56 protein-coding genes and 4 tRNA genes (1 of these 60 running past the window's edge) are annotated in these 55694 nt (G+C 70.4%); 33 read left to right on the top strand and 27 right to left on the bottom strand.

Going from position 1 to position 55694, the window contains the following annotated elements; all coding sequences use genetic code 11:
* Positions 1–639: 639 nt before the first annotated feature.
* The 3 genes from OG746_RS05845 to OG746_RS05835 all read left to right on the top strand — a co-directional run bounded on the left by OG746_RS05845 (position 640) and on the right by OG746_RS05835 (position 4684).
* Positions 640–2064 (top strand): DNA sulfur modification protein DndB, encoded by a 1425-nt coding sequence (locus OG746_RS05845; RefSeq protein ID WP_266712239.1) that lies wholly within the window; start codon positions 640–642, stop codon positions 2062–2064.
* 52 nt (positions 2065–2116) lie between these two features.
* A complete protein-coding gene (locus OG746_RS05840; RefSeq protein ID WP_266712237.1) occupies positions 2117–3013 on the top strand; it encodes a YDG/SRA domain-containing protein in 897 nt (298 codons plus the stop codon).
* Positions 3014–3364: 351 nt separating this feature from the next.
* A complete protein-coding gene (locus tag OG746_RS05835; protein WP_266712235.1) occupies positions 3365–4684 on the top strand; it encodes a sensor histidine kinase in 1320 nt (439 codons plus the stop codon).
* Here the strand turns inward: OG746_RS05835 and OG746_RS05830 are convergent.
* Complete coding sequence (locus tag OG746_RS05830; protein WP_266712233.1) at positions 4677–5327, bottom strand: response regulator; 651 nt, start codon at positions 5325–5327, stop codon at positions 4677–4679. The genes OG746_RS05835 and OG746_RS05830 overlap by 8 nt on opposite strands.
* A gap of 211 nt (positions 5328–5538) precedes the next feature.
* Here OG746_RS05830 and OG746_RS05825 point away from each other — a divergent pair, with 211 nt between their 5' ends.
* Together OG746_RS05825 and OG746_RS05820 are read left to right on the top strand one after the other, a co-directional pair.
* Positions 5539–6306 carry a S1 family peptidase gene (locus OG746_RS05825; protein WP_266712231.1) on the top strand — a complete coding sequence of 256 codons (768 nt, stop codon included), beginning with the start codon at positions 5539–5541 and terminating at the stop codon, positions 6304–6306.
* A gap of 100 nt (positions 6307–6406) precedes the next feature.
* Positions 6407–7108, top strand: coding sequence for a sensor domain-containing protein (locus OG746_RS05820; protein ID WP_266712229.1), 702 nt, complete (start codon positions 6407–6409; stop codon positions 7106–7108).
* Here the strand turns inward: OG746_RS05820 and OG746_RS05815 are convergent.
* Positions 7085–9031, bottom strand: coding sequence for a propionyl-CoA synthetase (locus tag OG746_RS05815; RefSeq protein WP_266718740.1), 1947 nt, complete (start codon positions 9029–9031; stop codon positions 7085–7087). The two genes, OG746_RS05820 and OG746_RS05815, sit on opposite strands and share 24 nt — an antisense overlap.
* A gap of 26 nt (positions 9032–9057) precedes the next feature.
* Positions 9058–9399: a cupin domain-containing protein gene (locus tag OG746_RS05810; RefSeq protein WP_266712227.1), complete on the bottom strand. Its 342-nt coding sequence runs from the start codon at positions 9397–9399 to the stop codon at positions 9058–9060.
* Positions 9400–9549: 150 nt separating this feature from the next.
* On the opposite strand from OG746_RS05810, the gene OG746_RS05805 reads away from it, so the two are divergent.
* The 5 genes from OG746_RS05805 (at position 9550) to OG746_RS05785 (ending at position 12186) form a co-directional block, all read left to right on the top strand.
* Positions 9550–10140, top strand: a complete 591-nt coding sequence (locus tag OG746_RS05805) for an HhH-GPD-type base excision DNA repair protein (protein ID WP_266718739.1) — start codon at positions 9550–9552, stop codon at positions 10138–10140.
* 185 nt (positions 10141–10325) lie between these two features.
* Positions 10326–10667, top strand: coding sequence for a hypothetical protein (locus tag OG746_RS05800; RefSeq protein ID WP_266712225.1), 342 nt, complete (start codon positions 10326–10328; stop codon positions 10665–10667).
* A gap of 62 nt (positions 10668–10729) precedes the next feature.
* Positions 10730–10867 (top strand): hypothetical protein, encoded by a 138-nt coding sequence (locus tag OG746_RS05795; RefSeq protein WP_266712223.1) that lies wholly within the window; start codon positions 10730–10732, stop codon positions 10865–10867.
* A 244-nt stretch (positions 10868–11111) separates the two neighbouring features.
* The gene (locus OG746_RS05790; RefSeq protein WP_003955420.1) at positions 11112–11408 is read left to right on the top strand and encodes a type II toxin-antitoxin system VapB family antitoxin; all 297 of its coding nucleotides are present in this window, start codon (positions 11112–11114) and stop codon (positions 11406–11408) included.
* Positions 11409–11532: 124 nt separating this feature from the next.
* The gene (locus OG746_RS05785) at positions 11533–12186 is read left to right on the top strand and encodes a LytR C-terminal domain-containing protein (RefSeq protein ID WP_266712221.1); all 654 of its coding nucleotides are present in this window, start codon (positions 11533–11535) and stop codon (positions 12184–12186) included.
* Between the two features lie 74 nt (positions 12187–12260).
* Here OG746_RS05785 and upp read toward each other — a convergent pair whose 3' ends face one another.
* Positions 12261–12896, bottom strand: coding sequence for a uracil phosphoribosyltransferase (gene upp, locus OG746_RS05780; protein WP_266712219.1), 636 nt, complete (start codon positions 12894–12896; stop codon positions 12261–12263).
* A 138-nt stretch (positions 12897–13034) separates the two neighbouring features.
* Here upp and OG746_RS05775 point away from each other — a divergent pair, with 138 nt between their 5' ends.
* The 9 genes from OG746_RS05775 to OG746_RS05735 all read left to right on the top strand — a co-directional run bounded on the left by OG746_RS05775 (position 13035) and on the right by OG746_RS05735 (position 18725).
* Positions 13035–13268: a hypothetical protein gene (locus OG746_RS05775; protein ID WP_266712217.1), complete on the top strand. Its 234-nt coding sequence runs from the start codon at positions 13035–13037 to the stop codon at positions 13266–13268.
* 205 nt (positions 13269–13473) lie between these two features.
* Positions 13474–14031, top strand: a complete 558-nt coding sequence (locus OG746_RS05770; protein WP_266712215.1) for a tRNA adenosine deaminase-associated protein — start codon at positions 13474–13476, stop codon at positions 14029–14031.
* Between the two features lie 85 nt (positions 14032–14116).
* Positions 14117–14575: a tRNA adenosine(34) deaminase TadA gene (gene tadA / locus OG746_RS05765; protein WP_266718738.1), complete on the top strand. Its 459-nt coding sequence runs from the start codon at positions 14117–14119 to the stop codon at positions 14573–14575.
* Positions 14576–14585: 10 nt separating this feature from the next.
* A tRNA-Ser gene (locus tag OG746_RS05760) sits at positions 14586–14670 on the top strand.
* 452 nt (positions 14671–15122) lie between these two features.
* Complete coding sequence (locus tag OG746_RS05755) at positions 15123–15293, top strand: hypothetical protein (RefSeq protein WP_266719216.1); 171 nt, start codon at positions 15123–15125, stop codon at positions 15291–15293.
* A gap of 36 nt (positions 15294–15329) precedes the next feature.
* Positions 15330–15623, top strand: a complete 294-nt coding sequence (locus OG746_RS05750) for a Dabb family protein (RefSeq protein WP_266712213.1) — start codon at positions 15330–15332, stop codon at positions 15621–15623.
* A 188-nt stretch (positions 15624–15811) separates the two neighbouring features.
* Positions 15812–16660, top strand: coding sequence for an RNA polymerase sigma factor SigF (locus tag OG746_RS05745; protein WP_266712211.1), 849 nt, complete (start codon positions 15812–15814; stop codon positions 16658–16660).
* 247 nt (positions 16661–16907) lie between these two features.
* The gene (locus OG746_RS05740) at positions 16908–17846 is read left to right on the top strand and encodes an RNA polymerase sigma factor SigF (protein ID WP_266712209.1); all 939 of its coding nucleotides are present in this window, start codon (positions 16908–16910) and stop codon (positions 17844–17846) included.
* 132 nt (positions 17847–17978) lie between these two features.
* On the top strand, positions 17979–18725 hold the full coding sequence (locus OG746_RS05735) for a hypothetical protein (RefSeq protein WP_266712207.1): 747 nt from the start codon (positions 17979–17981) through the stop codon (positions 18723–18725).
* Positions 18726–18776: 51 nt separating this feature from the next.
* Here OG746_RS05735 and OG746_RS05730 read toward each other — a convergent pair whose 3' ends face one another.
* A complete protein-coding gene (locus OG746_RS05730; protein WP_266712205.1) occupies positions 18777–18983 on the bottom strand; it encodes a hypothetical protein in 207 nt (68 codons plus the stop codon).
* A 197-nt stretch (positions 18984–19180) separates the two neighbouring features.
* Between OG746_RS05730 and OG746_RS05725 the strand changes: the two genes are divergently transcribed.
* The 4 genes from OG746_RS05725 (at position 19181) to OG746_RS05710 (ending at position 23813) form a co-directional block, all read left to right on the top strand.
* The gene (locus OG746_RS05725) at positions 19181–19687 is read left to right on the top strand and encodes a MarR family winged helix-turn-helix transcriptional regulator (protein WP_266712203.1); all 507 of its coding nucleotides are present in this window, start codon (positions 19181–19183) and stop codon (positions 19685–19687) included.
* A gap of 98 nt (positions 19688–19785) precedes the next feature.
* Positions 19786–22236 (top strand): MFS transporter, encoded by a 2451-nt coding sequence (locus OG746_RS05720; protein WP_524540377.1) that lies wholly within the window; start codon positions 19786–19788, stop codon positions 22234–22236.
* A gap of 257 nt (positions 22237–22493) precedes the next feature.
* On the top strand, positions 22494–23312 hold the full coding sequence (locus OG746_RS05715) for a YceI family protein (RefSeq protein ID WP_266712199.1): 819 nt from the start codon (positions 22494–22496) through the stop codon (positions 23310–23312).
* 39 nt (positions 23313–23351) lie between these two features.
* A complete protein-coding gene (locus OG746_RS05710; RefSeq protein WP_266712197.1) occupies positions 23352–23813 on the top strand; it encodes a PPOX class F420-dependent oxidoreductase in 462 nt (153 codons plus the stop codon).
* A 48-nt stretch (positions 23814–23861) separates the two neighbouring features.
* Here the strand turns inward: OG746_RS05710 and OG746_RS05705 are convergent, their stop codons facing one another.
* From OG746_RS05705 to OG746_RS05660, 10 genes are all read right to left on the bottom strand, one after another.
* On the bottom strand, positions 23862–24656 hold the full coding sequence (locus OG746_RS05705; RefSeq protein WP_266712195.1) for a TetR/AcrR family transcriptional regulator: 795 nt from the start codon (positions 24654–24656) through the stop codon (positions 23862–23864).
* Between the two features lie 77 nt (positions 24657–24733).
* Positions 24734–26245 carry an MFS transporter gene (locus OG746_RS05700; RefSeq protein ID WP_266712193.1) on the bottom strand — a complete coding sequence of 504 codons (1512 nt, stop codon included), beginning with the start codon at positions 26243–26245 and terminating at the stop codon, positions 24734–24736.
* A gap of 110 nt (positions 26246–26355) precedes the next feature.
* Positions 26356–28536: a mannosyltransferase YkcB-related protein gene (locus tag OG746_RS05695; RefSeq protein WP_266712191.1), complete on the bottom strand. Its 2181-nt coding sequence runs from the start codon at positions 28534–28536 to the stop codon at positions 26356–26358.
* Entirely contained in the window at positions 28533–29975 is a 1443-nt protein-coding gene (locus tag OG746_RS05690) for a bifunctional glycosyltransferase family 2/GtrA family protein (RefSeq protein WP_266712189.1), read from the bottom strand. The genes OG746_RS05695 and OG746_RS05690 overlap by 4 nt, the downstream gene beginning before the upstream one ends.
* 26 nt (positions 29976–30001) lie before the next feature.
* Positions 30002–31579 carry a HAMP domain-containing sensor histidine kinase gene (locus OG746_RS05685; RefSeq protein ID WP_266718737.1) on the bottom strand — a complete coding sequence of 526 codons (1578 nt, stop codon included), beginning with the start codon at positions 31577–31579 and terminating at the stop codon, positions 30002–30004.
* An 80-nt stretch (positions 31580–31659) separates the two neighbouring features.
* A complete protein-coding gene (locus tag OG746_RS05680; RefSeq protein ID WP_323179550.1) occupies positions 31660–32415 on the bottom strand; it encodes a response regulator transcription factor in 756 nt (251 codons plus the stop codon).
* 190 nt (positions 32416–32605) lie between these two features.
* Positions 32606–33499: an amidohydrolase family protein gene (locus OG746_RS05675; protein ID WP_524540376.1), complete on the bottom strand. Its 894-nt coding sequence runs from the start codon at positions 33497–33499 to the stop codon at positions 32606–32608.
* The gene (locus OG746_RS05670; RefSeq protein ID WP_266712187.1) at positions 33492–33857 is read right to left on the bottom strand and encodes an antibiotic biosynthesis monooxygenase family protein; all 366 of its coding nucleotides are present in this window, start codon (positions 33855–33857) and stop codon (positions 33492–33494) included. Before OG746_RS05670 ends, OG746_RS05675 begins: the two co-directional genes overlap by 8 nt.
* A gap of 73 nt (positions 33858–33930) precedes the next feature.
* Entirely contained in the window at positions 33931–34815 is an 885-nt protein-coding gene (locus OG746_RS05665; protein WP_266712185.1) for a DUF2797 domain-containing protein, read from the bottom strand.
* Between the two features lie 81 nt (positions 34816–34896).
* Positions 34897–34969 (bottom strand) — tRNA-Arg (locus OG746_RS05660).
* Positions 34970–35384: 415 nt separating this feature from the next.
* On the opposite strand from OG746_RS05660, the gene OG746_RS05655 reads away from it, so the two are divergent.
* Genes OG746_RS05655 through OG746_RS05635 form a run of 5 tightly spaced genes read left to right on the top strand, consistent with a single transcriptional unit; the run spans position 35385 to position 36562 of the window.
* Positions 35385–35525, top strand: a complete 141-nt coding sequence (locus tag OG746_RS05655) for a hypothetical protein (RefSeq protein WP_266712183.1) — start codon at positions 35385–35387, stop codon at positions 35523–35525.
* Positions 35522–35743: a hypothetical protein gene (locus tag OG746_RS05650; protein WP_266712181.1), complete on the top strand. Its 222-nt coding sequence runs from the start codon at positions 35522–35524 to the stop codon at positions 35741–35743. Before OG746_RS05655 ends, OG746_RS05650 begins: the two co-directional genes overlap by 4 nt.
* The gene (locus tag OG746_RS05645; protein ID WP_266712179.1) at positions 35740–35949 is read left to right on the top strand and encodes a hypothetical protein; all 210 of its coding nucleotides are present in this window, start codon (positions 35740–35742) and stop codon (positions 35947–35949) included. Before OG746_RS05650 ends, OG746_RS05645 begins: the two co-directional genes overlap by 4 nt.
* Positions 35946–36218: a hypothetical protein gene (locus OG746_RS05640; protein ID WP_266712177.1), complete on the top strand. Its 273-nt coding sequence runs from the start codon at positions 35946–35948 to the stop codon at positions 36216–36218. Before OG746_RS05645 ends, OG746_RS05640 begins: the two co-directional genes overlap by 4 nt.
* Complete coding sequence (locus tag OG746_RS05635; protein WP_266712175.1) at positions 36215–36562, top strand: hypothetical protein; 348 nt, start codon at positions 36215–36217, stop codon at positions 36560–36562. The genes OG746_RS05640 and OG746_RS05635 overlap by 4 nt, the downstream gene beginning before the upstream one ends.
* 102 nt (positions 36563–36664) lie before the next feature.
* Here the strand turns inward: OG746_RS05635 and OG746_RS05630 are convergent, their stop codons facing one another.
* Both OG746_RS05630 and OG746_RS05625 read right to left on the bottom strand, forming a co-directional pair.
* Positions 36665–37495: a phosphotransferase gene (locus tag OG746_RS05630; protein ID WP_266712173.1), complete on the bottom strand. Its 831-nt coding sequence runs from the start codon at positions 37493–37495 to the stop codon at positions 36665–36667.
* Between the two features lie 102 nt (positions 37496–37597).
* Positions 37598–37688 (bottom strand) — tRNA-Ser (locus tag OG746_RS05625).
* A gap of 171 nt (positions 37689–37859) precedes the next feature.
* Between OG746_RS05625 and OG746_RS05620 the strand changes: the two genes are divergently transcribed.
* Both OG746_RS05620 and OG746_RS05615 read left to right on the top strand, forming a co-directional pair.
* Positions 37860–38291 carry an SSI family serine proteinase inhibitor gene (locus tag OG746_RS05620; protein ID WP_266712171.1) on the top strand — a complete coding sequence of 144 codons (432 nt, stop codon included), beginning with the start codon at positions 37860–37862 and terminating at the stop codon, positions 38289–38291.
* 194 nt (positions 38292–38485) lie between these two features.
* The gene (locus OG746_RS05615; protein ID WP_266712169.1) at positions 38486–43132 is read left to right on the top strand and encodes a PAS domain-containing protein; all 4647 of its coding nucleotides are present in this window, start codon (positions 38486–38488) and stop codon (positions 43130–43132) included.
* Between the two features lie 62 nt (positions 43133–43194).
* Here OG746_RS05615 and OG746_RS05610 read toward each other — a convergent pair whose 3' ends face one another.
* The 8 genes from OG746_RS05610 to OG746_RS05575 all read right to left on the bottom strand — a co-directional run bounded on the left by OG746_RS05610 (position 43195) and on the right by OG746_RS05575 (position 51181).
* Complete coding sequence (locus tag OG746_RS05610; RefSeq protein WP_266712167.1) at positions 43195–44847, bottom strand: long-chain fatty acid--CoA ligase; 1653 nt, start codon at positions 44845–44847, stop codon at positions 43195–43197.
* Positions 44848–44968: 121 nt separating this feature from the next.
* On the bottom strand, positions 44969–45463 hold the full coding sequence (locus tag OG746_RS05605) for a SigE family RNA polymerase sigma factor (RefSeq protein ID WP_267072849.1): 495 nt from the start codon (positions 45461–45463) through the stop codon (positions 44969–44971).
* A gap of 327 nt (positions 45464–45790) precedes the next feature.
* Positions 45791–46957 (bottom strand): lipid-transfer protein, encoded by a 1167-nt coding sequence (locus OG746_RS05600; RefSeq protein ID WP_266712163.1) that lies wholly within the window; start codon positions 46955–46957, stop codon positions 45791–45793.
* The gene (locus OG746_RS05595; protein ID WP_266718734.1) at positions 46954–47349 is read right to left on the bottom strand and encodes a MaoC family dehydratase; all 396 of its coding nucleotides are present in this window, start codon (positions 47347–47349) and stop codon (positions 46954–46956) included. Before OG746_RS05595 ends, OG746_RS05600 begins: the two co-directional genes overlap by 4 nt.
* A 44-nt stretch (positions 47350–47393) precedes the next feature.
* Positions 47394–48473: an acyl-CoA dehydrogenase family protein gene (locus tag OG746_RS05590; protein WP_266712161.1), complete on the bottom strand. Its 1080-nt coding sequence runs from the start codon at positions 48471–48473 to the stop codon at positions 47394–47396.
* A gap of 1 nt (position 48474) precedes the next feature.
* Positions 48475–49440 carry a bifunctional MaoC family dehydratase N-terminal/OB-fold nucleic acid binding domain-containing protein gene (locus OG746_RS05585; protein WP_266718733.1) on the bottom strand — a complete coding sequence of 322 codons (966 nt, stop codon included), beginning with the start codon at positions 49438–49440 and terminating at the stop codon, positions 48475–48477.
* A gap of 26 nt (positions 49441–49466) precedes the next feature.
* Positions 49467–50666 (bottom strand): acyl-CoA dehydrogenase family protein, encoded by a 1200-nt coding sequence (locus tag OG746_RS05580; protein ID WP_266712159.1) that lies wholly within the window; start codon positions 50664–50666, stop codon positions 49467–49469.
* A 209-nt stretch (positions 50667–50875) separates the two neighbouring features.
* Positions 50876–51181, bottom strand: coding sequence for a hypothetical protein (locus tag OG746_RS05575; RefSeq protein ID WP_266712157.1), 306 nt, complete (start codon positions 51179–51181; stop codon positions 50876–50878).
* Between the two features lie 372 nt (positions 51182–51553).
* On the opposite strand from OG746_RS05575, the gene OG746_RS05570 reads away from it, so the two are divergent.
* The gene (locus tag OG746_RS05570; protein ID WP_266712155.1) at positions 51554–52447 is read left to right on the top strand and encodes a bifunctional DNA primase/polymerase; all 894 of its coding nucleotides are present in this window, start codon (positions 51554–51556) and stop codon (positions 52445–52447) included.
* A gap of 86 nt (positions 52448–52533) precedes the next feature.
* On the opposite strand, the gene OG746_RS05565 is transcribed toward OG746_RS05570, so the two are convergent.
* Both OG746_RS05565 and OG746_RS05560 read right to left on the bottom strand, forming a co-directional pair.
* Positions 52534–52618 (bottom strand) — tRNA-Ser (locus OG746_RS05565).
* Between the two features lie 69 nt (positions 52619–52687).
* Entirely contained in the window at positions 52688–54133 is a 1446-nt protein-coding gene (locus OG746_RS05560; protein ID WP_266712153.1) for a S1C family serine protease, read from the bottom strand.
* A 269-nt stretch (positions 54134–54402) separates the two neighbouring features.
* On the opposite strand from OG746_RS05560, the gene OG746_RS05555 reads away from it, so the two are divergent.
* Both OG746_RS05555 and OG746_RS05550 read left to right on the top strand, forming a co-directional pair.
* Positions 54403–55206: a glycerophosphodiester phosphodiesterase gene (locus OG746_RS05555; RefSeq protein WP_266712151.1), complete on the top strand. Its 804-nt coding sequence runs from the start codon at positions 54403–54405 to the stop codon at positions 55204–55206.
* 107 nt (positions 55207–55313) lie between these two features.
* Positions 55314–55694: the 5' portion of an ATP-binding protein gene (locus OG746_RS05550; RefSeq protein WP_266712149.1), read on the top strand. Its footprint extends 258 nt past the window's final position; 381 of the gene's 639 nt are visible here — the first part of the coding sequence; the start codon lies at positions 55314–55316; its stop codon lies off the right edge, out of view.

Raw genomic sequence — 55694 nt, 5'->3', positions numbered from 1 at the left:
TCCGCAGATCACACGGGTTCACCACGGCCGCGGGCAAAGACGATGCCTCCGGCGGGGGATCGGCCGGCACCGGGGGCCGGGGGTAGCGCTGCCGGGTGCGGGTCCGTGGGTGGTTGCGAGGGCTCCCATCCCGTCCACCATCGACCCAGGCAAAGCCGAGCAGACGTGGCCCATGGCGTCCAGGTCGTTCGTACAGTGGCGCGCTCCACCTGGACGCCATGAACCACGCCCGCTCCACTGCGTGTGGGTCGACGGCGGACGGGATGGGAGCTGGGGTTGAGTGGTGGGCTGAGTAGAGCGGTCGGGTGCGGGGACGTCTGCGGGTCGTGGAACACCACTCGGCGATGACCAACGGTGACAACTATCAACGACTCAAGGGCTGGTCACGCCACTGATGGCTAGATCGCTGCGCGAGTTGAGCTACGACACAGAGGGGCAGCACGCGCTCAGCACCTCCCCCCGCGGATGCGCCGGCGGTTTTAGAGACACCTTGGAAGTTGGTTGAAAAAAATAGCTAGGCTATTTACGGTGTGAGGCAGTCGTTGCACGAGTGACGGCTCGGAGCGCCGTATCCGGGAAGATCGCTGCGCTCCGAGCCGCTATGACAGCCCTGTACGGGCTGGGGAAAGAGTACGTCGCATGATCCCTGGAAAGAACGAATCGACACTCGACGCGGCCACCGAGGCGCTGCGCGGGGGATCGATCTCAATGCCGTCAAAGTTCGAGGCGATCGGCTTCCTGTCTCACGCAGGCACGATGGGGAAGATTACCTTCACGGTCCCCTTCCGCGACGTCGCGGAGCGCCTCACCTTCGATCGACTGCTGGCGCGGCACGACTTCGACACGGAGAGTCTTACGACTCCGGGGCAGCGGGACATCAGCGACAAGCACGCCGAAAAGATCCGCGACTTCCTCACGACGAGTGAGCGCCCCTACCTGGGGACGCTCACCATCGCCATCCCTGAAGACCAGGTGAAGATCGAGCAGCTCCAGCAGATCGCCAACAATGTATGGCTCGTCAAGTTCATCGTCCCGTCGACGAGCGATCACCCGATCGTGGAAGACGGGCAGCACCGGGTGAAGGGCCTCACTGACGCATGGCGGACAGTGATGGAGGACCCTTCCTCTGAGGAGTATGCCGAGGCGCGCGAGATGCTCGAGAAGAGCAGCATCGAGATGACGCTGCTTCTGGAGGGGGAGGCATCCGTCCTTTCCACGATCTTCGTCAAGATGGCCAGCACCCGGCCTATCAGCCCGAGCCTCATCGCGATCATGGACAGCAGCGCGGTGCAGAACCGCCTGGGTCAGCAAGTAACGCGCAAGAGCCGCTACTTGTCCGACCGGACTGCCTACCTGGGAGCGAAGGCAGCCCACAAGCTCGCTGCTGCCAAGGGGCGCAAGTACGATCCCCTCTACCCGGCGGCTGCCGTGAGGTCCGCTGCTGCTGCGATTCTCGGCGTGGGCGTGCGAGACCGTACGCCAGACCAGCGCGAAGACATCCTCCATGGCATCTTCGAGGAACGCGGCAGGCGCGAGGGAAGGTCACAGGACCAGGTCATCGAGGCGGCGTCCACAGAGATCGTCGCCATCCTGGACTACGCGTTCACGCGCGTACCCGGGTGGAAGCAGATGGCTGCCAATCACTTGAGTGCCGCGGAGTTCAAGGCGGACTACGTTCACTCGGCCGCCGCTGGCCTTCACGTCATCGCCAACGTCATCGCTGCCGCGAACGTAGCTGGCCTCGATGCCCGTCACGTCGTGGATGAGTTGTCCAAGCTTCCTTGGCGGCGTGACGAACTCCGCGAGGCATCGAGGGACGGCGAGAAGATCTTCGTGCACCAGCTGTTTGAAGACACGCTTGTGCGTACGTCCTTCGACGTCAAGACAGGCAAGTGGAAGGCAGGGCAGGCCGGCGCCACCCGCGGAGCGTACGAGGAAGCCATTCGCAAGGTCATCGCAACCCTCTCCCGCCAGTCTCCCGAGCTGGCCCACATGCAGGAACAGAAGGTGCTCTCCGCACTAGGGCTGGTCACCGCCGGCCGGGGACGTCCGCGGAAGAAGTAGCACCCCGGGTGCCTGTAGGGCAGTGACTAACTGGGAGCTCGGAGGAGGCTTCATGTTCGGTGAAGTACCCAACACCCACGTTGGGCAGGAGTTCAGCAACCGGCGGCGCGCTCACGAGGCCGGGGTCCACCGGCCCACGCAAGGGGGCATCTGCGGCACCAAGCGGAATGGTGCAGAGTCGATCGTTGTGTCTGGCGGGTATAAGGACGATGAGGACTACGGCAACGTCATCATCTATACCGGTCACGGCGGTCAGGATTCATCGAAGAATCAAGTCAGCGACCAGACCCTTGAAGACTCAGGCAATGCGGCCCTGGTCACTAGCTACTTGAATGGGCTCCCGGTACGAGTCCTTCGCGGGGCGCATGCCAGATCTCAGTGGGCGCCGGCGGAAGGGTATCGGTACGACGGCCTTTTCCGTGTCGCCAGTTACGGCAGCAAGCTCGGTATCGACGGCTTTCGGATCTGGCAGTTCCGGATGGAGGCCGTCGAGGGAACCCCGCTGCCGGTACCTACTCCGCAGGGAGACCAGGGCCGTCTGCCCGAGGTTGATACCGAGAAGGCGCCCACCGGTTCCGAGTCGCCAGGACGCGTAACTGCCACCATCCAGCGCGTCGTACGCAGTAGCGCGGTCAAGCGACAGGTGAAGGCTTGGCACAACGACCGTTGCCAAATCTGCAACCTTCAGATCGAGGTGCCGGGAGGAAGTTACAGCGAAGGCGCTCACATGCATGCTCTCGGGAGCCCGCACGATGGCCCGGACACGACTGGCAATGTCCTGTGTCTCTGTCCGAACTGCCACGTCATGCTGGATGCTGGAGCCATCGTTCTCGGTGATGATCTCACCGTGATTCGCGGAGGCGTCCCGGCTGGCCGCCTTCGGACAGATCCGAGGCACGCTATCGATCTCGACTGCGTAAGGCAGCACCGTGAGCGCTGGAGGCAGTGAGGTAGCTGACCGTTCTGTATGAGCTACAGATCAGAAGGCCGGCCAGCAGACTGGACAGCTTGACCGCAGGCTGAGCCGTCTCAGTTTCCGTCTCATTCGCCAGCGTCCACCCCCGTTCACGAGGTGCCGCAGACCGCCGTACACACAGCGATCATCCCGGCATGAACGCAGGTGAACGGCCTTGGATCACCGGCCGACCCGAACGATCAGACTTGGAAAGCGTGTTGGGGGCAACCCCTCACGAGTTCGAATCTCGTATCCTCCGCACCCGCCCATCAGGGCAGATGAAGGGCCCCACCGTTTCGGCGGTGGGGTCCTTCGTCGTTTCGCGGCGCCTTCTATCCTCGGCGGGTGAGTACCGCCAGTCGCACCCGCACGCTCGGAAACACGCTGCGCAGCTGGGCTCTCCTGCCCTCCGGCGACGGGGGCGCGGGGCCGGGCCTCGCGGCGCCGCCCGTTCCGCGCCCGCCCCGGCTGCCCGCGCGCGTCTCGGACGTGGTGCTGACGGTCGTCGCGCTGGGGCTCGCGGTGCTGAACAGCTACCAGAACCCCTACATGGGTCCGGCCGCTCCCTGGGCGAATCTGCTGATCGCCGCCGCGAGCGCGCTGCCCCTGCTCGTACGGCGCCGGGCACCCGAACTGGTGCTCGCGGTCGCCCTGCTCGCCAAGGTCCTCCAGATCTCCGCCTACGCGACGCCCGTCGCCTACTACGCGGTAGGCGCCTATCGCGGCCCGCACAGCCGCCGGGCCGTCTGGGCCTCGGCCGTCCTCGGCCTCGTGGTTGTCGCGCCCTGGGAAGCGGCGGGCTGGTCCAGCGTGCGGACGGTGGCGCTCTGGTTCTCGGTCAACTTCGTCTTCTCCTGCCTGGTGCCGCTGCTGCTGGGGCTCTACGTGGGTCAGCGGCGGGCCGTCGTCGCCGGTCTCGTCGAACGGGCGGAGCGGGCCGAGCGGGAGCAGCGGCTCGTCGCCGAGGCCGCGCGGGAGCAGGAGCGGCGGCGCATCGCCGGTGAGATGCACGACGTGGTCTCCCACCAGGTGAGCCTGATCGTCGTGCACGCCAACGCGCTCAGCGCCGTCACCCACGATCCGGAGGTGACGGGCGAGACCGCGCAGATCATCCAGACGGCGGGGCGGCGCGCGCTCACCGAACTCCGCGAGATGTTGGGGGTGCTGAGGAACGGTCCGGCCGACCGGGCGGACACCGGGGCCGCGAACCCTGCGCACGACCCTGCCGGGCAACGCCCCGTCCCGGGCGCGGCCGTCGACAGGATCACCGAGCCGGCCGACGGCTCCCGGGCCGCGGGGCTGCCCGTCACCGTGCACGTCGAGGGCGCTCCGCAGCCGCTGGCGGAGCCGGTCGAGCGGGCCGCGCACCGCGTCGTGCAGGAGGCCCTGACCAACGTGCACAAGCACGCTCCCGGCGCCACGACGCGGGTTCACCTCACGTTCGACCCGAGGACCGTGCGCGTACGGGTCGTCAACGGTCCGGCCGACGGGCCCGCCGAGCCGACCGCCGACGGGGACCCCCTGCTGCCCAGCGGCGGACACGGGCTGATCGGTCTGACGGAGCGGGTCCGCCTGGCCGGCGGCACCTTCGAGTCCGGGCCCACCGGCGACGGCGGCTTCCGGATCGACGCGGCGCTGCCCACACAGGACCTAGGGGTCAGCTGAGCCCGGCGTCGTGGGTGACGAGCGCGACCTGAGTGCGGTTGGCGGCGTCGAGCTTGGCCATGATCCGGCTGAGGTGGACCTTGACCGTGGACCGGCTCACGGACAGGTCGGCGGCGATCTCGGCGTTGCTGCGGCCCCGGGCCACCGCCACGGCGACCTCGCGCTCACGGGCGGTCAACTCGGCCAGCCGTGACCGCGCTTGCGCCCGCGGGGCCGCCGAGCCCGTGGCGAAGGCGGCCAGCAGCTTGGTGGTGATGCTCGGCGAGAGCATCGCGTCGCCGTGCGCGAGAACCCGTACGGCGTCGGCCAGTTCGCGCGGAGAGGTGTCCTTGAGCAGGAAGCCCGTCGCGCCGTTCTGGAGTGCGGCGTGGACGTATTCGTCGACGTCGAAGGTGGTGAGCACCGCGACGGCGGGCGGGGCGGGCAGCGCGGCGAGCCGCCGGGCGACCTCCAGGCCGTCGACGCGCGGCATCTGAATGTCGGTGAGCACCACGTCCGGGCGGTGCTCGGCCACCAGTTGCAGGGCCACCGAGCCGTCGCCGCCCTCGGCGACCACCTCGATGTCCGGCTGGGCGTTCAGGATCATCCGGATGCCCCGGCGCACCAGTTCCTCGTCATCGAGCAGGACGACCTTGACGGTCACTCACGCCACCACCTCATCCGCGTACGGGAGCCATCGCCCGCTCACGGTAGCCGCCGCCGGCCGTCCCCTCGCGGTGGTCCCGCAGCATGATCCGGCCGTCGCGCCGTAAGACTTTCGGGCAACTCCGTCCAGGAGGTCAGGGCGATGTGGCACGGGTGCCGACCGCGACAGCATCGACGGCGTCAGGTCCGGACGAGACGCAGGAGGACAGATGATCAAGCGCGGCAGGTCGGCACTGTGCGCGGGCGCGGCAGCGGTGGGGGCGATCGCGCTCTCCATGTCGGTGGCACCGTCGGCATCGGCGATCATCGGGGGACACGACGCCACCTCCCCGTACCCGTTCATGGTGAGCGTGCAGAAGGACGGCAAGCACTACTGCGGCGGCTCCCTGATCAAGCGGGACTGGATCGTGACCGCCGGGCACTGCACGGTGAACGTCGAGCCGGAGCAGCTCTCCGTCCGGGTCGGCGATCACGACCGCACGAAGGGGGCCGCGGCGAAGGTCACCAAGGTCGTCGCGCACCCGGGCTTCTCCTACGAGCCGTTCCGCGACGACGTGGCCGTCATGAAGCTGGCCCACCCCGTGGACGCGAAGCCCGTCGAGGTGGCCGCCGACGCCGGTCCGGCAGGTACCGACACCCGGATCCTCGGCTGGGGGATGACCTGCGAGGACGGCAGCGAGTGCCCGCACCCGCCGGTCACCTTGCAGGAGTTGGACACCGAGCTCGTCGCCGACGAACGGTGCAGCGAGAACTACGACGCGGCCAACGAGCTGTGCACCGACAGTCCCACCAAGAACGCGCAGGCGTGCATCCTCGACTCCGGCGGGCCGCAGATCAAGGGCCGTCCAGGGCGCTGGGAACTGATCGGCGCGACCAGCCGCGACGGCGACGCCGACCCGAAGTGCGCCACAGGGCCCGGCATCTACACCGACCTGACCGCCCACCGGGACTGGATCGAGCGGACCACCGCGAAGTGATCCCGGGGGCGCCCCCGGCCGGCGTCCTGGGGAAAACCCCACCCCCAAGACACCCCGCAGCCCCATGTCCCCCGCGCCGCCGATTCGCGAGGCTGGTGGCATGACCTCGACCACGCTGCCGTACGCGAGCACCACCTCGACCACACCCCGGGCCTCGGGCCACTTGCACACGCGGCCCGGGTTCTGGCGCGCTCCGTTCGCCGGTGCCACCTACCGCGAGATCGGCCACACGCTCACGTCGCTCCCGGTCGCGATCGCCGGGTTCGTCTTCGCCGTGACGATGTTCGCCCTGGGTGTGAGCACGCTCGTCGTGTGGATCGGGCTGCCGGTGCTCGCGGCGGCGCTGGGCGGCGCGCGCGGTCTCGGCGCGGCGGAGCGGGGCCGGGCGCGCTCCCTGCTCGGTCTGGACGTGGCGGCGCCCGCGCCTGCCGGTCCCGGACTGCGCGGCCGGCTCACCGACGCCGCGGGGTGGAAGGCGCTGCTCTTCCACACGGTGATGTTCCCGTGGCGGGTGCTGACCTTCGCCCTGTCCGTGACGTTCCTGGTCACCGGGTGGGTCGTCGCCCTCTTCCCCGCCTACTCCTGGGTCTTCCACCGCTACCTGGACTGGCCCGGCTACCGGCTCTACGACTTCACGACCGACGCCGGCGCGCACCACGCGTACTACGTGGAGTCGCCCGCGCAGATCGCCGCGGTCTCGGCCATCGGGTTCGTGCTTGTGTTCCTGACGCCGCAGCTGGTGCGCGGCCTGACGAACCTCGACCGCGTCGCGATCCGCTCACTGCTGGGCACCACCCGCTGACCCCCGCGTGAGGACCGGCCGCAGCGCGTCCAGGACCGATACGTCATCGACCGTCGACGGCACTGGTTCGTCCAGGCCGTCGGCGATTCCGCGCATCGTCCTGCGCAGGATCTTCCCGGAGCGGGTCTTGGGCAGGGCCGCCACCACGGCGACCTCCTTCAGGGACGCGACGGCGCCGATCCGGTCCCGTACGAGCTGGACGAGTTCCGCCTCGACCACCGCGGGGTCCGACGCGACGCCCGCCTTCAACACGACCAGTCCGCGCGGCACTTGGCCCTTGAGCGAGTCCGCGACACCGATCACGGCGCATTCGGCGACATCCGGGTGGGAGGCGAGCACCTCCTCCATCCCGCCCGTGGACAGGCGGTGCCCCGCGACGTTGATGACGTCGTCCGTCCGCCCCATCACGAACACATAGCCGTCCTCGTCCACGTGCCCGCCGTCGCCGGTCAGGTAGTAGCCGTCGAAGGCCGAGAGGTACGAGGAGACGAAGCGCTCGTCGTCGTTCCAGAGGGTGGGCAGGGAGCCGGGCGGCATCGGGAGGCGTACGACGATGGCGCCGTCCTCGCCGGGCGGTACCGGTTTGCCGTCCCCGTCCACGACCCGTACGTCCCAGCCCGGCAGCGGGAACGTGGGGGAGCCCGCCTTGACCGGCGCGGCCTCGATGCCGACCGGGTTCGCGACGATCGGCCAGCCCGTCTCGGTCTGCCACCAGTGGTCGATCACCGGGATGCCGAGCAGCTCGCTCGCCCAGTGGTACGTCTCCGGGTCGAGCCGCTCCCCGGCGAGGAACAGGTACTTCAGCGCACTCAGGTCGTATCCACGCGTCAACTCGCCCTCCGGGTCGACCTTCTTGATCGCCCGGAACGCCGTCGGCGCCGTGAACAGCGTCTTCACCCCGTACTCCGCCGCCACCCGCCAGAACTGGCCCGCGTCCGGGGTGCCGACCGGCTTCCCCTCGTAGAGGACGGTCGTGGCGCCGGCCAGCAGCGGGGCGTACACGATGTACGAGTGGCCGACGACCCAGCCCACGTCGGACGCGGTGAACATCACCTCGCCGGGCCCCACGTCGTACACGGCCTCCATGGACCAGCGCAGCGCGACCGCGTAGCCGCCGCAGTCGCGGACAACTCCCTTGGGCTTTCCGGTCGTTCCGGAGGTGTAGAGGATGTACAGGGGGTCCGTCGCCGCCATCGGGACGCAGGCCGCGGGGCGCGCGTCGCGCATCGCCTCCGCCCAGTCCACGTCCCGGCCCGGCGTCAACTCGCCCGGCCCCTCGGGGCGTTGGAGGATCACACAGGCGTCCGGCTTGTGCTGCGACAGGTCTACGGCTTGGTCGAGAAGCGGCTTGTACGGGACGACCCGCGCCCCCTCGATCCCGCAGGACGCCGACACGACGACCTTCGGTGCCGCGTCATCGATCCGCACCGCCAGCTCGTTCGCCGCGAAACCGCCGAAGACGACCGAGTGCACCGCCCCGATCCGCGCGCAGGCGAGCATCGCGACGACGGCCTCCGGGACCATCGGCTTATAGAGGACGACCCGGTCGCCGCGGGTCACTCCGAGACCGGTCAGAACTCCCGCGAAGGTGGCGACCTGGTCGGTCAACTCCTCGTAGGTGTACGTGCGTTTGGTGTCCGTCACCGGGGAGTCGTACACGAGTGCCGGTTGAGCGCCGCGGCCCGCCGCGACATGGCGGTCGAGCGCGTTGTGGCAGACGTTCAGCTCTCCGTCGGGGAACCAGCGGTGGAAGGGGGCCCGCGAGGAGTCCAGGGCCCGGGTCGGGGGCACGTCCCAGTCGATCGCGCGGGCCGCCGTGAGCCAGAAGGCCTCCGGGTCCTCGGTGCTCGCTCGGAAGACTTCCTCGTACGACGGCATGCCCGCACTCCTTTGCGCAGAACCCGACCTGCGGGCCCGATGGATCCCGTAGCGACGGGAACACGATCAGGTCAGGCGGTGACCGCCGTCAACAGCACCGCCGCATCCGTCAGCGCGACGAGTCCGTGCCGTTCCTGCGGGATCGGGTGCAGCTGGCCCTGCGTGAGGGTGACGTCGCCGGAGACCGCGGTGAGACGGACGCGGCCGCGCAGCACCTGGAGGGTGGCCGCGGGCGGGGCGTTGTGCTCCTCCAGGTTGCTGCCCTCGGTCAGCGCGATGACGCTCTGCCGCAGCAGGGGGTCCTCTTTGATGAGGAGTTCCGCGCTGCGGCCGTGCTCGGCCTTGCGGGCCGCGGCCAGATGATCGTCGGCGAGGGCCGCGAGATCGTACGGGGCGGGCGTCGTGGAAGTCATGACGTCAGGGTTACCTCGGACGGCGCGCCTATGCGACGCGGTGGCCCCCTATCGTGGCCGCGCGGGGCCACGCCGCCGGCGGCACCCCGGCGTGGCGACCCCGACGTGGCGACGCCGGCGGCCCGGCGCGATCATCGACGTATGAGCCGTATGGACGTCACCCTCCACCTCGCCCAGGAGCCCGCCGCCGACGAACTCCTCGGCCGCAGTCCGCTCGCCGCGCTCGTCGGGATGCTGCTCGACCAGCAGGTGCCCATGGAGTGGGCGTTCGCGGGCCCGCGCACCATCGCCACGCGCCTGAACGTCGACGACCTCGACGCGTACGAGATCGCCGCCCAGGACCCCGAGGCCTTCGCCGCGCTGCTCTCCGAGAAGCCGGCCGTGCACCGCTATCCCGGCTCCATGGCCAAGCGGGTGCAGCAGCTGTGCCAGTACCTCGTCGACCACTACGAGGGGGACGCGGCCGCCGTGTGGGAGGGCGTCGACACCGGCAAGGAGGTGCTGCGGCGCCTCAACGAGCTGCCCGGCTTCGGCAAGCAGAAGGCCCAGATCTTCCTGGCCCTGCTCGGCAAGCAGCTCGGCGTGCGGCCCACGGGCTGGCGCGAGGCGGCGGGCGCGTACGGCGAACCGAAGGCGTACCGCTCGGTCGCCGACATCACCGGCCCGGAGTCCCTCACGAAGGTGCGGGCGCACAAGCAGGAGATGAAGGCCGCGGCGAAGGCGGCGAAGGCCGCCAAGTAGCGGGGCGGGTGGGCGGGCCTCGGCGGAGCCGTGGTGGACGTCTCGGGGCTCTGCCCCGGACCCCGCGCCTCAATCGCCGGCGGGGCTTAACCGCCGTCAGCCGGATGCGGGTCCCCGTAACCCGTGAGGGCGGATCTGTCGCTGCGTGGATCACGTCGTGGTCGGTGGTGGGCAGATGACGGGGCATGAGCGCCGCCGCGTCCGCCGCCCGCCCGGGCCACCGTGTCCCGGGCCTGGTGCGTGTGGTCGTGGTGCTGCTCGCCCTGCTGTTCGCGCCGCTCGCCGTCGCCTCCGCCGGGGCCTCCGCACCGCCGCCCGCCGCCTCCTCCCCCTGCGAGCCGGGCGAGGGGACCAGGGACGCCTCCGAAGAGGCCCTCCGGCTGTCGATGGGCCATCCCGTCCGGCTTCTCACGACCCCGCCCCCGTGCGCCCCGCCACGCCCCCTCGTCGCCGCGCGCCCCGACACCACGGCACAGCCCGCGCCGCCGTCCCACCGCGCCCTGCGCACCGTCGTCCTGCGCTGCTGACGGGACCCGTCCCCCGGACCCGTCAGCACGCACGTGACTTCGAAAAGGACGGCAGCACCCTCATGCCCAAGGACCCCTACGCGCTCCTGCGCGCCCTGATGCGCGCGGAGGCCGCACGCGGCGAGCGCTCCGCTACGCAGAAGACGACCCCGCCCACCTCGCGCGACCGGCGGACGCCGGGCAAGAAGAACGACCGCTGAAGACGGTTCCCCGCGCCCCCGCACGGGACGCGGGGAACCACCCGTCAACGAAGCGCGCGCCACTACCCCGGAAGAGCCACGAACACGCCTGCTCTCCACCAACTCACCTACGGCGCCACTCATTTCAGGCCCCTGTGCGTCGCTCGACTGGACCCGGTTGGAGCCGGTTAAGGACGGTATTTACCGGCTGTGTACCGCGTCCCCATGGCTGCGCCCGGAGAGCCTCGCCCGGTAGGCTTTCCGTGTGATCTTCAAGCGCATCGGAAACGGCCGGCCGTACCCCGACCACGGCCGGGAAAGCACCCGGCAGTGGGCGGACGTCGCGCCGCGCCCGGTCCGCCTCGATCAGCTGGTGACGACCAAGGGCCAGCTCGATCTGGAGACCCTGCTCGCCGAGGACTCGACGTTCTACGGCGACCTCTTCGCGCATGTCGTGAAGTGGCAGGGCGATCTCTACCTGGAGGACGGCCTGCACCGCGCCGTGCGCGCCGCGCTCCAGCAGCGCCAGGTGCTGCACGCGCGCGTGCTCGAGCTCGGCTGACACGGCTCGCACACCCGCCCCACTGACGCCGCCTCAAGTCCGCATTGGCCCTTTTGGGTTGGACTGAGCGACTGACCGTGATCATTTAATAGGCATCGTCGCCGCACAGGATTACGCTGCGCTCATGAGCATGCTCACTCCACCCGGCATGGGCGGCAAGTACCGCATCACAGGGGACAAGTACCCCCGCATGCGGCGCGGGCGTCCGCACAGCAGGATCGTGCTCGCGGTCGTCGCGTCCGTCGCCGCGATCGGGCTGATCGGCTGGGGATCGTTCCAGCTGGTCGACGTCTTCTCGGGCGGTGACAAGGCCAGCGCCGCGGGGGCGAAGTCCGGCGCCTGCGAGCGGAAGCCGAGCGCGTCGGCCTCCCCGGGCAAGGCGGCGGCCCAGAAGCTGCCGAAGCCCTCCCAGATCACGGTGAACGTCCTGAACGCCACGGCCCGCGGCGGCCTGGCCAAGGACACCGCGGACGAGCTGAAGAAGCGCGGCTTCAAGATCGGCGACGTGGGCAACGCCACGAAGGCGTACGACAAGAAGGTCAAGGGCCCCGGCATACTGCTCGGCGCCTCCGCGGCCACCGACGCGGCGCTCCCGGTCCTCGGTACGCAGCTGACCGGCGCCGAGCTGAAGGCGGACAAGCGCGCGAAGCCGACCGAGGTCGACCTGATCATCGGCTCCGACTTCAAGAAGCTCGCCAAGAAGCCGGCCGCGGACAAGGCGCTGACGGCGCTGAGCCACCCGAAGCCGAAGCCCTCGGCGTCCGGCGCGGGCTGCTGACGGGACCCGTACAGCGAAAAGCCGCGGACGGTTCGTCCGCGGCTTTTTCCGTTCCCGTTCTCGTACGGCGTCGGTTACTCGGCGACCCCGTACATGCGGTCCCCGGCGTCGCCGAGGCCCGGAACGATGTACCCGTGCTCGTTGAGCCGCTCGTCGACGGAGGCCGTCACGACGGTGACCGGCGTGCCGGCCAGCTCGCGCTCCATGATCTCGACGCCCTCGGGGGCGGCGAGCAGCACCACGGCCGTGACGTCGTCGGCGCCGCGCTTGATCAGTTCCTGGATCGCCGCGACGAGCGTGCCGCCCGTGGCCAGCATCGGGTCGAGGACGTACACCTGGCGCCCGGAGAGGTCGTCCGGCATCCGCGTCGCGTACGTCGCGGGCTGCAGCGTCTCCTCGTTGCGCACCATGCCGAGGAAGCCCACCTCGGCGGTCGGCAGGAGGCGCACCATGCCGTCGAGCATGCCGAGGCCCGCGCGCAGGATCGGCACCACCAGGGGGCGCGGGTACGACAGCTTGACGCCGGTCGTCCGCGAGACGGGGGTGTCGATGTCGACCTGCTCGGTGCGCACGTCCCGGGTCGCCTCATAGGCGAGCAGGGTGACCAGCTCGTCGGCCAGGCGCCGGAAGGTCGGGGAGTCGGTGCGCTGGTCGCGCAGCGTGGTGAGCTTGTGCGCCACCAAAGGGTGGTCGACGACGTGGATCCGCATGTCCTCAACAGTAACCGGGCCACAGGGCCGCGGCTCCCCCGCGCGGTGGCATCAACGGCCGGTACGGAGGGAAGGTGGAAGGGACTCGCCGACTGGCTCCGACTGGCGCCGACTGGGCGGACTGGGGTGGTGTGGCCGATGGCGGACGAGAAACGTCGGGAGCGGCCCGAGCGGGAGTCGGGCGGTGCCGGTACGGGGACCGGGGCCGGGCCCGAGCCGGACACGGAGACAGACGCCGAGCGCAGGCGCAGGCGGGCCCTGTTCCTGCGGGAACTGACCGAGGCGCGGGAGCTGCGCGCCAGGGTCCAGCCACGCCGCGCCCGGGCGGCACGGATGCGACAGCAGATGCGCATGCGCACGTTTCGCTGGTGACGGGCCCGGCCGGTCCGCCCCGGATCCCCGTCCCGCGGGACTTCGCGGAGGACGCGCCACGAACACAGCGCGCGGAAGACCTCTCTTGGAGCCGGACTTTCTGCCACGATTCCGAGTGGGCGGGGCTTGAACTGCAATCCCCGCCTCCCAGGCCCCGCCGGGGGGATTCCCGACCGGCACCCTTAAGACCAGTGGGAGAGTCACGGTGTACTTCGCCGCACTGCTCGCGCGCACCGAAGACGGGTGGGAAGCGAGCGATACAGAGCTCGACGACGTGGAGACCCTGTCGGATCTGTCCGACCTGGCCCGCGAGGCGGCGGCCGAGGCCGGCGCCGAGGACGACACGATCCTCGTCTTCATCGAACAAGAGGACGCCTGGTTCGGCGTCGTCCGCATCGACGGCGAGGAGGACCCTCGCATCTACGTCTCCGACGCGGCCGCGGCTGCCCGCAGCAGCTACGGCGAGATCCTGCTCACCGACGAACTGCTCGGCAAGGCTCCGGACGGTTCGGACGTCGTCGACGATCTGGACGCCCTGGACCTGGACGGTACGGAGGACGGCGAGCCGGACGGCGAGAGCGCGTCCGACGACGACGAGGACGCCGGAGCCGAGGTGGTGCCGCCGGGCCCGCTCGGCGACAGCGGGGTCCTGGCCGACCTGGGCGTCGCCGAGAAGGATCTGCTCACTCTCGACGGGACGGACGCGCTGGGCGAGATCGCCGACGCCCTGGGCGCATCGGAGGTCCTCGAGACGGTGCGCTGACCGCGGCGGGGATAGATTCCTCGCCGTGACACCCTCCGACACCGTTTCCGACCCCGATCCCGTACGAGACCCCTGGAAGCCGCCGATGCGGCAGGCCCTGGCCGAGGCCGGGCTCGCCGCGGCGGGCGGTGACGTTCCCGTCGGCGCCGTCGTGCTGGCGCCGGACGGGACCACCGTGCTCGCGCGGGCGCACAACGAGCGTGAGCTGACCGGGGACCCGACCGCGCACGCCGAGGTGCTGGCGCTGCGCAGGGCGGCGCAAGAAGTAGGAGAGTGGCGGCTCACGGGGTGCACGCTCGTCGTCACCCTGGAGCCGTGCACCATGTGCGCGGGCGCGCTCGTGCAGTCCCGCGTCGACCGGGTCGTCTACGGGGCCCGCGACGAAAAGGCGGGGGCGGCCGGTTCGCTGTGGGACGTGATCCGCGACCGGCGGCTCAACCACAGGCCCGAAGTGATCTCCGGCGTACTCGCCGAGGAGTGTGCGACACAGCTCACCCGTTTCTTCAGAGAAACGGATTTCGGACCACGGCCCACCATGGGCTAGAGTTCCTCTCGGTAGCGTGTCCGAGCGGCCGAAGGAGCTCGCCTCGAAAGCGAGTGAGGGGAAACTCTCCGAGGGTTCAAATCCCTCCGCTACCGCCGGCCGAAGGGGCGGATCCGACAAGGATCCGCCCCTTCGCTTTTGCCCGGCCGCGCTCGGCGCACCGCCCGCGAGCACGTACACGAAAAGCCCCGGCGCCTGTCCAGATGCGCCGGGGCTCTTGCGTCCCGTTCGGGTCGGGGGGAGTGGTATCGGGGGGACAAACCACTCCCCCCGATGAGGACGGACTCCCGTAGTCCGCGCCGCTTCGGGGGGAAGTGCGGCGCGGACCCCGCAGTCGGGGTCACGTCCCTGCCCATCGGATTCCTGCCAGACCCTCCGGGCTCATCACCAATACTGCCCCTTTGTGGCGATGCGGGAGGTCGGCAAAGGACCCATAACCGGAGGCCGTTGGTCCTTAAAGGTCGCGTCGGTGATCGTCCGCGTTAGACTCGCCGCCGTTCGACAGGGGTCGGACGGGGCCAGGACACGGGTACGGGGAGGCAACGTGGTGCAGTCGAAGAAAGTCGCGCTCTTCGTCGGGGTGGTCTTCGTGCTCTACGTGATCATCACCGACCCCTCCAAGGCCGCCGATTACGTCCAGATAGGGTTCGAAGGCGTATCGTCCGCCGCCCAGTCCATAGGCGACTTCATGACGTGGGTCGTCAACGGCGGGAAGTAGCGGCAAGCCGGCCGTCAGCACCGCAGGGAGCACCCCGTGATCCGCCATCTGGTCCTTTTCAAGCTCAACGACGGCGTGAGCCGTGACGAACCGCGCGTGGCCGAGGGCGTCGAGGCCTTCCGCGCGCTGGGCGCGAAGATTCCCGAGCTGACGTTCTGGGAGTGCGACTGGAACATCACCGACCGGCCGATCGCCTACGACTTCGCGATCAACTCGGCCGTCGAGGACACCGACGCCCTGAAGCGGTACATCGAGCACCCCGCGCACCAGGAGGGCGTCGCGATGTGGCGCGAGTTCGCCACGTGGGTGATCGCGGACTACGAGTTCTGAGCGCACTCGCCGGACCGTCACACGTTCGAGAAGCCCCTCACCTGAACGGTGAGGGGCTTTCGCGTGTCCTGAACCCCTCACCGTGCCCCAACTCGGGCTTCAACACGGAGTTATGCGGTGCTTGCACACAGTGCACATGTCTTGTGATGCTATGACCGCTTTTGACCGATGAGTTGACGGAAACAGAGGTGGAGTTGACCGTGCCGGCCAGTACTGCGCCTCAAGAAGCACCGCCCGAGGTACCGCCCGAGGCGCCGCCCGCGCCCGCGAAGAGCCGCGGCGCCGACGCCCGCGCGCTGACCCAGGTCCTCTTCGCGCAGATCAAGGAGCTCCCGCCGGGCAGCCCCGAGCACTCCCGGGTGCGCGGCGCCCTGATCGAGGCGAACCTGCCGCTCGTGCGCTACGCCGCGGCCCGCTTCCGCAGCCGCAACGAGCCGATGGAGGACGTCGTCCAGGTCGGCACCATCGGCCTGATCAACGCCATCGACCGCTTCGACCCGGACCGCGGCGTCCAGTTCCCGACCTTCGCGATGCCCACGGTCGTCGGCGAGATCAAGCGGTACTTCCGGGACAACGTCCGCACCGTGCACGTGCCGCGCCGCCTCCACGAGCTGTGGGTGCAGGTCAACGGCGCCACCGAAGACCTGACGACCGCCTTCGGGCGCTCCCCGACCACCTCCGAGATCGCCGAGCGGCTGCGGATCGGCGAGGACGAGGTGCTCGCCTGCATCGAGGCGGGCCGCTCGTACCACGCGACCTCCCTGGAGGCGGCGCAGGAGGGCGACGGGATGCCGGGCCTGCTCGACCGGCTCGGCTACGAGGACCCGGAGCTGGACGGCGTCGAGCACCGCGATCTCGTACGGCACCTCCTCGTACAGCTGCCCGAGCGGGAGCAACGAATCCTTTTGCTCCGCTACTACAGCAATCTGACGCAATCTCAGATCAGCGCGGAACTGGGTGTCTCACAGATGCACGTGTCAAGACTCCTCGCCCGCAGCTTCGCTCGACTTCGGTCCGCAAACAGGATCGACGCCTAGCTCGAACGGGTAGACAAGGCGCGCGGCGCTTTTCCCGCCGGAATCCGCGCCAACTCCCGTCACACCCCTTGCTTCCTGCACCGTTCCATCCCATACATGTCGACATGTCACTACAGCGTGTTGCCGACATGTGACATTCTGCTGGAACGGCGTTTGGCGCAGTCCCTCGTCCGGTATTCAGGTGGAGGCTGCGCTCTTACCTGACGGGAGCGTCCGCCGCGACCGTCCGCGACCTCAAGGGGGTGGCATGTCCGCAGACCAGGGCAGCTCGAAGGTGCTCACGCTCACGCCCGGCGCGCCCGCCGCGACCGATGACATGAGCGAGCAGACGCCTGCCGCGCTGATCGACGCTCCTGTTCCCGCTTCGGTTCCGGCCCAGGCCGCCGAGAGCCCCGAGGTGTCCGTGACACCTCCGCCGAGCGGGGCCATCGACACCCGCACTCTGTCCCGTTCCCTGTTCCTGCGTCTTGCCACGCTCGACGAGCACAGCCCGGAGCGGCCGTACGTCCGCGACACCCTGATCGAGCTGAACCTGCCGCTGGTGCGCTACGCGGCCGCCCGGTTCCGCAGTCGCAACGAGCCGATGGAGGACATCGTCCAAGTCGGAACGATCGGTCTGATCAAGGCGATCGACCGTTTCGACTGCGAACGCGGCGTGGAATTCCCGACGTTCGCGATGCCCACGGTCGTCGGTGAGATCAAGCGCTTCTTCCGCGACACCTCGTGGTCGGTGCGCGTGCCGCGCCGCCTCCAGGAGCTGCGGCTCGCGCTGACCAAGGCCAGCGACGAGCTCGCGCAGAAGCTGGACCGCTCGCCGACCGTCCCGGAGCTCGCCGTGGTGCTCGGCGTCTCCGAGGAGGATGTGGTCGACGGGCTGGCTGTGGGCAACGCGTACACCGCGTCCTCCCTCGACTCGCCCGCGCCCGAGGACGACGGTGGCGAGGGCTCCCTCGCGGACCGCCTCGGCTACGAGGACACGGCCCTGGAGGGCGTCGAGTACCGCGAGTCGCTCAAGCCCCTGCTCGCCAAGCTGCCGCCGCGGGAGCGCCAGATCATCATGCTCCGGTTCTTCGCGAACATGACGCAGTCGCAGATCGGCGAGGAGGTCGGCATCTCGCAGATGCACGTGTCCCGGCTGCTCACGCGGACGCTGTCGCAGCTGCGCGAGGGCCTCATCGCCGACTGATCCGGTCGCCGTTCGACCGGGAGTGAAGTGCCCCCTGTTCCCAAAGAGCCAGGGGGGCTTCCGAATTGACGGAGCGTCAGACACACTGGCGCGATGCTGCGGACTTGGTTGCTCGGTCACAGGAAGGCCGCCGTGGGGGCCGCTTCGGTCGCCGTGGTGTGCGTGAGCGCGGGCGCCGTCGTCGCACTCGACGGTGGCGACGGGCGCGATGGATACGTGGCCGTGGGTGCGGCAGGAGCGGCGCCCACGAGCCCGGGCGACCGGGTCGCCCCCACCGGCAAGGTGGAGCTCGTACCGCTGGACTCACCGGCGGCAAAGACCCCTGGCGCCCCGGCCCCGTCGGAGAAGGGCGCGGCGGGCAGAGCCGGTGGAGCCGGCGCCGGTGAAGACAGCGCCGGCGGAGACAAGACCGGCGGGCAGGAACCCGGGGCGGACGTCCCCGACGCGGGCGGCGCCCCACCGGCCGGCGAGACCCCCGGCGGGAGCGGCACTCCGTCCGCCGCCGACAAGCCCTCCGGGAACACCGCCCCCGACAGCGACGCGGCCCCCTCCTCTTCGGCCCCATCGGGCCCCGCCGAGCTCAAGGTCGCAGGCGACCCGGAGCTCAAGAAGGCGGACAAGCGGTGGTGTCAGGACGTGACGCTGACGCTGCGCAACTCCGGTGGCAGCGCGGTGCGTTCGGGCACCGCGACCTTCGAGACGCATGTCATCGGCGCGCTCGGCATCGACTGGGCGACCGTCGACGTCAAGAAGAAGCTCCCCGTGCCCATCGGGGCCGGGGAGAAGAAGCGGAAGACGTGGACCGTGTGCGTCGACGAATGGCGCGTCCCACTCGGGATGCGCCTGGAGACGAAGGACGTCGACGTCGACTGGAAGTGAGCTCCGCGGATACGGACCTGGCCGGCGGATGCAGCCTTTACGGATGCGGCCTTAGCTGAGCGCCAGCCAGGCCACGCCCGCCACCACGACGATCGCCAGCACGATGCCGATGATCAGACCGGCACTCGGGCCGGACTTCGCGGCGGCCACCTGCTGACGCGCGGGAGGCTGCTCGTCGACGAAGGCGCGGAACATCTGGGTGTTGCCCGCGGGGTCGGGATTGCCCTGGGGGCCGGGGCCTTGGGGGTTGTTAGCCATGGAGCAGGACCCTAGCGAATTGCCGCGAAGGGCGCCACAGTCCGAGCACGCACCATCTGATCTGCGACTTTACTGATTTGCACTTGATCTTTGCCGCGATTTTATCCGCGAGCCCCCACTTTCGTTTGCCTGTGGCAACCAACTGCTTCTATGGTTGCCCTAAGCAACAAATAAAGATCTTTTGGTCAGGAGGTGCCGTGGCCGCACAACGTCACTACGACGAGCTGGCGCGACAGATGAGCGCCTTCGGAGCCGTCAAGAGGGACATGGCGCGGATCCTTCCGCACGACTGCCCGACCGGTTCGGCCGCGGTTCTCACGCTGCTCAAGCGCTACGGCGACATGCGGATGAGCCGCATGGCCGAGCTGCTCGCCGTGGACGTGTCCGTGGCCAGCCGGCACGTGGCACACGTCGCGGACCGCGGTTGGATCGAGCGCCATCCCGACCCCGCTGACAAACGCTCGCGCATCCTCAGCCTCACGGAAAAAGGCTCGAAGCAGATGGACGTGCTCAATGAACGGAGCACCCAACTGCTCGCCGACCGGCTGAGCGACTGGTCCGACGACGAGGTCGATCAGTTGATCGCCCTCATGACGCGACTGCGCGAGAGCTTCGGCGACTGCCGAACCACGGGGTCCCGCGCGACGGTTCCGCAGGCCGCCACTGAGCCGACCGCTCAGACCATCACCCGTACACCCGCGTAACACGTAAGAAGAGGATTCCCATGGCAACAACCACACCGCCCGGTGTGCGGGGCAGCCATCCCAAGCATTCAGGGGCCGCCCCCGAAGCGGGTGCCCCCATGTCGCACCGGCAGGTCATGGAGGCGCTGTCCGGTCTGCTGCTCGGCATGTTCGCCGCCATCATCTCGTCGACGATCGTCTCCAACGCCCTGCCGAAGATCATCGGCGACCTGGGCGGCGGTCAGTCGGCGTACACCTGGGTGGTCACGGCAGCCCTGCTCGCCATGACGGCCACCACGCCCCTGTGGGGCAAGATGGCGGACCTGTTCAGCAAGAAGGCCCTGGTCCAGATAGCCCTGGTCGTCTACATAATCGGCTCGGCGCTGGCCGGCTTCTCGCAGAACCCCGGGATGCTGATCACCGCCCGTGCCGTCCAGGGCATCGGTGCCGGTGGTCTCTCCGCCCTGGCGCAGATCATCATGGCCGCGATGATCGCCCCGCGTGAGCGGGGCCGTTACTCCGGCTACCTGGGCGCGACGTTCGCCGTCGCGACCGTCGGCGGCCCGCTGGTCGGCGGTGTCATCACCGACACCGACTGGCTCGGCTGGCGCTACTGCCTGTTCGTCGGTGTGCCCTTCGCGCTCATCGCGCTCGTCGTCCTGCAGAAGACCCTGCACCTGCCCGTGGTCAAGCGGAAGGCGAAGGTCGACTGGGCCGGCGCCTTCTTCATCACCGCCGCGGTCTGCCTGCTGCTCCTGTGGGTCACCTTCGCCGACGACAAGTACGAGTGGATGTCGTGGCAGACGTACACGATGGTCGGCGGCGCGATCGTGCTTGCGCTGATCTTCGTGCTCGTCGAGTCCAAGGCGAGCGAGCCGATCATCCCGCTGCGCCTCTTCAAGAACCGCACCATCACGCTGGCCTCGCTCGCCTCGCTGTTCGTCGGTGTCGCGATGTTCGCGGGCACCGTGTACTTCTCGCAGTACTTCCAGCTGGCGCGCGGCAAGACGCCCACGATGTCGGGTGTCATGACGATCCCGATGATCGGTGGTCTGTTCGTCTCCTCCACCGTCTCCGGCCAGGTCATCACCCGGACCGGCAAGTGGAAGGCCTGGCTGGTCGCCGGCGGCGTGTTCCTGACCGCCGGTCTGGGTCTGCTCGGCACGATGCGCTACGACACCCCGTACTGGCGCCTGGCGATCTTCATGGCGCTGATGGGCCTCGGCATCGGCATGATGATGCAGAACCTGGTGCTCAGCACGCAGAACCAGGTCGCCCCCTCGGACCTCGGCTCCGCCTCCTCGATGGTGACCTTCTTCCGGTCCCTCGGCGGCGCGGTCGGTGTCTCGGCGCTCGGCTCCGTGATGACCACCCGTATCAGCCACTACGCCAAGGACACGATCGGTAACCTCGATCCGCAGTCGCAGGCCGCGGCCGCGAAGTCGATGGGCGGCAGCAACCTGCCGGTCATGAGCGCGCTGCCCGCCCCGGTCCGCAACTGGCTGGAGAGCGCGTACGGGCACGGCATCGCCGACATCTTCCTGTACGTCGCCCCGATCGCCTTCCTGGCGTTCCTCGTCACCATCTTCATCAAGGAGGTTCCCCTGCGTACGTCCGGTGCCAACGAGCAGGCCGCTCAGAGCGCGGCGCCCACGAACCAGACCCCGGCTGCCGCTGCCGCTCCCGCCCCGGCGCAGGAGCGGGTGCCGAGCCTGGTCGGCGCGGGTCAGCCCGCCGCCGACACCCAGACCCAGCGCCTCGCGGCCGTCGCATCCGCCTCCAACGGTTCCGCTCCGGCGCAGACCGTCGGCGGCACCCCGGTCCGCGGCTTCGTCCGCGGCGCCGAGTCCGCCCCGGTGCCCCGCGCCGCGGTCACCCTGATCTCCCTCGGCGGCCGCCAGCTCGGCCGCGCCGTGGCCCAGGGCGACGGCTCGTACAGCGTCGACGCCCCCGGCGCCGGCAGTTACGTCCTGATCGCCTCGGCCGATGGCTACCAGCCGCAGGCCTCCACCGTGCTGGTGGGCGAGGAGTCGGTCACGTACGACATCCTGCTCAGCGGCACCAGCGGCCTCACCGGTGTGGTGCGGGCCAGCGAGACCAAGGCGCCGGTCGCCGGGGCGATGGTCATCGTCACCGACGTCCGCGGCGATGTGCTCGCCACCGGTCAGTCCGGCCCGGCCGGCGAGTTCACCTTCGCCGAGCTGATCCCGGGCCCGGTCACCGTGGCCGTGAACGCACCGGGCCACCGGCCCACCGCGCTCCCGGTCGAGGTCACCGGCTCCGGTGTCACCCGCATCGAGATCGACCTGCACTCCGGCTCCCAGGTCCAGGGCACCGTCCGGGCCGCGGGCCGCGCGCTGAACGACGCGCGGGTCACGCTGGTGGACGCCGCGGGCAACGTGGTCGCCACCGCCACCACCGGTGAGGACGGCGCGTACGCCTTCACCGACCTGGACGGCGGCGAGTACACCGTGATCGCGACCGGCTACCCGCCGGTGGCCACGGGCCTCAGCGTGAACGGCAGCGGCATCGACGGCCACGACATCGAGCTCGCCCACCCCGGCGAGTGATCGAACCCGCCGATACCGGCGAGTGATCGAACTCGCCCATACCGGCGGGTATGTGACCCCGGGCCACCTGAATGTGTGGTTCGCGCTTTGAGCGGACGCGGACCACACAGGCCCGGTTGTGAGAATGGGCCCCGGACCCGGTGGCGTCGCCAACGGCAGGGGACGGCCGTGACGCACGCCGACCGGGGCCCGTCCACGCAGGGGGAGCACGACCAACCCCCTGCGTACGTAAGAACTTGAGCTAGGAGAGCAAAAGCATGGGACTGAGCGCGCGGATCCGCACGCGGGACGGGTGGGCCCTGCCGCACGCCGTCGTCACGGTGACCGACATGACGGGATCGCAGGTGCTGCGGGCCGAGGCCGATGACGAGGGCGGCGTGCACGACCCGGCCGCGCTCGCGCCCGGTCCCTACACGGTGATCGTGACCGCCGTCGGCTACGCCCCCGCCGCCTCCACCGCGATGGTGACGGCGAGCGGTCGGGCCGACGTGGGCAGCATCGTGCTGCACCGGCAGGGCGGGGCCGAGCTGCCGCCGCCCGGGCCGTGGATGGTCGACCCGGCGCACTCCTCGGTCGCCGCGACGGCGCAGCACCTCGGGATCACGTCCGTGCACGGGCGGTTCACCGACTTCACGGCGCGCATCGACATAGCGCAGGACGTCGAGAAGTCGCGGGTCGAGGCCGTCATCAGGTCGGCGTCCATCGACACCGGCAACGGCATGCGCGACGGCCACCTGAAGTCCCCGGACTTCCTGGACGTCGAGACGTACCCGGAGATCACCTACCAGTCGACCGGCATCGAGCCCGCGGGCACCGACCGCTGGACCGTGCACGGCCAGCTGAGCCTGCACGGCGTGGCACGCGAGGTCGACCTCGACCTCAGCTACCTCGGCACCGGCGCCGACCCGTGGGGCGGCACCCGTGCCGCGTTCAAGGCGACGGCCGAACTGAAGCGCGAGGACTTCGCGATGAACTACAACCAGGTCGTGCAGGCCGGCATCGCCGCGATCGGCGCGACGCTGAAGGTCGAGCTCGACATCCAGGCCGTACAGGGCGACGCGCTGCCGCAGATGTGACACCGCGAGGTGTCGGGGGCCGGGGTTAGGGTGCGGGGCATGGCTCCGAACATCGCGACCAACACCCGTGTCTCACTAGACGAGTTGCTCGACTTCGTACGACCCCGGCACCGCGCCCTCCTCATCACCGCCCGCGCCGACGGCACCCCGCAGGCCTCACCTCTGACCTGCGGGGTCGACGGCGACGGGCGGATTGTTGTTTCCACGTACCCGGAGCGGGCCAAGACGCGGAACGCGAAGCGGGATCCGCGGGTCAGCCTCGTCGTGCTCAGCGACGAGTGGAACGGGCCGTGGGTGCAGGTCGACGGGTCGGCGGAGGTCATCGACTCGCCCGACTCCGTCGAGGCGCTCGTCGAGTACTTCCGGTGCATTTCGGGTGAGCACCCGGACTGGGACGAGTATCGCGAGGCGATGGTCAAGCAGGGCAAGTCGATCATCCGCGTCACACCGGAAAAGTGGGGTCCCGTGGCCACGGGTGGGTTCCCGGCGCGTTTGGCGTGAACCCGTAACGGCGTTGCGGCCGCGGGGCTCTGCCCCGGACCCCGCGCCTCAATCGCCGGCGGGGCTTGATTGGGCCACCAAGGATTCGATGCCCGCGATCTGGAGATCCAGCGCCACCTGGAAGTCCATGTCGCGCATCGCATCCACCGTGCCGCCCTCCTCCACCGCCTCCACCATCCGCTCGGCGTGCGAGAAGTCCTCCGCCATCTCCTCCGGGACGGAGAACGCCGCCATCGCCTTGTGGAAGTACTCGTCCTGGGTGAGGCCCACCTCGGCGCAGCGCTGCCGGAAGTGGCCCTCGACGGTGCCGTATCCGTACACGAACTGGAAGACGGACTGGACGGCGCCGCGCTGGCGGGGCAGCGAGAGGCCGGTGCGGGCGATGACCTGCTGCACCGCGCGCGAGAACAGCAGCGAGTTCGGGCCGACGTTGAGGTAGTTGCCGACCAGCGGCGAGATCCACGGGTGACGTACGAGCAACTCCCGGTACATGGCTGCCAGTTCACGCAACTGCGTCTGCCAGTCCGTACCTTCCGTGGCCTCCGTGTCCGGGATCTCCAGCGCCCCGTAGACCTGGTCCAGGGCGAGTTCGAGGAGGTCGTCCTTGGTGTCGACGTACCAGTAGACGGACATCGCGGTGACCCCGAGCTCACCCGCGAGGCGCCGCATGGAGAACTTCGCCAGGCCCTCCGCGTCCAGCAGCCGCACCGTCGCCTCGGTGATCCGCTCCCGGTCGAGTCCGCTGGGCTGCTCGGCCCGCCGGCCGCGCGACGCTCTGACCTTGGGCTCCGCGGCGCCATCCGTGTCGTCGAGCCAGACGCTCATCCGCGCTGCCTTCGCCATGGCGTTCCTTCCCAGGGGTTCCTCGTACGCGGGCGGGTCGGGCCTGCGCACAGGACCGCTCCCCGCCCGCTCCGATGCTAAGCGGAAGTCACCGCTGCGGATTCTGTCCGTTCGGCCCTGCGCAGCAACACCGCCGCGAGCAGGCCGCCCGCCAGCACGGCGACCGCGCCGACCAGTTGACTGGTCTCGAGACCGGAGGAGAAGGCTTCGCTGATACGGGCCTTCTCCCCGGCCGAGTCCGCCGCCGCGAGCGCCGCCGGGAACGAGGTCGCGGAGACCGTTACGAGGGCGGCGAACCGGGCGTTCAGGACCGCGCCGAGGACGGCGACGCCCAGACCGTTGCCGAACTCCGCGAGGGTGCCGTTGACCCCGGCACCCACGCCCGCCTTCTCCCGCGGGATGGCGCTCATGATGGCGTTGGCCATGGCCGGCATGGCGAGGGCGATGCCCGCGCCCATGACGATCAGGCCGAGCAGCATGCCCCCGTACCCGTCCCCGCCGAGCAGCGCGATCGCGGCGAGCCCCGCCGCCATGCACGTCATGCCGGACGCGATGGTCAGCGGCGTGCCCATCTTGGGCAGCAGCCGGGCGCCGACGCCGGTGAGGTTGAGCGCGACGACGGTGAGGGCCATCGGCGCGGTGCGCAGGCCCGCCTCCAACGGACCGTATCCGAGCAGGAATTGGAGGTGCTGGGTGAGCAGGAACAGCGAGCCGCCCATGCCGAAGGCGACGAGGATCGCTCCCGCCACCGCACCCGTGAACTTCTGGTTGCGGAAGAAGTGCATGTCGAGCATCGGGTACGGGATCCGCAGCTCCCACGTCACGAAGGCGGCCAGGACGAGGACGCCGATCGTGGCCGAGGTGAGCGTGGTCGTGGACGTCCAGCCGTCGTCGGGGCCGGAGATGATCGCGTAGACGATGCCGGTCATGCCGATCGTGGAGAGCAGCGCGCCGAGCAGGTCGGGGCGGTCGCCCTGCGGGTTCTTCGACTCGGGGACCAGGACGATCACGGCGACAAGGCCGATGAGCGCGACGGGGATGTTGATGAGGAAGATCGAGCCCCACCAGAAGTGGTCGAGCAGCACGCCGCCGACCAGCGGGCCGACGGCGAAGCCGAGCGTGCTGACGGTGGACCACAGGGCGATCGCCTTGACGCGCTCGGTCTCGCTGAAGATCTGCACGACCACCGCGAGCGTCGAGGTCATCATGAGCGCGCCGCCGACGCCCATGCCGGCGCGGGCGGCGATCAACTGCCCGGTGGAGCCCGCGAACGCGGCGGTCAGCGAGCCGACGCCGAAGATCGCGAGACCCGAAGCGAGCATCTTCTTGCGGCCGTAGCGGTCGGATGCGCTGCCCGCGGTGAGCAGCAGGCCGGACTGGACGAGCGAGTAGGCGCTGATCATCCACTGGATGTCGGACGTCGAGGCGTCCAGCTCGCGGGTGAGGGAGGGGATCGCGACGTTCAGGACGGTGTTGTCGAGCAGCACGGTCAGCTGGGCGAGGCAGATGACGCCGAGGATCAGCCAGCGCTGGGGGTGACCTGCGGTGACCGGGGGTGCCTGGGTGGCCGGGTCGGCCGTGGGGGCCATGGACACTCCTCTACGGTGTACGGGACTGATGCTTCCCGTACACCGTAGAGGGTGCGTTGTACGCCGTACAAGTGGTTTGTTCACTCGGGGGTGGGTCGGCCGGGTCGGACCTACTTGGACTGCGTCAGGTCGTAGAACGTGCTGCTGCCGACCGTCACCTTCTTGAAGTTGGCCTCCACCCACTTCGTGATCTTCGACGCCGAGCCGGAGCTGGTGCTGCCCATGCCGCCGGTCGAACCGCTGCCGATGAAGTAGTGGATCTTGCCGTCCTCGACGTACTGCTTGAACTGGGCGAGTGTCGGGGACGGGTCGGTGCCGTTGAAGCCGCCGATCGCCATCACCGGGTCGCCGGTGGCCAACTGGTAGCTCGACTGGTTCTGCGAGCCGATCGTGGCCGCGGCCCAGGTGTAGTCGTCGGCGTTCTTCTGGAGCAGCTTCTTGGCCTTGGTGCTGACCTGGGCGCCGTTGAGGAGGCCGCCCATGCCGCCGCCTCCGCCGCCGGCCTTGCCACCGCGCGTGCCGCCGCCGGGCATGCCGCCCTGCTTGCTGTTCTTGCCGGTGCCCTGGTTGCCGGTGCCCTGCGTGCTCTTGCCGGTGCCCTGGTTCTGGCCGGGCATGCCGCCGCCGGTCGGGGGCTGGCCCATCCGGCCGTTCTGTCCGCCGGTCTTGCCGTTCTGGCCGGGCATGCCGCCGCCCGGGAAGCCGCCCTTGCCACCGCCGGGACCTCCGCCCTTGCCGCCGCCCATCATGCTGGCCCCGGAGGGACCCGCCGTCACGATCGATCCGGTGTGCCCGGTGTTCAGCGTCGAGATGGTGTACGCGGTCGGCGCCGCGAGGGAGGCCACGAGGCCCAACCCGGCCGCACCGAGCGCCAGTCGACGGTTGATCCGGCCGGCGAACGCGAGGCCGAGGCCCGCCACGAGTCCGCCGATGAGCACGGCCCACCGCAGCCACGGCAGGTAGTCCGAGGTCCGGCCGAGCAGCACGTACCCCCACACCGCCGTCGCGGCGACGGACACACCCAGCGTCGCCGACGCCGTGATCCGGGACCGCTCCTCCCACAGCACGGTGGCGCCCATGCCGATGACGGCCGCGATGTACGGGGCCAGGGCCACCGTGTAGTACTGGTGGAAGATGCCCGCCATGAAGCTGAAGACCAGGCCGGTCATCAGCAGGGAGCCGCCCCACGCGAGGAACGCGGCGCGCGCCGTGTCGGTGCGCTTGGCCTTCCAGGTCAGGACGACGCCCGCGATGAAGAGGATCAGCGCCGCCGGGATCAGCCAGGAGATCTGGCTGCCGATCTCGGAGTTGAACATCCGGGTGAGGCCGGTCTCGCCCCACTGCCCGGTGCCGCCGGCTCCCCCGCCGCCGCCGACCGAGCCGGCCTCCTCGCCGTTGATGCGGCCGAGTCCGTTGTAGCCGAAGGTCAGTTCAAGGAACGAGTTGTTCTGGGAGCCGCCGATGTACGGGCGCGAGGACGCGGGCCACAGTTCGACGACGGCCACCCACCAGCCGCCCGCGACGATCATCGCGACGGCGGACAGGGCCAGTTGACCGAACCGCTTGCGCACCCGCACCGGCGCGAACACCGCGTAGAGGATCGCGAGCGGCGGCAGGATCAGGAAGGCCTGCAGCGTCTTGGTGAGGAAGGCGAGGCCGACGGCGACGCCCGCCCAGATCAGCCACTTGGTCCGGCCGTGCTCCATGGCGCGCACGACGCAGTAGACCGTGACGGTCATCAGGAGCGCGAGCAGCGCGTCCGGGTTGTTGAAGCGGAACATCAGCGCGGCGACCGGGGTCGTCGCGAGGACCACCATGGCGATCAGGCCCGCGGCGGCGCTGAACCGGCGGCGTACCGCCCCGTACAGCACGCCCGCCGTGGCCAGGGCCATCAGGACCTGCGGGGCGAGGATCGCCCACGAGTTGAGGCCGAAGAGCCGCACCGACAGGCCCATCGGCCACAGCGCGGCCGGCGGCTTGTCGACGGTGATGGCGTTCGCCGCGTCGGACGAGCCGAAGAAGAACGCCTTCCAGCTCTCGCTGCCCGCCTGGGCGGCCGCCGAGTAGAAGGAGTTGGCGTAGCCGGACGCGGACAGGTTCCAGAAGTAGGCGGCCGCGATCACGAGCAGCATGCCGAGGAAGGCCGGGCGGGCCCAGCGCGGGTCCTCGGGCCTGCCGCGCCACACGCGGGTGAGGAACGAGGCCTTGGGTCGACCGTGTCCCGCGGTACTGGGAGGTGACTCGTCGGGCGCCGCCGAGGCGGCGTCGTACGGTCGGATGTCTGTGGTCATCGCTGGATCCTGGGGTCGGTGTCGTCGTGGTGGTGCGCGCCGACGGCGTGCATCCGCACGGTCGCGTCGCCCCAGGCCTGCGGAACCTGAGGATTCGTTACGGGGGTCGGGATGGAGTCCGGGCCAGGGGTACCCCGGTCGCTTCGGTCGCTTCGGTCGCTTCGGTCGCTTCGGTCGTTGAAGACCCACGCCCTGAAGAGCAGGAAGCGCAGGATCGTCGCCGCGAGGTTGGCCGCGATCAGGACGATCAGCTCGGTGGAGTGCGCCGGGTTGCCGGAGGCCGTGTTGAGGGCGGCGAGCGAGCCACTGGTCAGGGCCCACCCGATGCCGAAGACGACGATGCCCTGGGCCTGGTGGCGCACGGCGTTGTCCCGGCCGCGCACCCCGAAGGTGAGGCGCCGGTTGACGGCCGTGTTGACGAGCGCCGAGAGGAACAGGGCGGCCGCGTTGGCGATCTGCGCCCCCGAGAACGTACGGAACCCGGAGTACAGCAGGAGATACAGCAGCGTCGACATGGCGCCGACGACGCAGAAGCCGAGCAGCTGGCGGGCCAGGCCCTTGGGTACGTCGGTGAGTTGACGGTCGCGCGGGTCGTCGCCGAAGGGGCGCGCGAGCCGGTCGAGGGAGAGCGAGCCGGTCGCGAGCGCCTTGCCCACGCGCCAGACGCCCTTGAGGTCCTCGGTCGCCGTCTTGACGATGTGGACGGTCGAGTTCGGGTCGTCGACCCAGTCGACGGGCACCTCGTGGATCCGGAGCCCGGCCCGCTCAGCGAGCACCAGCATCTCCGTGTCGAAGAACCAGCCGGTGTCCTCGACCAGCGGGAGCAGCACCTGCGCGACATCGCGCCGGATCGCCTTGAACCCGCACTGGGCGTCGGAGAAGCGGGCCTGGAGGGAGCCGCGCAGGATCAGGTTGTAGGTACGCGAGATGAACTCGCGCTTCGAGCCGCGCACCACCCGCGAGCTGCGGGCGAGCCGCGAGCCGATCGCGAGGTCGGAGTGCCCGGAGATCAGGGGCGCCACCAGCGGAAGAAGCGCGTTCAGGTCGGTGGACAGGTCCACGTCCATGTACGCGAGGACCGGTGCGTCGGATGCCGACCACACGGCGTTCAGGGCGCGTCCGCGCCCCTTCTGCTCGAGCCGGAAGTGCTCGACCTCGCGGAACTCGTTCGTCAGGTCGTACGCCACCTGGGGCGTGCTGTCGGTTGAGGCGTTGTCCGCAACGGTGATGCGGAAGCGGTAGGGGAAGGTGCGGACCAGGTGGGCGTGCAGGTTGCGCACGCACTCACCGAGGTCCTTCTCCTCGTTGTAGACGGGGATGACAACGTCCAGGACCGGCACATCGCCGCTGCCGACCGGGAGGTGCTCCCGCGCCGGCAGCGCCCCGAACCTCGCGGAGACAGAGGTGGGGTCGATGCCCGGAGAAGAGTCGGTTCGCATGACACCGACATTCGCCAACTGCCCTGTTAGGGCTGTGTGGTGAAGCTTTGCCCTACCTGTGAGTGCGGGGCGGCCGCATCAAGCCCCGCCGGCGATTGAGGCGCGGGGGCCGGGGCAGAGCCCCGCGACGTCGGCACGGGTGGCGCCACGGCCGCGTAGGCCGGCAGATGCACGGTAAAAACGGTGCGGCCGGCCACGCTCTCGACCGTCACAGACCCACCGTGCGCGGCCGCGACGGCCTGCACGATGGCGAGCCCGAGGCCGGTCGAGCCCGCCTTCCTGGACCGCGAGGAGTCGCCGCGCGCGAACCGTTCGAAGACGTGCGGAAGCAGCTCGGGCGGGATGCCGGGGCCGTCGTCCTGGACGTCGAGGCAGACCCAGTGGCCGTACCGGTGCACGCGGGCCGTGACGGTGGTGCCGGGCGGTGTGTGCGTACGCGCGTTGGCGAGCAGGTTGACGAGAACCTGGTGCAGGCGCGGGGAGTCGGCGAGCACGGTGGCCGGTTCGTCGGGGAGCTCCAGGCGCCACGCGTGGTCCTGGTCGGCGGCGCGGGCATCGCTGAGCGCGTCGACGACCAGGGGGGACAGGTCGGTCGGCTCGTACGAGAGCGGGCGGCCCGCGTCGAGCCGGGCGAGCAGCAGCAGGTCCTCGACGAGCCCGGTCATCCGGTCCGCCTCGGACTCGATGCGGCCGAGCGCGTGCCGGGTGTCGGGGCCTGTCTCCTCGCGGCCGCGCCTGGTCAGCTCGGCGTAGCCGCGGATGGAGGCCAGCGGCGTACGCAGCTCATGGCTGGCGTCCGCGACGAACTGGCGCACCCGCATCTCGCTCTGCTGCCGCGATTCGAGAGCGCCGTGCACATGGTCGAGCATGCGGTTGAGCGCGGCGCCGACCTGCCCGACCTCGGTTCTGGGGTCGGCCTCGGACTCGGGGACGCGCTCGTGGAGCATCACCTCGCCGCTGTGCAGCGGGAGTTCGGAGACACGGGACGCGGTCGCGGCGACGCGGCGCAGCGGCCGCAGATTCACGCCGACCATGATCGCTCCGGCCGCGCCCGCCGCGACGAGGGCCGCGGCGGCGACGAGCAGCTCGGTGACGATGAGCTTGTTGACGGTGGAGTCGACCTCGGCGGTGGGGCGGCCCACGTAGAAGTCGCCCTTGGCGCCGGTGACGTACTCGACCCGGTAGGAACCGTAGCCGGGCAGGTCGACCGTGTACGCGTCGATGTCCTTGTCGTCGCCGCCGGCCGTGGTGTCGCCGTCCTTCGAGACGGAGTTCAGGACCTCGAGGGCCTCGGCGGACAGGGTCTTGGCCCGGGTCTGCGTGCGGCCGTCGGTGGTCTGCTCGTCGACGCTGATCTTGCCCGACGTGATCCGGCCGTCCGCCGAGACCTCCGCGCCGATGGTGCCGGCGGGGGAGCCCAGGGTGACGAAGGCCAGGTCGCCCACCGCTGCGGCGGGGCCGCTGCCACCGGGATGCGGCTGGTCACCCGGCCCGCCGGACGCCCGCATCGCTATGCCGGTCACCTGCTCGTCGAGCTGGCTGTACAGGTACGAGTGCAGCGAGACGGTCGACACGACACCGATCACGGACGCCACCACGGCCATCAGCGCGACGGCCGTGACGACGAGCCGGGTACGTAGCTTCTGGGGCCGCGGGGCGCGTGGGGCGGCCCGTCCCCTGCGCTTCACGACGAGGTGGAGGCGGCCATGGCCGGCTTGATCAGGTAGCCGGCGCCGCGCCGGGTGTGGATCATCGGCTCACGCCCGGCGTCGATCTTCCGCCGCAGGTACGAGATGTAGAGCTCGACGACGTTGGCCTGCCCACCGAAGTCGTACGACCACACGCGGTCGAGGATCTGCGCCTTGCTGAGCACGCGGCGCGGATTGCGCATGAGGAAGCGGAGCAGCTCGAACTCGGTGGCGGTGAGGTGGATGTTGTCCCCACCCCGCGACACCTCGTGGCTGTCCTCGTCGAGCATCAGGTCGCCGACGACGAGCACGGACTCGCTGCGCCGGTCGGCGGCGCCGGTCCGCCGGATCAGCCCACGCAGCCGCGCGACGACCTCTTCGAGACTGAACGGCTTGGTCACATAGTCGTCGCCGCCCGCCGTCAGGCCGGCGATCCGGTCCTCGACGGCGTCCTTGGCGGTCAGGAAGAGCACGGGCACTTCCGGCAGCTCGCGGCGCATCCGCCCGAGCACGCTGAGCCCGTCCATGTCCGGCAGCATCATGTCGAGCACGACGGCGTCGGGCCGGAACTCACGCGCGGTCTGCACGGCTCCTGCGCCGTCGCTCGCGGTGCGGATCTGCCAGCCCTCGTAGCGCAGGGCCATGGACAACAGCTCGGTGATGGACTGCTCGTCGTCCACGACAAGAACCCGGACGGGACTCCCGTCCGGCCTCAGCAGTTCGGTACGCCCCTGGGGCGAGGTCGCGGTCATGGTGCAACCATGCGACGCGCCTCTGAGAGCTCCCTTTCCCGAACCTGTGAAAACCCTGAGAAAGCCACAGGCGGCACTCAGGAAACACGCCTCCGCGTGGGCGGGGGTCACGCGCGTGCGGGGGTCAGCCGAGTCCGAACGGCTGCTCAGCCGAGCCCGAACGGTGGCTCAGCCGAGCCCGAACGGTGGCTCAGCCGAGCCCGAACAGCGCGACCGCGTTCTCCCGGCAGACGGCCCGCACCCAGTCGTCCCCGAGACCGAGCCGCTCGATGGCCTCCAGCTGGTGCATGTACGGATACGGGATGTTCGGAAAGTCGCTGCCGAGCAGCACCCGGTCCCCGAGATCGGCGAGCCGCCCCAGCTCGTCCCTGGGGAACGGTGTGTGCCGCTCGACGAAGTCGGTGAACGCCATGGTCGTATCGAGCCGCACCTGCGCATACCGCTCGGCGAGCGCGAGAAAGTCGGTGTACTCGGGCATCCCCATGTGCGCGACCACCAGCGGCAGCCGCGGATGCCGGGCGAGCAGCCGCGCGATCGGCTCGGGCCCGGTGTGCTTGCCGGGCGCGGGCCCGGACCCGCAGTGCGTCACGATCGGCACCCCGGCCTCGGCGAGCAACCCCCACACGGGGTCGAGCAGCGGATCGTTCGGCTCGTAGGCCCCCACCTGCACATGCGCCTTGAACACCCGCGCCCCCGCCTCCAGTGCCTGGCGCACATACGCCTCGACGCCCGGCTCGGGGAAGAAGGTGGCGGTGTGCAGACAGTCGGGCGTACGGGCGGCGAAGTCGGCGGCCCACTCGTTCAGCCACGGCGCCATCCCCGCCTTGTGCGGATACAGCATCGAGGTGAAGGCCTCGACCTTGAACTCCCTTAGCCTGGCGAGTCGTTGCCCCTCTTCCTCGCGGTACGTGATCGGCCACTCGGTCCCGACGAGCGGCCCTGCGGAGTCGAAGTACGCCCACACCTTGCGCAGCACACGCTCGGGCATGAAGTGGGTGTGCACGTCGACGAGGCCGGGCAGCCGGTACCGGTCGAGGAACGCGGCGACCTGCTGGGCCTCGGGCACGGTGTCGGGCTCAGTCACGCTGGAACTCCTGACTGCGCTCGACCTTGGCGACGTGCACGGTGTACCGCTCGTACCACTCGGCGCGGCCCTGCTTCTGTACGGCGCGGTGCTCGCCGGCGGACCGCCACTGCTCGATGGCGTCGGAGTCGCGGAAGTACGAGACGGTGATCCCGAGCCCACCGGGATTGCGCGCGGACTCGTGCCCCAGGTACCCCGGTATCTCCTTGACCAGCTCGTCCATCCGGTCCGATGCCTCTCCGTAGCCACGGTCTCCCGGGGTCCGCACGGAGCTGAACACCACGACGTAATAGGGCGGTTCGAAGGCGGGCACCGGCCGGACCGCCGGCCCGTCAGCCGCATCGACGTGATCACTCATGTCCATACGATCCCCCGTTCCCGGGCGCGGGGAAAGGGAATTGGCCGATCGGCCGGTACTCGACCGGAGTCCGCTAGAAGAGCCCACCCTGCACCCCCGGCACCTCGCGCACCGCGAGCCTCGCCCCACTCGCCCCCTCCGGCACCCTCTCCAACGGCCACCCGGCAAGCACCCTCACATCAACAACAAGCCGCCGCTCACCGCCAGCCTCCACGAGATGCAGATCAGGCCCAGCAGCAGCCACCACCCGCCCCGCGACGACATCCCCCACACCGAGCCCACTCACAACACCATCAACCCGGTCGATCCCCGCCAGCCCAAAAGCCTCCCCGTGATCCACCACCTGGCACGGCAGCCGCTCCAGCGACTCGGGCCACCCGTCGAGCCCCGCCGCGACGCCATGCGCCCGCACCAGCTCGGCGCCCCGCTCACCGACCCCCGGCAGCCCGCCCCGCACGGCCCGCTTCCTCTCGTACGGAATCCGATCCGGCACCCCGAGCGCCACCCGCAGCAGCTCCTCGGCCCGCCGCGCCGCCATCAAGGGCCCCTGCCCCAGCCACGTAAAGGCGACGGCCCCCTGCTCCAACAGCCGCGCGCCGCCCCTCGCCACACCCGTGATCCCCACCTTCACGAGTCCGTCCCCGAACCACGCCAAATACACGTGGTACGGCCGCGGGTCATCGGCGATGGTGTCCGCGGCCACGGACCGCGCCCGGTCGATCGCGGCACACTCCGCGCACTGCGCCCGCGTCCCCCGCACCGGCACGGCATCCCGCCCCGAACAGACGGTCCACCGTCCTCCCCGCCACACCCCGAGACACCGCCGCTCCCCACCGACCCGGAACGCAACGCCCTCCCCGAACCGCACCCCACTCTCACGCTCGCCCCCGCCGTCCCCCACCCACCCGAAGACCGGCCCGCCCCCACGCCACCGCATCCCGGTGCACCACCACGTCATACGAGCCAGGATGACGCACGGCACTGACAACACCCGCAAAACGCAAGAGGCCCCGGATTACTCCGGGGCCTCTTGTCTGTGTGCACTCGGCAGGATTCGAACCTGCAACCTTCTGATCCGTAGTCAGATGCTCTATCCGTTAAGCTACGAGTGCTTGTTTTTTCTTTTTTTGTTGTCTCCGTTCCCGGCCTTTCGGCCCGTCCCGGCGACAAGAAGAACATTACATGACTGCCGCCGCCATGTGAAATCCGATTGCCCCACCCCGCCTGACCTGCGAAAACACCCTGCGGGGCAGTCGCCGGCCACACCCGGGAAGCACCGAAGCCCGGCCCTGATGGACCGGGGCTTCGGACCTTGCTGCGGAGGCGGAGGGATCAAGCCCCTCGACGGCTCGCGGCCAAGGGCGGCTGTGCCAGTTGGCACCATCTCCGCACCATCACGAGGCACGTCGACCCGGTGCGTGTGAGCCCCGCAACGAACCCCCGTGATCAATTTCCGTCGCCTCCACGCCGCCGCCTAACGTCCCCCGGACCACACACGCCGGGGGGCGAATCGAGCGGAGCACGACAGTGGCCCACCTGGCACACGGCACATACGCCCTGAGAGGCGTATACGGAGGCGATCCGGTCCTCCCGGACTGGGTGGCGATCCCCTTCTTCGCCCTGCTGATCGGCTACTGCGCATGGCGCTACTGGAGGAGGCGCAAGTGACCTCCCTGGCATACGGGCGCGGGACCGGGAGACTCCTCGGTGCGCTGATCCCTGACTGGCTGGAAATGCCGCTCTTGATCGTGTTCCTCGTCGCGATAGCCGTGGGGTGGGTCGGCATCATCCGCGCCCTCAGCAAGGTGCGCCGCGCGAGGGGCGTGGGGTGGGTCGAGATGGTCCGCACCCTCGTCGAGATGAGCCGTAGCAGGAGATGGCGATGAGGAAGCGTCTCAAGAAGATCGGCGCGGCGCCTGGTGGTGCTGCTATCGGATTCGGCGGGGGCGGTGGGAGTCTCCTCGGCGAGACCGGCGGCACTCCCATGGCGTGGTGGCTGTGCGCCGTCGTGGGCGTCGCCCTCGCCCTGATGATCGTGTACATCATCAAGGGCATCCGTGACGTGGACCGCATGTCGGATCTGAACCGATGAAGCCGACCGTTCTGACCTACTCGGTGATCGCCATCGCGGCCGTCGTCGTCTTCGGCGCCGAGGGCCTCATCACCGGTCACTGGGGTGGCGCGATCGGCGGTGCGGTGGGTGCTGGCATTGTCAGCCCCTGGCTCAAGCGGCGCCGTCACCGCCGCGACCTGGCTCGCCACGCAGAGCGTGTTCGGATCCAACGAGAGGCACAGCTGCGACCGATGCGGCCCCGCACCGACCAGCCGGAGACCGGCAGTGGACAAGGCGGGCGACGGTGATCATTAACATCCTGGTCCGGATCATGTACGCGCTGATCTTCGGCGGCATGGTCGCCTACGTCGCCCAGGGCCTGTTCCACGACGGCTGGGTGTCGGCGGCCTTCGGTGCCGTCACCGTCGCCGTCTTCGGGGCCTGGAACCTGCGCCGGGCCACGGTGCCCCGCGACAAGCAGCTCGGCAGCTCCGGCACCCGTCTCAGCCGGTTCCTTCCCACCCGTACCGGTCTCGTGGTCATGCTCGTCGCGCTCGTGCTGGCCGCGGGGCTCGCCTGGGTCGGCGCGGGCGACTGCCCCACGACAGATGCCGCCGGGCAGTGCGGCATGCCCAGCCACATGAACTGGTAGCCGACGGGCCGTGAACGTTGCGACCGTACGGGTGCCGCAGAGCAGTGACGAAGTAGGTCGGCGTCGCTGTCCGACCGACCCGGCGTTCTCTCCTGAGGAGCACTACGCGTTCGCTCGGCGGAGACGCTCGGCCGCCTGTGCGCGGACGGCGTCACCGGACTTCGGGGAGTCGCCGTGCAGTGCCTCCCAGCGGGCATTGTGCGCCGCCGGCCACAGACTGGCGGCCCACGCGATCTCCTGCTCCTCCACTGTGAAGCGGCGGCCCCGGGCTTCCTGATAAGCGGCCAGGAACGCGGAAGAACTCTCGACCGGAGCCAAGGTCGGCGGCGAGACGCTGGCGAACGCCCCGCACGCCGCACCCACCAGTGCCGCCTCCGGCTGCCACGCCAGGCTGTCCCAGTCGTGCACGGCCCACACCTCACCGTCTTGCCAGCGGAGATTCTGCGCTTCGAAGTCGGCGTGGCCCAGCACGCACGGCAGGTCGGTGGCCAGCATCCGCGTCCGGGCCCGCTCGGCCGTTTCGACGACGTACTCAGGCACAGCGCTCTGGTCCCCCTCATCGAGGAAGTCGATGGCCGGCCACGTCCCTGAGTCCGTATGGTCCCAACGCACCCAGCGCGGATTCGGCAGCGGCGGCGCCACGGTCACCTCGGCAAGTTCGGCCATCAGCCGGGCGAACACCGCCGCGTAGCGCACAGCGATGTCCGGCGAGTTGCCGCCCAGCAGTTCACCGCCCGACCTGGACTCTTCGGCGTGCACAGCCAGCGCACCGACGCCGACCACGGGTGTGAGCGGCCGGGCGCACGGAAACCCCCGCTCCGCCAACCGGGACTGTGCGGCGAGACACGAAGCGGCCCGGCCGTCGTCCTCCCGCGCCTTCACCACGACGTCTCGCCCACCGACCAGCCAACCCGGCAGGTCATCCAACGTCATGGCGACGACTGTGCCAGCTCCGTGCCGTCCGGACTCTGAATTCGCTTCGGAAACGACTCAGGGAGCCCGCGTCATCAGACACGAGCTCCCTGGCCATGAGTGCGGAGGCGGAGGGATTTGAACCCTCGATGGGGGGTAAACCCCAAACCGCATTAGCAGTGCGGCGCCATAGACCGGACTAGGCGACGCCTCCAGCGCAGCTCCCTCTCGCGGATGCGCGAGTGGGTGCGTGCAGATGATGACACAGCTGAACGCCGCCTCACCAATCGCCCCCCACGGTACTAGGAGGGCAGGCCACAGGGCAAAGCCTGGGGTGTCGGGCCGCAACGTCGGGGTGGGTACGGGCGTTGAACACGGCATGTTCATGCGCGTTTCTCATCGGCTCATCGGCTCCGTCGCGACCGTCGTCGGTCCGCTCGCCCTCCTCGCCGCCACCCCCGTCGCCGCGCACGCGGGCGCCGGGCCCGGGCTCGACCACCTGACCATCACCGTCGCCGACTCGGACAACGGCAGCGACGGGACGTACGAGCTGGAGTGTTCGCCCGCGGGCGGGACGCACTCGGATCCCGGCGCGGCCTGCGGGCGGCTCGACGAGCTGGAGGCGCAGGGCGTGGACCCGTTCGCTCCCGTCGCAGACGACGCGCGCTGCACCATGCAGTACGGGGGCCCGGCCACCGCCCGCGTCACGGGGACCTGGCACGGCCGCGTCGTCGACTCCTCCTACGCGTTGAGCAACGGGTGCGAGATCGGGCGGTGGCAGCAGATGGAGCCCGTGCTGCCTGCGACCGGGCCGTGACCCTCGGTCCAATGGTCACAGGGTCGTGACTCTGCCCGCTCGGGATCCCCACATCCTCTACGTGGGCTCCGTCGCATCCGGCGCCTCCAGTCCAACCTCTGCCCGTAGACTCCCTCCCGTGATACGCCGCGGACCACGAGGCAGGATGGTCCGCGCGGTCGGCAAGTCGCAGTAATCAGGGAGGAACCGTCGTCGTGAGCAGCAGGCCATCCCGAGGCGCTGCTCGCCTCGCAGCCATACTTGACGCGCTTCCGGACGGGCTGTTGCTCGTCAACACCAACGGAACCGTGGTCAACGCCAACTCCATTGCCCTGGAGTCCTTCGAGGCTCCGGGCACGGCACTTGTGGGGCGCGGCCTGCTCGACCTGCTGCCCGAGTTCGACTCACGGCTGATCCCCGGCTCCATGCGCCGGCCCGACACCGTGACCGACGAACGCGGGCGCACCAAGCCGACGCGAATGACCGCGCGGCGCACCGACGCTGTCGAGTTCCCCGTCGAGGTGACCTCCGCGAATCTCGCGGACGGCGCACGGGACGCGGTGGATCCGTACGGCTCCAGCGGCGGCCAGAACTACAGCGGCTCCGAGCTGCTCATGCTCGTCGTGCGGGACCTGTCGGGCGCCGTCGACACCGAGGCCGAACTGGCCCGTTCGCAGCGGCAGACCGAGATGATTCTGCGTGCCGCTTCCGAGGGTGTCGTCGGGACCGACACCGATGGACGCATCGTGCTCGTCAATCCCGCCGCCGCGCAGATCCTCGGCTTCCGGGCCAGCGATCTGGGCGGGCAGGAGCTGCACCCGCTCATCCTGCACTCGCGTCCGGACGGCGAACCGTTCCCGTACGAGGAGTCCCCGCTCGCCGACACGCTGCGCTCCGGGCGCAAGCATCGGGTGCGCGGCCAGGTGCTGTGGGCGAAGAACGGCGCCAAGGTGCCCGTCGACATGACGACGGCGCCGGTGCGCGACGGGGACCAACTGGTCGGCGCCGTCCTGACCTTCGCCGACCGCCGCTCCGTCGAGAAGCTGTCCGTCGAGCACGCCGAGGAGATCGCCCGGCGCGACGAGGCCGCCGAGCGGGAGCGCGAGGAGCGCGCCGCCGAGCTGCAGCGGGTTACTGAAGAGAGCGCTGCCGAGCTGCAGCGGGTCACTGAGGAGAGCACCGCCGAGTTGGCGCGGGTGCGCGAGGAGCTGGGCTCGGAGCTCACCTCCGTACGCGAGGAGCTGACCGGCGAACTCGCCGCCGTCCGCGAGCAGCACGCCGAGGAGCTGTCCGCCGAGAAGGAGCGGGGCGCCGCGCTCGCGGAGCGCGAGAAGGACCGTTACGAGGCCCTGGCGGCACGGCACACGCAGCTGCTCGCCGTGCTCGGGCAGTCGCTGCGCGGGCCGTTGGACGAGCTGCGGCACGAGCTGAGCCAGCTCGCCGCCGACGACGCGGGACAGCTGTGGCCCGAGGCCAACCAGGTGCTGCACCATCTGGCCGCCGGGTACTCGCGGATGACGACGCTCGTCGACAACGTGCTGGCCTATCAGACCTTGGACGAGGGCGGTTCCCTGCTCTCCCGTACGAACGTCATGTTCGACGCCGTCGTGGCCGCCGGTGTCGACGGGGCCGTCGAGCTGATCGGGCCCGGCCGGGTGCAGTTCGCCGTGCACGCGCCGCCGATCGAGGCCGAGGTGGACGCGGGACGGCTCGCGACCGCGCTCGCGCACCTGATCGCCGACGTCGCCGGAATCGACGCGACCGGCAACGCCCGGACGCCCGCCGCCCCCGGATACGTCGACTCGACCGTCGTCGTGGCCGCCGCGCAGCGGGGCGCGAATGTACGTATCGAGGTACGCGGCCCCTACTCGGGCGGTGACCCGGTGCACGGGCCGATCGTGCACGGCATCGTGCGGGCGCACGGCGGTGTGCTGCAGACGCACGAGATGCCGGGGATGAGCGGCAGCGCGTACGTCCTCGAAGTGCCGATCGGCACGGGGGCCGGAGTTGTTCCGGCGGGCGGGGCCGTTCCTGCGGCCGGAGTCGTCCCCGACGTTCCCGGTGCCGGCGGTGTTCCCGACCAGGACGCGGGGCCCGCTGCGGCTCCCGACGGCGTGCCCGCCAATGTCTCCGTCGAGGGCTCCGAGGCCACCGAGACCCAGGAGGCCTCCTCCGAGGCGAACGCGAACCTTCCCGCGCAGGCCACCGGTGGAGGCAGCAGGCGCCGCAGGGCGCGGCGGGCCGCCGGTCCCTCGACGGACGCGTTCCTTGAGAGCAGCGTGTCGGGCGGCGGGCAGCCGGCAGCGACCCCCTCCAGCGGTACGGGCCGCAGGCGCGGACGACCCGCACCGGAGGAAGCGGCCGCCCAGGGCTCCGTGGTGACCTCGACCGAACACGAGGCGGCTTCCCCGGCGTTGGGCGAGACGGTGCCGCCGCAGGGCGTGCCCGCGCCGACCGGGCGCAGGGCCCGACGCGCCGGACGTCAGGAGCAGGCCGCCCTGCCCGCGCTGCCGTCCGGTTCCACGCCCGATGGTGAGCAGAGGGCCGAACCGGCTCAGGGCGAACTGGAGTTGGCCGGGGCCGGCGCCGGGCAGCCGTCCGGTCGGCGGGGGCGGCGTGCGCTCGGCAGCGCGCAGCCCGATCAGGACTCGCAGAACGCACAGGCCGCGCAGAACACGCAGGCTCCGCAGAACGCACAGGGCGCTCCCGCGCGTGGGCAGCAGGCGAGGACACAGCAGGCGGGTCCGCGCGAGGTGTTCGCGCTGCCGCCCGCCGCGGCAGACCGCACGCCGGAGGCCCGGGTTGAGGCCGAGGCCAATGCTGAGGCCAATGCCGAGGTCAATGCCGAAGTGCGGGCTGAAGCGCAGCCCGAGATGCAGGCCGGTGCGCAGGCCGATGTGCAGGCCGCCCCCGGTGACGTACCGCAGGACGTGCAGGACGCGCCGGACGCCCCGCAGGAGAGCGGCGCGCAGCCCCAGCCGCAGCCCCTTCCGTTGCCGGACGAGGCGCACCAGCACGACACCGCCGAGGCGCACCCCGCCCAGGACCACACGCCGCCGCAGCCGCACCCGGCGCAGCCCACTCCTGCCCTGGGCACGCCCACTGCGAGTGGCACGGGCGGCGCGCTGCCGCCGGAGAACAAGCCGAGCAGCCAGCCGGTCAGCAAGCCGGAGGAACTGGCGGCGGATCAGGAGCAGGGGCAGAGCCGGGGACAGGGACGGGCTCAGGCCCAAGCGCAGGGCCAGGCCCAAGCCCAGGGCCAGGCCTCGAACCAAGCAGCCCCCCAGCCGGCCACGCAGCCGGAACCCCAACCGGCCCCCCAGCCGAAGCCCGAATCGGCGACACAGCCGGGGGCCCAGCCGCAGCCGGAGCCGGAGCCGGAGCCGCAGAGTGCCCCGGCCGACGAACCGGAGAGCGCCCCGACGGCCCCGGCCGAGAGCGCCCCGGCCCCCGCCGGAGCCCAGCCGCTGCCCGCCGAGGCCCCGAAGCCCCAGGCCCAGGCTCAGGACCAGGCCCCGTCCGGTGACACGAACTCGACGCAGGGGCGCGCCTTCAGCGTGCGCACGCTCGGGCAGGGCGTGCCGTTCGGGCGCCAGGTCGCCTCGCAGCAGCGTCGTCCGCAGCCGCCGGCTCCCCAGCCGCTTCCGCCGCAGGCCCCGCCGCGACCGAGCACCGCACCGCAGCAGAGCCCTGCGCAGGGGCAGACGCAGGGCCAGACACAGGGCCAGACACAGGCCGGTTCGGGGACGCTCGGCGGTTCCGGCACACTCGGCGGTTCCGGACGACGGCGCAAGCTGTCCAACCGCCAGGAGAACCGTCAGGAAGGCCGACAGGACGCCCGCAAGGACGCCCGCAAGGAGCAGCCGGACACCGGCAGCACCACGCAGCCCCCGGCGCAGAACACTCCGCCGAACACCCCTGCCCAGGGCACCGCTCAAGGCACGCCCCCACAGGGCACGCAGGCCAGGCCGCACCCGCAGCCCCCGCTCCTCTCGCCGAACGACTCCGAGGGCGGTGGCCGCGCGTACGCGATCGGCGCGCCCGACCAGGACGGCGTCGAGGGCCCGGAGCCGCTGGACGGCCCCGGCGGTGCCGTGGAGGTCGCGAACCGGCCGCAGCCGATGCCGATGGACGACGAGTTGCCGCCCGAGCCGCTCGACAACCCGCGCCGGCTCCTCGTCTGGCCCGCGCCGGACGTGGCGACGCAGCAGGCGCTGAGCGACCGCGGCTACCGCCCGGTGACCGTGCACTCCCGTGAGGAGGTCGACGCGCAGATCGCGGCGTTCCCCGCCGCCCTGTTCGTGGACCCGCTGACCGGGCCGATCACACGGACCGCGCTGCAGTCGCTGCGCCAGGCGGCCGTCGCGGCCGAGGTGCCGGTCCTGGTGACCGCGGGCCTCGGACAGGCGACGCGCGAGGCCGCGTACGGCGCCGACCCCGCCGTGCTGCTCAAGGCGCTCGCCCCTCGGGACAGCGAGCAGCACCCGCCGCGGGTGCTGCTGATCGAGGAGCACGAGGAGATCGCGCTCGCCCTGACCGCGACCCTGGAGCGGCGCGGGATGCAGGTCGAGCGGGCCGCGAACGACGCGGACGCGGTAGCCATCGCGTCCGAGCTGCGGCCGAACCTCGTGGTCATGGATCTGCTGCAGGTACGTCGCCGGCAGGCCGGAATCATCGACTGGCTGCGCGCGAACGGGCAGTTGAACCGCACTCCGCTGGTCGTCTACACGGCCGCCGTGGAACCCGCCGACCTGCCGCGGCTCGCGGCGGGGGAGTCGGTGCTGTTCCTGGCGGAGCGGTCGACGAGCACCGAGGTGCAGGGCCGGATCGTGGACGTACTGGCGAAGATCGGCACGAACTGAGTCTCAACACACGTACGGGGGCGGCCCTTTCGGGCCGCCCCCGTTTCACGTGAAACAGGCCGTCACAGCCTGGTGACGTCCAGGCCCCCCTCCGCGTACTGCTTGCGCAGCACCTTCTTGTCGAACTTGCCGACGCTGGTCTTCGGGACCGCGGGGACGATCGTCCAGCGCTCCGGCAGCTGCCACTTGGCGACCTTCTCGGCGAGGAACGAACGCAGCGTCTCGAAGTCGGCGCTCGCTCCCTCCTTCAACACCACCGTGGCGAGCGGTCGTTCGCCCCACTTGTCGTCGGGCACGGCGACGACCGCGGCCTCGGCGACGTCCGGGTGGGACATCAGCGCGTTCTCCAGGTCGACGCTGGAGATCCACTCACCGCCGGACTTGATGACGTCCTTGGCGCGGTCGGTGAGCGTGAGGAAGCCGTCGGGGCTGATGGTGCCGACGTCGCCGGTCTTCAGCCAGCCGTCCTCGCTGAACTTGTCCTCGGGGCGCAGCAGTTCATTGCCGTAGCCGCCGTAGTAGGAGCCCGCGATCCAGGGGCCGCGCACCTCCAGCTCGCCCGCGGACTCGCCGTCCCAGGGCAGTTGCTCGCCGCCGGGGCCGGTGAGCCGACCCTCGACGCCGGCCGGGAAGCGGCCCTGCGTGAGCCGGTACGCGAACTCCTCCTCGCTGCCCGGCTCGGCGCTCGCCGGGGGACGGGCGACCGTGCCGAGCGGGGACGTCTCCGTCATGCCCCAGGCGTGGCAGACCCGCATGCCCAGGTCGTCGAACGCCTTCATCAGCGAGGGCGGACAAGCCGCTCCGCCGATGGTGACCTGCGTGAGCGTGGAGACGTCGCGCGGCTTGGCGGTGAGTTCGGCGAGCAGGCCCTGCCAGATGGTGGGGACGGCCGCGGCGTGCGTGGGGCGCTCGGACTCGATCATCTCGGCGAGCGGCGCGGGCTGCAGGAAGCGGTCCGGCATCAGCATGTTCACGCCGGTCATGAACGTGGCGTGCGGCAGTCCCCAGGCGTTGACGTGGAACTGGGGGACGACGACGAGCGAGGTGTCGGCGTCCGTGAGGCCCATCGACTGCGTCATGTTGACCTGCATGGAGTGCAGGTAGATGGAGCGGTGGGAGTAGACGACGCCCTTCGGGTCGCCCGTGGTGCCGGAGGTGTAGCACATGGCCGCGGCCCGACGTTCGTCCAGCTCGGGCCAGTCGTACGTGGTCGGCCGGTCCGCGATCAGCTCCTCGTACTCGTGCACCTGCGCGGAGGCACCGTCGAGTACGGAGCGGTCGCCGGGCCCGGACACCACGATGTGCTCGACCGTCGGCAGCTTCGAGAGCAGCGGGGCGATCATCGGGAGCAGCGAGCCGTTGACGAGGACGACCTTGTCGGCGGCGTGGTTCACGATCCACGCCAACTGCTCTGCGGGCAGCCGCAGGTTGAGCGTGTGCAGGATCGCGCCCATGCACGGCACGGCGAAGTACGCCTCGACGTGCTCCGCGTTGTTCCACATCAGCGTGGCGACCCGGTCGTCCTCGCGCACGCCGAGCTCGTCGCGCAGCGCGTTCGCGAGCTGGTTCGCGCGCTCGGCGGCCTCGCGGAAGCTGCGGCGGTGCGGCTCCGCCTCGCCGGTCCACGTGGTGATCTGGGACGAACCGTGCACCCGCGCGCCGTGTTGAAGAATGCGGGTCACGGTCAGCGGTACGTCCTGCATCGTGCTCAGCACGGCGTCCTCCCGGTGGGCGCTACGGAGCAGTAAGGGTCCGCTGATTCTCACTGCATACCGGGTGGTATGTCACTACTTCCCGGGATGATCGATCACCGAATCACCCAGGACTCACCGCTGGTCACGCCGTGTGCCGCAGTTCCGGGTCCTCCCGGAGCTTGCCGAGCGCCCGCGACACCGCGCTCTTCACGGTGCCGATGGAGACGCCGAGCACCTGGGCCGTCTGGGCCTCGCTCAGGTCCTCGTAATAGCGCAGGACGACCATCGCCCGCTGCCGCGCGGGCAGTTTGGTGATGGCCCGCCACATCGCGTCGTGCAGCGCCTGCTGTTCGGCGGGGTCCCCGGCCGGGGTCTCCCGGTGCTCCGGCAGCTCGTCGCAGACGAACTCGTCGACCTTGCGCTTGCGCCACTGCGAGGTCCGGGTGTTCAACAGGGCCCTGCGCACATAGCCGTCGAGCGCCCGGTGGTCCTCGATCCGGTCCCATGCGACGTATGTCTTCGCGAGCGCGGTCTGCAGCAGGTCCTCGGCGTCGCACGGGTTCGACGTCAACGACCGGGCGGTGCGCAGGAGCACCGGCTGACGCGCCCGGACGTACGACGCGAACGACGGGTACATCGCGGGTGCCGGACGCGTCACGGAGTGGGTGCGCTTCACGGACGCGGGTGCCGGACGCGTCACGGAGTGGGTGCGCGGCGCGGCCTCGGCTGCGCTGGTGCGGACAGGCGCCAGAGTTGCGGTCATGGCTACACGCTATGAGCGCCCCCTACTTCCGGGGATCGGCCGGAGGTCCCGAAGCTGCGTCCGCCTCAGGTTGTACGAGGGGTGCTGGCCCCACCTCCTGAAGGTGGAGTCGGGGGCGGGGTCCCCTGGGGGACGGCCCTGACTCCCCTTCGCGCGGACGGGCCCGGTTCTCGCGGGCGGAAGCCGGTGCACGCACCCCGTTCAGCCGTCCGCCCCCAGGATAAGACCCGACGTGGGAACCCCGGTGCCCGCCGTGACCAGCGCGGTGGCCGCGCCGGATATCTGGTTCACGGCCGTGCCGCGCACCTGGCGCACGCCCTCCGCTATCCCGTTCATACCGTGCAGATACGCCTCGCCCAGCTGCCCGCCATGGGTGTTGAGCGGCAGCCTCTCCTCCGCCACGAACCCGGCCGCCTCGCCCGGCGCGCAGAAACCGAATTCCTCCAGCTGCATCAGCACGAACGGCGTGAAGTGGTCGTAGAGAATCCCCACGTCGATCCCGTCGGGGCCGAGCCCGGCCGTGCGCCACAACTGCCGCGCCACGACGCTCATCTCGGGCAGACCCGTCAGCTCGTCCCGGTAGAAGCTCGTCATCTGCTCCTGCGCGCGGCCCGCGCCCTGCGCCGCAGCCCGGATCACCGCGGGCGGGTTCGGCAGATCGCGCGCCCGCTCCACGCTGGTGACGACGATCGCCTGCCCGCCGTCCGTCTCCTGGCAGCAGTCGAGCAGCCGCAGCGGGTCGACGATCCAGCGGGACTCCGCGTGGTCGGCGAGCGTGATCGGCTTCTCGTAGAAGTACGCCGCCGGGTTCGTCGCCGCGTACTTGCGGTCGGTGACCGCGACATGTCCGAAGGCCTCGGGGGTCAGCCCGTACGTGTGCAGATAGCGCTGCGCCGCCATCGCCACCCAGGACGCTGGGGTGAGCAGCCCGAACGGCAGGTTCCAGCCGAGCGCCGCGCCCTCCGCCGACGGCTCCCTGTGCTGCACGCCCGAGCCGAAGCGCCGGCCCGAACGCTCGTTGAAGGCCCGGTAGCAGACCACCACGTCGGCCACGCCGCTCGCCACCGCGAGAGCGGCCTGCTGCACGGTGCCGCAGGCCGCGCCGCCTCCGTAGTGCACCCGCGAGAAGAAGGAGAGCTCCCCCATGCCCGCGGCCTGCGCCACGGTGATCTCCGGGTTGGTGTCCATGGTGAAGGTGACCAGGCCGTCGACATCGGACGGGGACAGGCCCGCGTCGTCGAGCGCCGTGTGCACCGCCTCCACCGCGAGCTTCAGCTCGCTGCGTCCGGAGTCCTTGGAGAACTCCGTGGCGCCGATGCCGACGATCGCGGCCTTCCCGCCGAGTTGGTCCTTGCCGCGCACGCTCATGCCGCGCTCCCCTCGGAGACGGTGACCGTGACCGTGCCGGTGACGTGGCTGCCGATGCCGTTCCTGCCGACGACCTTCACCTGCGCCGTGTCGCCTTCCACCTCGGCGATCGTGCCGCTCAACACCATGGTGTCGCCCGGATAGTTGGGCGCCCCGAGCCGTATCGCGACCTTACGAAGGACGGCGTCGGGCCCGAAGTGGTCGGTGATGTAGCGCCCCACCAGGCCGTTCGTCGTGAGGATGTTCATGAAGATGTCGGGGGAGCCCTTCTGGTGCGCCAACTCCGCGTCGTGGTGCACATCTTGGTAGTCGCGGGACGCGATCGCCCCGGAGACGATCAGCGTCCGGGTGATCGGGATCGCCAAGGGGTCGAGCTCGTCCCCCGCCTTCATCTCGAACCGCGCTCCAGCCTTCGTCCCGAACCGCGCTCCGGCCTTCATGCGGCCTCCCCTCCGTCGGCCGCGCCCGCTCCCGACGCGATCACTTCGCCCAGCTCCTCCAGGAGTTCGGCGCCGCACCCCAGATATCCGTCCAGCTGCCGACCCCACAGGAAGTGCCGGTGCACCGGATGGTCCAGGTCGGCGCCCATGCCGCCGTGCAGATGCTGGCCCGTGTGCACGACCCGCTTGCCCGCCTCCGAGGCCCACCAGGCCGCGGTCAGCGCATGGCTCTCGTGGTCGAGCCCGGCGTCGCGCCGCCAGGCCGCCTCGTACGCGGTCACCCGGATCGCCTCGATGTCCATGTACGCCTCCGCGGCGCGGAGTTGGACGCCCTGCTTGGCGGCGAGCGGCCTGCCGAACTGCTCCCGCTCGTTCGTGTACGCCACGGCGCGGTCAAGCGATCCCGCGCAGACCCCGGCCTGCAGCCCGGCGAAGGCGGTCCGGGCGGCCGCGAGCACGTCCCCGTACGCCTCGGGGCCGCCGATCCGCTCGGCCTCCACTCCGTCGAGCACGAGCCGCCCCGCGGACCAGGGTGCGGTCAGCTCGACCGGCTCGCACCCGGCGTCCCGCGCCCGCGCCATCCACAGGCTGTGGACATCTTTTTCGGTTTCGCCCCGCACCGCCACCAGTACGTGCGTCGCGTCCCGCAGCCACGGCACCCACGGCACGGCCCCGCTCAGCCGCGCCCGCCCGTCCGGCAGGGTGTCCACCACGATCCCACCACGCGCGGGAAACGCCCCCGCCGCCACGGCCGAACCGTCCCGGAGCCCCGGCAGCAGCCGCTCCCGCTGCTCGTCCGTGCCGTGCGCCGCCACCGCAAGCAGGCCGTACACACAGCTCGCGGCGAACGGCACCTGCGCCGTCGTCCTGCCCTGTTCCTCCAGCATCAGGACGAGCCCGAGCAGCCCGGTCTCCTCCACCGCGCCCACGAGGCCCGCCGCGCCCAGCTCCTTCCAGAGCTCGCCGTCCGTGCCGCCGCCGAGGCCCGCGAGCCGCTCCGGCGTGGACAGATCCCCGAAGATCCGCGCGGCGAGCTCCCGCGCCGCCTCCTGCTCGGGGGTAGGGGTGAAGTCCATGTCAGACCTCACCACCCTCGGCCTCGTCGACCACACGGAAGACGGGCAGCTCCAACTCGTCGTCCACAGCGAGGTATTCGAGACGTACGGGCATCCCGATCCGTACCTTGTCGCTCGACACCCCCACGACGTTGCTCACCATGCGCACGCCCTCGGCCAGCTCGATGAGCACCACCGCGTAGGGCCCCGGTGCGTCAGCACCATGATCAGACACAGTGAAGGCCGGGAAGGGCGGGTGGTGCATGACCACATAGCTGTAGACGGTGCCCTCGCCGCTCGCCTCGACGGTGTCCCACTCCTGCCCGCCGCATGTGTTGCACCCCGGCAGCCAGGGGAAGCGCAGCGTCTCGCACGCGCGGCAGCGCTGGATGAGCAGCCGGTGGTCGGCGACGCCCTCCCAGAAGCCGGCGTTGTCCCGGTTGATGACGGGGCGCGGCCGCTGTGGCTTGTCCTTCTTCGCTGCCGGGCCGCCTGAACTCCGCCTGGCGGGCGTGTACTTCAAGATCCTGAACAGATGCGTCCCGGCGATCTCTCCTCCCACCCGGACGTTCATCCGCGTCGTGATGAAGTGCCCCGTGCCCAGCTTCGTCGTCTTCAGTGGCGAGACCGACTCGATCACCGAGTCGTACGTGATCGCGTCACCGGGCCGAAGCGGCCGCAGATACTCCTGCTCGCAGTCGGTGGCGACCACCGAGGTGTACCCCGCGCCTTCGAGCAGCGCGAACAGCTCGTCGTGGGCCGGCGAGCGCCCCTCGTAGCTGGTCAGACCCGCCATCGTCCAGGCCTGCAGCATGGTCGGCGGCGCGATCGCGTCCGGCCCCTCGTAGGCGGGGTTCGTATCGCCCATGGCCTCGCACCAGTGCCGGATCATCGGCGCGTTCACCGGGTCGAGGCCCTCGGCCTCGGTGGCCGCGACCCGCCCCTCGAAGGTCCTCAACTTCTCGTACGCCAAGGGCTCGTGCCCCATGAACTCCTGCCCCGCAACACCCGCGCTCACCGCTTCCCCCTCCGCATCCCGAGCCGCATCGTCGCCACGATCTCGCGCTGCACCTCACTCACCCCGCCGCCGAAGGTGTTGATCTGCGCCGCGCGGTTCATCCGCTCCAACTCGCCCTCACCCACACCCGCCGCACCGCCCCCCGTACCACCGAACGCGCCGGGCGAACCGGCCCTCACCCACCCGGCGTCGCCCGCGATCTGCTGACATATTCGATACGTCTCGACCGCGGATTCCGTTCCCGCGAACTTCACGCCGCTGGCGTCTCCGGGGGCCAGTCGACCCGCCCCGACATCCCCCACCAAACGCCAGTTGAGCAGGCGCGTTGCCGCCAGCCGGGCATGCGCTTCGGCCAGTTGGGATCGGACCCAAGGCGTGTCAACGCGGCGCTCGCCGGTCACTGGATCGGGGGTACGGGCGGCGTCGGCCACCCGCTCGTAGAAGTCCTCGGCCTGCATCCCGATCGCGGCGAGGGCGACCCGCTCGTGATTGAGCTGGTTGGTGATCAGGCCCCAGCCCGCGTTCTCCTCGCCGACGAGGTTCGAACCGGGGACCCGGATCCCGTCGTAGTACGTGGCCGTCGTGGTCAGGCCGCCGACGGTGTCGATCGGGGTCCACGAGAAACCGGGTGCGTCGGTCGGCACGAGGATGATCGAGATGCCCTTGTGCTTGGGCGCCTCGGGGTCGGTCCGGCAGGCGAGCCAGATCCAGTCGGCGTTCTGCGCGTTCGACGTGAACACCTTCTGCCCGTCGATCACCCAGTCGCCGCTCGCTTCGTCGCGCACCGCGCGCGTGCGCAGGGACGCGAGGTCCGTGCCCGCCGAGGGTTCGCTGTAGCCGATCGCGAAGACCAGGTCGCCCTTGAGGATCCGGGGAAGGAAGTAGGCCTTCTGCTCCTCGGTCCCGTACTTCATGAGCGTGGGGCCGACCGTGTTGAGCGTGACCATGGAGACCGGTGCGCCTGCCCGGTACGCCTCGTCGAAGAACACGAACTGCTCGTCCGCGCCGCGCCCCTGACCGCCGTACTCGACGGGCCAGCCGAGGCCCAGGAGGCCCTCGTCACCGATGCGGCGCAGCAGCCGACGCTGACCGCTCGGATCGTCGGCCGCCGGCGGCCCGCCGGGCATCAACGTACGGAATCTCTCACGCAGTTGAACGCGCAGCTCGCGCTGGCGCTCGGTGGGGGCGAGGTGCACGGCGGCTGCCCTCCAGGACTGGCCTCGTACCGACAAGGGTTTCTGACTGTCCGTCAGATACCGACGGGTGTCAAGAGATCCGCACGCCACCGCCCTGGCCCACACACCACCGCCGCCCGCCACACACGCCTGCGCGGCGGCGCCGAAGCACCGCCGCGCAGACTGTCACGCACCCCACGGAAGACCCCCGCCGCGCAGGAGCCGGCGGATTACCAGAGCTCGGTGAAGTTCACGTTCACGTTCGACTGGTCGATCGCCGTGAAGCCGGAGCCGTTCACCTGAGCCTCGTTGTTCTGGTTGGAGGCGCCGTTGCCGACCGCCTGCTGCTGCGTGGTGGACGAGTTGCCGTAGTTGTCGTCGCCGACGCCGCTGCCGCTGACCGTCGCCACCCCCGCGTTCGATCCGCTGTCCGCGAAGGAGCCGTTGTCGGCCATGGCCACTCCGGAGAAGAGTGCTGCCGCGAGGGGCAGAGCGGCGACGGCGGCGATGGCGCGGGCGGTACGGATGGAAGCCATGTCTATTCCTCCAGGAACAGGAAGTACGCTCCGGGCGCTCGGACGGGGTCCGGCCACCCGTTAAGTACGGGATGTACCAAGGCAGTTGGCCGACCGCCTCGGCGATGTTCACGACGTCGCGAGATCAGAATTGCCCACCGAATCCCCGGCGAACCACCCCGGAAGCCGCTATTCGCTCGCAAGCGTGAGGACATGTCGATAAACCCTCTTCACGCCCACAAAACCCCAGCTCAGGTCGGAGTGGGCCACCTCGGGACCAGCTCGCCCCAAGCGCCACAAACGACGAAGCGTTTCAGCACATTTTTGGTAAATGCTTCCCTCGGATGACCGGCCCCACTTCCCTTCTTCGAACATGCGTACGAAAATAGGGGCATGGCCACCATGGACCGGCACCCGCCCCACTGCCCACCCCACCCGTCTCTCGCGACCCTGGCCCTCGCGCACGCCCTGTCCGCCGCCGAACGCGGGCTCGCCGTCATCCCCCTGGCCAGGACCAAGCTCCCCGCGCTGCCCTCACCGCACCGCAGCGACCCGCCCTCGGCCCCGCGCTGCCACGGCGAATGCGGCCTTCCGGGGCACGGCGTGTACGACGCCTCGACCGATCCGCGCCGCATCCGCGCGCTCTTCGCGGCCGCGCCCCGGGCGACCGGCTACGGCATCGCGTGCGGCCTGGCCCCGCACCACCTCATCGGCGTCGATCTGGACACCAAATCCGGTACGGATGCCTCCGCTTCCCTGCGTGAGCTGGCCTTACGGCATCTCTTCACGATCCCCGACACGGTGGTCGTGGCCACACCGAGCGGCGGCCGGCACCTGTGGCTCTCCGGGCCGCCGGACGCCGTGGTGCCCAATTCCGCGGGCCGCCTCGCGCCCGGCATCGACATCCGGGGCGCCGGCGGCTACCTCGTGGGGCCCGGCTCGCGCACCGAGCACGGCGTCTACGGCACGGTGCCGGGCACCGGGCATCTGCCGCCCGCACCCTGCCCACCGGCGCTTCTGCGCCTGCTCACGCCCCCGCCGCGCGCGCACCACCCCATGACGGGCCGCCCCGGTCAACACGGTCTGGGCCTCGTCCAGTTCGTCCTGAGCGCCCATGAGGGCCAGCGCAACACGCGCCTCTTCTGGGCGGCCTGCCGCGCGTACGAGAACGGCGTCGGTGAGACCCTCTCGGACGCCCTGACGGACGCTGCGGTGCGCACCGGCCTGACGGAGCGCGAGGCCCGCTCCACGATCGCCTCCGCGGAGCGCCTGACGGCGGGTCCGTAGCGAGGCCGATCGGGCCGAACCGCGGCAGCCCCGAACGCGAGCGAGCCCCCGACCCTGATCCCGGGTCGGGGGCTCGCTCAACTACGCGGTGGGTGTGGGATTTGAACCCACGGAGACTCTCGCCTCGACGGTTTTCAAGACCGTTCCCTTAGGCCGCTCGGGCAACCCACCCCGCGCCGCAGCGGTCTTGAAAACCGTCGAGGCGCGGGACCAGGGTAGCGGGTCGGGTCGCGGACCCGATCAGCTGTCGCCCTTGCGCTCGCCCAGGGTCACGTCGACCGTGTGCTCCTTGCCGTCGCGCGTGTAGGTGAGCTTCACGGAGTCGCCCGGCTTGTGCGTCCAGATCTGGCCGATCAGGGTCGGTCCCGAGTCGATGGGCTGGTCGTCGAGCTTCGTGATGACGTCGCCGGGCTTGAGGCCCGCCTTGTCCGCAGGACCGTTCGCCGTGACGGCCGCGGAGCCGCCCGCGCCCTGCTCGGTGATCTTCGCGCCGCCGGTGCCCTCTTCCAGGGAGACGGAGGCACCGATCACCGGGTAGACCGGCTGCCCGGTCTTGATGAGCTGCTGGGCGACCATCTTCGCCTGGTTGATCGGGATGGCGAAGCCGAGACCGATCGAGCCGGACTGGCCCGAACCGCCGCCCATGCCGCCGCTGGAGGCGGACTGGATGGCGGAGTTGATGCCGATCACGTTCCCATTGCCGTCGAGCAGCGGGCCGCCGGAGTTGCCCGGGTTGATCGAGGCGTCGGTCTGCAGGGCGCTCATGTAGGAGGCCTTGCTGGTGCCGGAGCCGTCGCTGGAGGCCACCGGGCGGTCCTTCGCGGAGACGATGCCCGTGGTCACCGTGTTCGACAGGCCGAAGGGCGCGCCGATCGCGATGGTCGAGTCACCGACCGCGACCTGGTCGGAATTGCCGAGGGTGAGCGGCTTCAGGCCGTCCGGCGCGTTCTTGAGCTTGATGACCGCCACGTCGTAGCCCTGCGCCTTGCCGATCACCTCGGCGTCGTACTTCTTGCCGTTCGAGAACGTCGCCGACAGCTTGCCGCCGTCGGCGGCCTCCGCCACCACGTGGTTGTTGGTGAGGATGTGGCCCTGCGTGTCGTACACGAAGCCGGTGCCGGTGCCGCCCTCGCCGCTGTTGCCCTCGGCCTCGATGGTGACCGTGCTGGGCAGTGCCTTGGCGGCGATGCCCGCGACGGTGCCCTTGTCGCGCTTGAGGTCGGCCGGGTTGGAGGCGGAGACGGTGGTCGAGCCGGTGCTCGACCCGTCGCCCCGCTCGGCCGCCCAGTAGCCCACGCCGCCGCCGACCGCGCCCGCGACCAGTGCCGCCGCGATGATCCCGGCGACCAGGCCGCCGCGCCGGCCGCCCGGCTTGGGCGCCGGCTGCTGCTGGTACGAGGCGCCCCAGCCTCCGCCGCCACCGTCCGACGCGTAGGCCGGCACGGCGGGCGGCGGGGGCGGCCAGTCGCCGCCGTGGGCCGGTCCTGCCGCACCCGGCGCGGTGCCCATGGAGGACGCCGCCGACGCGGCGGGCGCTCCGTGGTGCTCGGCGGGCCTCGGCTCCTGGCCCGCAGGGTCAGGTCCGGCCCCCTGGGGAGCCGGCGCGGGAGCAGCGGGAGCGTCCACCGGCACAGGAGGTGCGGACGGGGCCGGTGGAACCTCAGTGCCCTCGTTCTCGGTGCTCACAGCTTTCTCTCCTCGATCCACGGCTGTCGTCGCCGGTCCGTCCTGTCTGGATGCTCAGGGACGCCGGCTGTCGCATGCGCCGCCGTCCCGGCATGGTCCTGTCACGGTCCACTTGTGCTGTTGTACGTCGTCAGCCTTTCCCACGGGACGTCAGGCCACCGTAAGACGAGCCTGTGCGTCCCCTGACATCCTTTACGTCCGGCAAAACGGACGCATCCGCTGGGCCGAACTTTTCCTGGTCGACCGCCGCGCGGTGGCACCATGACGCGGTGACCCTCGCACAACAGCAGCGCATTCAGGTCGTTGCCCACCGCGGTGCCTCTCAGGACGCCCCCGAGCACACATTGGCCGCCTACAAGAAGGCGATCGAGGACGGTGCGGACGGCCTCGAATGCGATGTGCGGCTGACGGCGGACGGTCATCTCGTATGCGTGCACGACCGCCGCATCAACCGTACGTCGAACGGCCGTGGAGCCGTCTCCGCGCTGGAGCTCTCGGACCTCGCCGCCCTCGACTTCGGCTCCTGGAAGGACCGCGAGGAGCGCCCCGACTGGGCGGGCAGCGCGGCCGACACCTCCGTCCTGACCCTGGAGCGCCTGCTGGAGCTGGTGACCGACGCGGGGCGCCGGGTGGAGTTGGCGATCGAGACCAAGCACCCCACGCGGTGGGCGGGGCAGGTGGAGGAGCGCCTGCTGCTCCTGCTCAAGCGGTTCGGTCTGGACGCCCCGGCGCCCGACGAGCCCTCGCGCGTGCGCGTGATGAGCTTTTCCGCGCGCTCCTTGTCGCGTGTCCAGGAGGCCTCTCCGACGCTGCCGACGGTCTACCTGATGCAGTTCGTCTCGCCCCTCCACCGCGAAGGGCGCCTCCCCAGGGGCGTGCACATCGCGGCCCCCGGCATCCGGATCGTGCGGGGCCACCCCGGGTACGTCGAGAAGCTCGCGCGCGCGGGTCACCAGGTTCATGTCTGGACGGTGGACGAACCCGAGGACGTCGACCTCTGCGCGAGCCTGGGCGTCGACGCGATCATCACCAATCGCCCGGCGGCGGTGCTGCGCCGACTCGGCAGGGCCTGAGCAGAGGCGTCGGCGCGAGCCGCGGCAGGGACTGAATCCGGCCACCTTTCCCCAACGCCGTCACAGGGTGTGCCCCGGCGCGTTCGGACCGTATTCGATCGTCACGAGTGCGTCACCGGAAGCGGGATGGCCGGTTTCCGGTCCAGTCCATTGGGGCATTCACACCGTGGCGTGGGGCAAAGGAGGTCTCGGGGGTGGCGTTGGTGGTGGCACAGGAGGTGCCCGCGTCGTCGAGCATGGCCGTACCCCATGGCCCTGCGGGCGTGGGCGCGGCAAGGCGTCGTATGCGTGAACAGCTGCGCATGAGTGGCGTACCGGAAACGGTCATCGACGATGCGGTTCTCATCCTTTCGGAACTGCTCAGCAATGCGTGCCGGCACGGCCGGCCGCTCGGCGACGATCTGGCCGGCGACGGTGACGTACGCGCCGCTTGGCGCGTAGACGACCGTGGCTGCCTCGCGGTCGAGGTGACGGACGGCGGCGGGCCC

This window comes from Streptomyces sp. NBC_01016 (genome assembly GCF_026341035.1).
In the GTDB taxonomy this organism is placed as follows: Bacteria; Actinomycetota; Actinomycetes; order Streptomycetales; family Streptomycetaceae; genus Streptomyces.
Note: the sequence above shows the minus strand (reverse complement) of the source record. Positions and strands in the feature narration are given on the sequence as shown.

Excerpts from the sequence above, each read along its gene's own strand:
- OG746_RS05800 (WP_266712225.1), top strand. The coding sequence starts at position 10,326 with ATGAGCGCCGCCGCGTCCGCCGCCCGCCCGGGCCACCGTGTCCCGGGC.
- OG746_RS05575 (WP_266712157.1), bottom strand. The coding sequence starts at position 51,181 with ATGGCTTCCATCCGTACCGCCCGCGCCATCGCCGCCGTCGCCGCTCTG.
- OG746_RS05570 (WP_266712155.1), top strand. The coding sequence starts at position 51,554 with ATGGCCACCATGGACCGGCACCCGCCCCACTGCCCACCCCACCCGTCT.
- OG746_RS05740 (WP_266712209.1), top strand. The coding sequence starts at position 16,908 with ATGTCCGCAGACCAGGGCAGCTCGAAGGTGCTCACGCTCACGCCCGGC.
- OG746_RS05705 (WP_266712195.1), bottom strand. The coding sequence starts at position 24,656 with ATGGCGAAGGCAGCGCGGATGAGCGTCTGGCTCGACGACACGGATGGC.
- OG746_RS05785 (WP_266712221.1), top strand. The coding sequence starts at position 11,533 with ATGAGCATGCTCACTCCACCCGGCATGGGCGGCAAGTACCGCATCACA.
- OG746_RS05775 (WP_266712217.1), top strand. The coding sequence starts at position 13,035 with ATGGCGGACGAGAAACGTCGGGAGCGGCCCGAGCGGGAGTCGGGCGGT.
- OG746_RS05595 (WP_266718734.1), bottom strand. The coding sequence starts at position 47,349 with ATGAAGGCGGGGGACGAGCTCGACCCCTTGGCGATCCCGATCACCCGG.
- OG746_RS05845 (WP_266712239.1), top strand. The coding sequence starts at position 640 with ATGATCCCTGGAAAGAACGAATCGACACTCGACGCGGCCACCGAGGCG.
- OG746_RS05630 (WP_266712173.1), bottom strand. The coding sequence starts at position 37,495 with ATGACGTTGGATGACCTGCCGGGTTGGCTGGTCGGTGGGCGAGACGTC.
- OG746_RS05640 (WP_266712177.1), top strand. The coding sequence starts at position 35,946 with ATGAAGCCGACCGTTCTGACCTACTCGGTGATCGCCATCGCGGCCGTC.
- OG746_RS05645 (WP_266712179.1), top strand. The coding sequence starts at position 35,740 with ATGAGGAAGCGTCTCAAGAAGATCGGCGCGGCGCCTGGTGGTGCTGCT.
- tadA (WP_266718738.1), top strand. The coding sequence starts at position 14,117 with ATGCGGCAGGCCCTGGCCGAGGCCGGGCTCGCCGCGGCGGGCGGTGAC.
- OG746_RS05605 (WP_267072849.1), bottom strand. The coding sequence starts at position 45,463 with ATGTACCCGTCGTTCGCGTCGTACGTCCGGGCGCGTCAGCCGGTGCTC.
- OG746_RS05680 (WP_323179550.1), bottom strand. The coding sequence starts at position 32,415 with ATGACCGCGACCTCGCCCCAGGGGCGTACCGAACTGCTGAGGCCGGAC.
- OG746_RS05685 (WP_266718737.1), bottom strand. The coding sequence starts at position 31,579 with ATGGCCGTGGTGGCGTCCGTGATCGGTGTCGTGTCGACCGTCTCGCTG.
- OG746_RS05840 (WP_266712237.1), top strand. The coding sequence starts at position 2,117 with ATGTTCGGTGAAGTACCCAACACCCACGTTGGGCAGGAGTTCAGCAAC.
- OG746_RS05585 (WP_266718733.1), bottom strand. The coding sequence starts at position 49,440 with ATGGGGCACGAGCCCTTGGCGTACGAGAAGTTGAGGACCTTCGAGGGG.
- upp (WP_266712219.1), bottom strand. The coding sequence starts at position 12,896 with ATGCGGATCCACGTCGTCGACCACCCTTTGGTGGCGCACAAGCTCACC.
- OG746_RS05810 (WP_266712227.1), bottom strand. The coding sequence starts at position 9,399 with ATGACTTCCACGACGCCCGCCCCGTACGATCTCGCGGCCCTCGCCGAC.
- OG746_RS05670 (WP_266712187.1), bottom strand. The coding sequence starts at position 33,857 with ATGAGTGATCACGTCGATGCGGCTGACGGGCCGGCGGTCCGGCCGGTG.
- OG746_RS05600 (WP_266712163.1), bottom strand. The coding sequence starts at position 46,957 with ATGAGCGTGCGCGGCAAGGACCAACTCGGCGGGAAGGCCGCGATCGTC.
- OG746_RS05690 (WP_266712189.1), bottom strand. The coding sequence starts at position 29,975 with ATGCGAACCGACTCTTCTCCGGGCATCGACCCCACCTCTGTCTCCGCG.
- OG746_RS05820 (WP_266712229.1), top strand. The coding sequence starts at position 6,407 with ATGACCTCGACCACGCTGCCGTACGCGAGCACCACCTCGACCACACCC.
- OG746_RS05715 (WP_266712199.1), top strand. The coding sequence starts at position 22,494 with ATGGGACTGAGCGCGCGGATCCGCACGCGGGACGGGTGGGCCCTGCCG.
- OG746_RS05700 (WP_266712193.1), bottom strand. The coding sequence starts at position 26,245 with ATGGCCCCCACGGCCGACCCGGCCACCCAGGCACCCCCGGTCACCGCA.
- OG746_RS05710 (WP_266712197.1), top strand. The coding sequence starts at position 23,352 with ATGGCTCCGAACATCGCGACCAACACCCGTGTCTCACTAGACGAGTTG.
- OG746_RS05590 (WP_266712161.1), bottom strand. The coding sequence starts at position 48,473 with ATGGACTTCACCCCTACCCCCGAGCAGGAGGCGGCGCGGGAGCTCGCC.
- OG746_RS05720 (WP_524540377.1), top strand. The coding sequence starts at position 19,786 with ATGTCGCACCGGCAGGTCATGGAGGCGCTGTCCGGTCTGCTGCTCGGC.
- OG746_RS05795 (WP_266712223.1), top strand. The coding sequence starts at position 10,730 with ATGCCCAAGGACCCCTACGCGCTCCTGCGCGCCCTGATGCGCGCGGAG.
- OG746_RS05825 (WP_266712231.1), top strand. The coding sequence starts at position 5,539 with ATGATCAAGCGCGGCAGGTCGGCACTGTGCGCGGGCGCGGCAGCGGTG.
- OG746_RS05620 (WP_266712171.1), top strand. The coding sequence starts at position 37,860 with ATGCGCGTTTCTCATCGGCTCATCGGCTCCGTCGCGACCGTCGTCGGT.
- OG746_RS05695 (WP_266712191.1), bottom strand. The coding sequence starts at position 28,536 with ATGACCACAGACATCCGACCGTACGACGCCGCCTCGGCGGCGCCCGAC.
- OG746_RS05805 (WP_266718739.1), top strand. The coding sequence starts at position 9,550 with ATGGACGTCACCCTCCACCTCGCCCAGGAGCCCGCCGCCGACGAACTC.
- OG746_RS05730 (WP_266712205.1), bottom strand. The coding sequence starts at position 18,983 with ATGGCTAACAACCCCCAAGGCCCCGGCCCCCAGGGCAATCCCGACCCC.
- OG746_RS05665 (WP_266712185.1), bottom strand. The coding sequence starts at position 34,815 with ATGACGTGGTGGTGCACCGGGATGCGGTGGCGTGGGGGCGGGCCGGTC.